Here is a 57,671-nt window from a genome sequence, read left to right as displayed (position 1 = left end):
GATGTCAACCCCCTGGAGTCGGTAAACCTTCTGGACTTCAGAAGTGATATAGTCCTGGACCGCCTGGGGTCCTAAGACTTCCAGGAGTTCGACAGGGTTGATGGATCCGGCGGTCAGCCTCCGGCCCTTCTCCACAAATTCCCCTTCCCGGAGTTCAATCTTGGAATCATAGGGAATAGTGTAGGTCTCCTGGTGTCCCTCTTCCGAGGTGATGACAATGTCCCGACGTTTCTTATTTTCCTTGAAGGAAACGACGCCGGAAGTCCGGGCGATGGGCGCCAGGCCCTTGGGCTTTCTTGCCTCGAAAAGTTCCTCGACACGAGGAAGACCGGAGGTGATGGCCGTTCCTGCAACACCACCGGAGTGGAAGGTCCGCATGGTCAGCTGGGTGCCCGGCTCGCCGATGGACTCGGCAGCAATGATACCGACGGCTTCACCGATATTGACCGCCTTGCCGGTGGCCAGGTTCCGGCCATAGCATTTAGCACAGACCCCATGGACTGTGTTGCATTCGAGGATGGACCGAACTTTGACCTTCTCAATTCCGGCCTTAACAATCTCCTCGCTGATTCTCTCGGTAATGGTGTCGTCCTTGCGGACAATCAGTTCACCCGTGTTGGGATGGAGGATGTCTTCGAAAGAAGTTCGGCCGGTAATCCGGTCAGACAGGGATTCGATCAGCTCATCCCCTTCCTTGATGTCGGATACCTCAATGTAGCGGTCGGTTCCGCAGTCGTCTTCAGTCACGATGACATCTTGGGAAACGTCCACCAGGCGACGGGTCAAATAACCCGAGTCGGCGGTACGAAGGGCGGTATCCGACAGTCCCTTACGAGATCCGTGGGTGGAGATAAAGAATTCCAGAACCGACAAGCCTTCACGGAAGTTGGCCCGGATGGGGATTTCAATCGTCTCACCGGTGGCTGAGGACATGAGCCCACGCATGCCGGCCAGCTGGGAAATCTGCTTGGAGGAACCACGGGCCCCGGACAGGGCCATGGTGGCGATGGAGTTGTCCTCGCCCAAGTTATTGAAGACTTCCTTTTCAATCTCGTCCGTGGTATTGTTCCAAATTTCCACCACGGCCTTTTTCCGCTCGCTTTCCGTCATCCGACCACGGCTGGCCAGGCGTTTGATTTTATCCACTTCCTCATCAGCCGCATCCAAAAGGTCGAACTTGACCTGGGGGATCTGGACGTCGTTCATGGATACGGAAAGGGCGGCTAGGGTGGAGTACTTGTAACCCAAGCTCTTCATGTCATCCAGCATCTGAGCCGTCCGGATATTTCCATGGATTCGGAAGCAGCGGTCGATGATCTGGGTCAACTGCTTTTTCGCCACCCTCCAGGTGATCTCCAATCCATAGGGGTCCTTGGACCGATCAACAAAGCCCAGGTCCTGGGGAATGGAATGGTTAAAGATGAAGTTACCTACTGTTGAATTGACCAGCTTCCCATGGTCCTCCGGTCCCTTGAAAAGACGAACACCGACATGGGAGTGAAGGTCAACAAAACCGTTGACTAGGGACTGGATCATCTCATCGTAGTCTCGGAAGTTCATGACGACTTCGTCGGAAACAGGTGGCTTGGTCAAGTAGTAAACACCAAGGACCATGTCCTGGGTCGGGGTATTGATGGGTTTACCGTCCTTGGGCGCCAGAATGTTGTTGGTGGACATCATGAGGAGGCGGGCTTCAATCTGGGCCTCTGTGGACAGAGGGACGTGAACCGCCATCTGGTCACCGTCGAAGTCGGCGTTATAGGGGGTACAGACCAAGGGATGGAGCTGGATGGCCTTCCCTTCAACCAGGATGGGCTCAAAGGCCTGGATGCCCAACCTGTGGAGGGTCGGGGCACGGTTGAGGAGGACCGGATGATCTTTGATGACCTTCTCCAGGGGTCCCCAAACCCGGGGATCCTTCCTCTCCACCATCTTCTTGGCATTTTTGATATTGTTGGCCTGGTCCTGGGCGACCAGCTCTCTCATGACAAAAGGTTTAAAGAGTTCCAGAGCCATGTCCTTGGGCAAACCACACTGGTAGAACTTGAGGTGGGGGCCGACCACAATAACTGAACGTCCTGAATAGTCCACCCGCTTACCCAGAAGGTTCTGGCGGAAGCGGCCCGACTTCCCCTTCAGGAGGTCGGAGAGGGATTTCAGGGGACGGTTGGAGGCGCCGGTGACCGGCTTTCCCCGACGTCCGTTGTCAATCAAAGCGTCCACAGCTTCCTGGAGCATACGCTTTTCATTCCGGACGATAATATCCGGGGCCCCAATATCCAGGAGCCTCTTCAAGCGGTTGTTTCGGTTGATGACCCGGCGGTAGAGGTCGTTCAAGTCGGAGGTGGCGAAACGCCCTCCCTCCAACTGGACCATGGGCCGGAGGTCCGGGGGCATGACCGGAAGAACATCCAGGCACATCCACTCAGGCCGGTTTCCGGAAAGGAGGAAGGCTTCCACCACTTCCATCCGGCGGAGGATCCGGACCTTCTTTTGTCCGGAGGCATCCTCCAGCTCTTCTTTGAGCTTCTTTTCTTCCTCCTCCAGGTCCAACTTGGCCAGGAGTTCTTTTACCGCTTCCGCACCCATTCCGGCCCGGAAGCCATCCCCGTACTTTTCCCGGTACTCATGGTATTCCGACTCACTGAGGAGGCGCTTCTCATAAAGGTCCCCCTCCGCATCGCCCGGGTCGATGACGATATAGTTGGCAAAGTAAAGGACCAGTTCCAGGGCCTTGGGGGACATATCCAAGAGGAGGCCCATCCGGGAAGGGATCCCCTTAAAATACCAGATATGGGAAACCGGGCAGGCCAGTTCGATGTGGCCCATCCGTTCCCGGCGGACCTTGGACTTGGTCACTTCCACCCCGCACTTTTCGCAGACCACACCCTTGAAGCGGATCCGCTTGTACTTTCCACAGTTGCATTCCCAGTCCTTCGTCGGACCGAAAATCTTTTCGCAAAAGAGGCCGTCCTTTTCCGGCTTCAGGGTCCGGTAGTTGATCGTCTCCGGCTTCTTCACTTCTCCATGGGACCAGGAACGAATTTTTTCCGGAGAAGCTATTTTTATTTGAATGGCATCAAAATCATTAGTTCTTTTCAAGATCGAACTCCTCTCCGGGACTACTCGTCCTCTTCATCTTCCACGGCACGGTTTAATTCTTCCTCTTCTTCATCATCCAGGTGACCTTCATCCAAGTCGTCGAGGTCATCCTCATCGACATCGATCAGGTCATCATCGTCATCCACATCTCCTTCGCTGGCGTCGCGGATGAAGCGGTCCGGAAGGTCTTCACTCTGTCTCTCATCGATCTCCTCGATCTGGGAGAAGCGAGTCAGGTCGTCCAAGTCATCCTTGAGCTGGACCTCTTCCCCACCTTCATCCAGGAGCTTGACATCGAGGGAGAGGGACTGGAGTTCTTTGATCAGGACCTTGAAGGATTCGGGGATGCCGGGTTCGGGGATGTTCTCCCCCTTGACGATGGCTTCATAGGTCCGGACACGGCCGGTCACATCGTCGGACTTGACCGTCAGCATTTCCTGGAGGGTGTGGGAGGCCCCATAGGCTTCCAAGGCCCAGACTTCCATTTCTCCGAAACGCTGACCCCCGAATTGAGCCTTACCGCCCAGGGGCTGCTGGGTGACCAGGGAGTAGGGACCCGTGGAACGGGCATGGATCTTCTCTTCCACCATGTGGTGGAGCTTGAGCATATACATGTAACCCACGGTGACGGGCTGGGCGAATTCTTCCCCGGTCCGTCCGTCGCGAAGCTGGATCTGACCGGAAATATCGTAACCCGCCCTCTCGAGGGCTTCTTCAATTTCATAGTCCTGGGCACCATCGAATACCGGGGTAGCTACCTTCCAGCCCAGTTTTTTGGCGGCCATACCCAGGTGGACTTCCAAAACCTGACCCAGGTTCATCCGGGAAGGAATACCCAGGGGGTTCAGGCAGATTTGGACGGGAGTTCCATCAGGAAGGAAGGGCATATCTTCCGTGGGGAGGATTCGGGAAACCACGCCCTTATTACCGTGGCGTCCGCACATCTTATCCCCCACCATAATCTTCCGCTTGGAGGCAATATAGACCCGGACCACCTCATTGATGCCCGGAGCCAGGTCGTCCCCATTGACCCGGGAATAGGTCTTGATATCGACGACAACGCCGAATTCTCCATGGGGAACCTTCAAGGAGGCATCCCGGACTTCCCGGGCCTTTTCTCCGAAGATGGCCCGAAGGAGGCGTTCTTCCGGCGAAAGCTCGGTCTCCCCTTTGGGGGTCACCTTGCCGACAAGGATGTCGCCGGCGAAGACTTCCGCCCCGATCCGGACAATCCCGTCCTCATCCAAATTCTTCTTCATCTCGTCACCCACGTTGGGAATGTCCCGGGTGATTTCCTCGGGACCCAGCTTGGTCTGTCGGGCCTCGCAGGTGTGCTCTTCAATATGGACCGAGGTCAGGGTGTCGTCGATGACCAGGGACTCATTGATCAGCATAGCATCCTCATAGTTATAGCCTTCCCATTCCATGAAGGCGATAAGGATGTTCTTGCCCAGGGCGATTTCGCCCATATCCGTGGAAGGACCGTCAGCCAGAGTGTCACCCTTTTTCACCTTCTCGCCTTCACGGACAATGGGGCGCTGGTTGAAGCAGGTGCCTTGGTTGGCCCTGCGGAATTTCAGAATCTTGTAGTGGTGGACTTCCCCGTCCTTGTCCGTGACATCGACATGGTCACTGTCAACGGAAGTGACGATCCCGTCTTCCTTGGCCAGGACCATAACGCCCGAGTCGCAGGCGGCCTTGTGCTCAATCCCGGTTCCGATAATGGGAGCCGTGGTCTTGATCAGGGGAACTGCCTGGCGCTGCATGTTGGTCCCCATCAGGGCACGGGTGGCGTCGTCGTTTTCCAGGAAGGGGATCATGGCTGCCCCGACCGAAACGATCTGCTGGGGGGAAACGTCCATGAGGTCAACTTCATTGCGTGGGAAAATGCCGTTTTCTGCCCGGATGCCCCGGCCGGAAACGCGCTCATTAATAAAGAAGCCCTTATCATCCAGAGGCTCGTTAGCCTGGGCTTTGATGTACTTATCTTCTTCATCGGCCGTCAGATAGATGATCTCATCGCTCACCTGGCCGGTCCCCTTCTTGACCTTCCGATAGGGGGTCTCAATGAAGCCCAACTTGTTGATCCGGCCGTAGGTGGTCAGGGAGGTAATCAGGCCGATGTTGGGACCTTCCGGGGTTTCAATGGGACAGATCCGACCATAGTGGGAATCGTGGACGTCACGGACCTCCGCACCGGCACGGTCTCGAGAGAGTCCGCCCGGGCCCAAGGCCGAGAGACGGCGCTTGTGGGTCAATTCCGACATAGGATTGGTCTGGTCCATAAACTGGGAGAGCTGGGAGGAGCCAAAGAATTCCTTGATGGCTGCCGTCACCGGGCGGACGTTGAGGAGGGATTGGGGGGTGGCCAAGTCCTGGTCTCCGGTCGTCATCCGCTCGCGAACTACCCTCTCCATCCGGGAGAGGCCGATCCGGAACTGGTTCTGGAGGAGCTCGCCGACACAGCGGACCCGGCGGTTGCCCAGGTGGTCAATGTCGTCCGTATCTCCGATCCCGTCGTAAAGGTTGAGTTGGTAGGATAGGGTAGCCAAAATGTCCGCCGGAGTGATGTGGCGGGGGCTGATCTCATCCATATGGCGGTTGATGTATTGAACCTTCCGCCGGCTTTCATCAAAGGCCCCGTTTTCATTAGCCTCAAAAGCCTCCAGGGCGGCATCCATGGCGGGCTTATAGATTTTATCGGAGAACTTGAACTGGTCCAGGTCCACATCGGGAATCCGGTCCTGGAAGGTCCGGTAGTCCACAAAGTGGGACCCCACCACCCGGACCTGCTTTTCCATGGTCCGGTCGGTGTAGACATCGACAATGTTGATCCCGGAATTTTCGATAGCCATGGCCAAGTCTTCATCCAGGAAGTCCCCTTCCTTGGCGATGATTTCCCCATCCTCAGAGATGGCGTCAGCGGCCAGGATCCGGTTATGGATCCGGTTGAATACGGTCAGCTTCTTATTGAATTTATAACGGCCGACATGGGCCAGGTCATAGCGTTTGGGGTCGAAAAAGAGGTTATAAATCAGGGGCTCGGCGGATTCCAGCGAAGCCATATCACCGGGCTTGAGCTTGCGGTAGATCTCCAGCAGGGCTTCCTCCCGGTTGGTGGAAACATCCTTCTCCAGGGTCTTGGACAGGGCTTCGCTCTCCCCCAACACATCCACCATTTCCTGGTTGCTTTCAAAGAGAAGGGCACGGATCAACGTGGTGGCCGGAAGTTTCCGGGTCCGGTCAATCCGGACATTGACCACCCCGTTGGCGTCATTGTCATACTCAAGCCAGGCACCCCGGTTGGGGATGACGGTGGAGGCGACCTCCAGGCTTCCGGATTTGTCATAAGAAGAGGTGTAGTAGACACCGGGTGACCGAATGAGCTGGGAGACGATGGTCCGCTCGGCACCATTAATAATGAAGGTCCCGGTCGGGGTCATCATGGGGATATCGCCCAAGAAGACTTCCTGCTCCTTGACGTCCATGATCTCGCCCTCATCCATCTTGATCAGGCGGACCTTGACCCGGAGTTTTTTGGAGTAGTTGACGTCCCTTTCCTTGGCTTCTTCCACCGAATATTCGGACTCTTCATCAAAGCTGTAGTCCACAAATTCCAAGACCAATCCACCCGAATAGTCCCGAATGGGAGAAATATCGGCCAAGACTTCACCCAGGCCTTCATCCAGGAACCACTGAAAAGAGTTCTTCTGGATGTCCAGCAGGTTGGGAAATTCCAGCACGGAAGGGATGCGAGAGAAGGTCTCACGCGCCGTCCGCCCATACATTTCTGTATGATTGTGCATTACCATAGCCACCCCTTACTAATTTTTAGAAGTTGAGAAAACCGGTCATTTCAGATATAGACAAGAAAAAATCGGCATAAGTACCGATTTAACACTGTTGCAATATGTGAGTATAACACGAAAAAAGGAACCAGGTCAAGACATGGCCGGTCCAAAAAAGGAAATATGGAGAAGAAAACTCGTTTGTTGAAATGACTTGCTTATAGTATAGCGGAAGTTCCCCTAAAAATCAAGTAAAAAACGCCCGGATCCGTGGTGTGATGAATCCAGGCGTTTCTCTCTTATTATGAATTTTTTTCTTATTAATCCGCCTTCTTTAGGGAGAAGTGGATGGTGTGCCCGTTCAGGTCTTCTTCCTCTCCTTTTGTCCCCTTTTCAAAGGTCAACTTGAGGGCAAGAACATTGCTGGTGATCATCTCCTGATTGGCTTGGATGGCCTCTACCAGGGTCTCATCCCCGTCATAGACGATCTCAATCCGGTCGGCCACGTCAAAGTCCATCTTTTTCCGGGCTTGCTGGATCCGGGAAATAAACTCCCGGGCAAAGCCCTCTTGGATGAGGTCCGGGGTGAGTTCGGTCTCCAGAACCACAGAGACATTCCCATCCATAGCCACATCGTAGCCTTCCTTGGCATGGAAGTCGGCCAGGACATATTCCTTGGGGATGGAGACTTCTTCACCGCCAAGTTCCATAGTGATGGACCCCTCCTGGATTTTCTCCAAGAACTGATGGGCATCCACTTCCCTGAGTTGTTGGGCAAATTCCTTGATCCGGCCGCCCAGGATGGACCCCGCTAATTTGTAGTTGGGTTTTAGGGCGATATTGGCGTAGTCCGCCAGGGCATCGGAGAAGACCACTTCCTTGACGTTGAGCTCCTCTTTGATCAGACCCACCAGATCTGCGACCTTATCCCGGTATTTTTTGTCCACCATAATCTCCTGAAGGGGCTGGCGGACCTTGATTTGGGCATCCTCACGGGAGGCCCGGCCCAGGTTGACGATCTTGCGGACCAGGTCCATTTTCTCTTCCAGGGCTTTGTCGATCATTTCCTCATGAGCCTCCGGCAGGTATTCCAGGTGGACGGAATCCATCGCCTCCCCATGGGTCAGGGCCAGGTAAACCTGGTCAGCTAGGAAGGGGGTGATGGGGGCAATGAGCTTGGACAGGTCCAGAACCACTTCGTAGGTGGTCAGGAAGCAGGATTTAACGTAGTCACTATCCTCAGAGGACCAGAAGCGGGACCGGTTCCGGCGGATATACCAGTTGGACAGGTCCTCCACAACAAAGTCCGATAGGGCATGGACCACCTTGGTATATTCGAAGATTTCCATCTCCTCCCGGTAGGTCTTGTAGAGGGACTGGAAGCGGGAGAGGAGCCAGCGGTCAATTTCCGGCCGGTTCTCCACCGGGATATCAAAGGAGGCTACATCCCAGCCGTTGGTGTTGGCATAAAGGGCGAACATCTGGTAGACGTTCTTCAAGGTCCGGAAGAACTTGGCGTTGACCTCTTTTACCCCTTCCACATCAAAGCGGGTGGGAACCCAAGGTGGGGAGACGAAGAGGGAGTAAAAGCGGATGGCGTCCGCTGAATATTTATCGAAAAGCTCGAAGGGGTCCAGGGTATTGCCCTTGGACTTGGACATCTTGGCCCCATCCTTATCCAGGACCAGGTCGTTGACCAGGACGTTTTTATAGGGGGCCACTCCCTTATAAAGGATGGAAATGGCCATGAGGGAGTAGAACCAACCCCGGGTCTGGTCGATGCCTTCGGAAATAAAGTCGGCCGGGAAGAATTCCTTCTCCAGGTCATCCTTATGCTCGAAGGGATAGTGGTATTGGGCAAAGGGCATGGCCCCGGAATCGAACCAAACGTCGATGACATCCGGCTCGCGGGACATGGTCCCCCCGCATTCAGGGCATTTGATATGGACATTGTCCACATAGGGGCGGTGGAGGTCGATGGATTCGTCGATCTCCTCGATGGCCTCTTCCGCCAACTGCTTGCGGGAGCCCACGGAGTGGACATGGCCACAGTCAGGGCATACCCAGAGGTTGAGGGGGGTCCCCCAATAACGGGTCCGGGAGATGGCCCAATCCTTGAGATTTTCCAACCAATTGCCGAAGCGCTTCTCGCCCACGTGGCCAGGGAACCAATTGACCTTCTTGTTGGCTTCCACCATCTCCTGGGCATGGGAAGAGACATCAATATACCAGGAGGGCTTGGCGTAATAAATCAGTGGAGTGTGGCAGCGCCAGCAGTGGGGGTAATTGTGGGTGATCTTTTGGGTCCCGTAGCAAAGGCCATTGTCCCTGAGGTATTGGATCACCTGAGGGTCAGCATCCATGACGAAAGTCCCCTTGTAGGGGCCTTCCAGGAAGGTCCCGTCATCCCCCACCGGGTTGACCAGGGCCAGGTCATAGCGGCGGCCGGTCTGGTAGTCCTCTTCACCGAAGGCGGGTGCCGTATGAACGACCCCGGTCCCGTCTTCCATGGTGACGTAATCCGCACAAGTGACAAAAAAGGCCTTGCCCTTGACCTGGACAAAAGGAAGGAGCTGGTCGTATTCCATATACTCCAGGTCCTTGCCCTTCATGGTCTCCAGGACTTCGATCTCTCCGTATTGTTCACGGAGGGCCTGGCCCATGAGGTCTTTGGCTAAGATGAGTTTGACATCCCCCTGCTTGACCTTGACATAGTCGGCATCAGGGTGGACGGTTAAGGCCACGTTGGAAAGGAGGGTCCAAGGGGTGGTGGTCCAGGCCAGGAAATATTCTTTCTCCCTGCCTTTGATGGGGAACATGGGGTAGACGGTCATCACGTCGTCTTCCTCATAGCCCTGGGCTACCTCATGGGAGGCCAGGCCGGTCCCGCAGCGTGAGCAGTAGGGAAGGATCTTTGCCCCCTTGTAAATTAGCCCCTTCCGGTAGAAATCATCCAAGAGGTGCCAAACCGTCTCGATGTAATTATTATCCAGGGTAATATAGGGGTTGTCCATGTCCGCCAGGAAGGCCATCCGGTGGGACATATCCATCCAAAGGTCCCGGTATTCAAAAACCGATTCCCGGCACTTCTCGTTGAACTTCTCAACACCATAGGCTTCGATATCCTGCTTGTCATGGAAGCCCAACTTCTTCTCCACCTCAATTTCCACCGGGAGCCCATGGGTGTCCCAACCCGCCTTCCGGCGGACCTGGTAGCCCTGCATAGTCTTATACCGGCAGGTCATATCCTTGAGTGTCCGGGCAATGACGTGGTGGACTCCGGGTTTCCCGTTAGCCGTTGGGGGGCCGTCATAGAAAACGTAATTGGGCTTGCCGTCTCTTTCTTTAATCGACCGGTCCAGGAGGTCCATTTTTTCCCAGCGTTCGATCAAATCAAGCTCGCCTTGTCGCGCGTCTTTCGGCAGTTCTTTATATGTCAAGCCTTGCTCCTTTCCGCTTGGTCCAATGGTCTCGGCAACCACTTGCCGCCATGGGCCAAGCGCTTGACCTTCCCCTGGACTCATCTTGGGGTTAATCATTCTTCTTTATAAATTTACAAATTTACAACTGTATCTATGATAGCACTTTTTTCACTCCCGTCCAGATTCTTTCCGGGTCTTTGATGGAAGTAGGGACGACTAGGTTTCCTTGGCAATCCTGTGCTGGATGGCCCGGGAAACCGCATGGGCGGAGGCCCAGGCCCAGTGGAGGTTGTAACCTCCACACTCCCCCTGGACATCCAGGACCTCTCCCATGAAGTAGAGGTCCGGGGTGAGGACGGATTCCAGGCTTTGAGGGTCCACCTGACCCGTGGCCAGGCCCCCACAGGTCACCTGACCATGGTCCTTCTTTCGGGCCCCCAGGACATGGAAGGTCATCGTCTTGGAAGATGCCAACCAGACTTCATAGTGGGAGAGGGGGGCTTGGGAGAGGGCTTGGTCGGCTTGGATTCCCCCTTCTTCCAAACTCGCCCGGAGGACCTTCGCGGGGAAGAAGCCGGCCAGGGCCTCTTCGGCCTTCCAGTCTTTCCTGGATTCATAGAGGGATCCCAGGATATCCACCCCCTCATCCAGGGAAAGATCGGGGAGGAGGTCGACCCTTACTTCAGGGTTCACCCCATCTCCTACCAGAGCTAAGAGGTCATTGGACAGGCGGAAGACCCCCATGCCTGAAATCCCATAGTCGGTAAAGAGGAGGTCACCGGACCGAATTTTGATCCTCCCTTCCCCATCGACCATCCGGAGACCCGCCTCCAGCTTATCTCCCGTGGCCTTCCTGCAAAAATCCGATTTCCGAACGACCAGGCCACAGATGGCAGGATGGATGGGGGTCAGTCGGTGGCCCAGGTCCTTGACCAGGGAATAGCCCCGGGACCACTCCTTCTTGCCAATACCGTAGGCTCCACCGGTCGCTAGAACCAGGGCTTGGTAGGGACCCCGGACCTTCCCCTCTCCGTCTTGGACCCGGTAGGCTCCGTCCTTTTTTTCAACCGCCCGGATTTCACAGGAGAGCCGGACCCTGACCCCCTGGTGGCGGACCCAGGCTTCCAAAATCCGGACCAGGGAGTCCGCTTTCATGGTGGCCGGGTAGGTCATGCCGGAGTCCAGGACCCTGGAGGGGAGGCCCAGTCTCCGGAAGAAGGCGGTTGCTTCCTCAAAACCAAAGGATTCCAGGATGGGGCCCGGAAATTCCCGGCTCTCTCCCGTATAATGGTCCAGGGAAATGTCCCGGTTGGTGAAATTACACCGCCCGTTGCCCGTAGCCAGGACCTTGCGGAGGAGGGCTTCCCCTTGGTCGAAAATTTCCACTTCAAGAGGACAATCCGGGCGACTTTGTTCAGCTAAAAGTCCGGCCAAGCAGACCCCGGAGGCTCCCCCGCCAATAATGGCCACCCGGTAGGGCCGGGCCCGACCTTCTAACAAGATGGTCCCTCCTTCTTCAGGGAATCCAGATAGCGGCAGTGGTCCCTCAAGGGGCAGATTTCGCACTTAGGAGACCGGGCGGAACAGATGTCCCTCCCGTGCTGGATGATGGAAAGGTGGAAGTAGTTCCAGGATTCCTCTTCTAAGATCTTCCTCAGGTCCTGCTCACATTCCTCCGGATTTTTGGACCTTGAAAGGCCCAGGCGGTTGGAAACCCGGAAAACATGAGTGTCCACCGGCATGGAGGCCTGACCAAAGGAATTGGCCAGAACCACGTTGGCCGTCTTCCTCCCAACGCCGGGCAGGCTCATCAGCTCCTCCATGGTATTCGGAACCTTACCCCCGAAGTCCCCAACCAGCTTTTGGGCAGTCAGGATGATATTCCGAGCCTTGGTCCGGAAAAATCCGATGGACCGGATATAGTCCATGACTTCCTCCTCAGCGGCCCGGGACAGGGCCTCCGGGTCCGGGTAGGCGGCAAACAGGGCGGGTGTGACCTTGTTGACCTGGCGGTCGGTGGTCTGGGCCGAAAGAATGGTGGCGACCAGGGATTCAAAAGGATTTTTTGCATGGAGGAAGGGCTCCAGGCCGGGATAAGTTTCTTTTAGAATTTGGGCGATTTCATGCGCCTCCTTGCGGGTCATGGACTGCATGGTGGGACTCCTTCTCTAAAGACTCGACGTTCTACCTATTCATTCTGAGATTCTTCTATTATAATGGAGAACGAATCGATTCCCAAATCCTTTGAGATGGAAAGGACCCCTATGTTTAACCGAAACAAAAAACAATTTGCCCAGTTCGACTGGGTTCTATTCATAGTGACTATCATCCTATGCATCCTAGGCCTCCTTGCTGTCCGGTCCGCCACCTACTCCAAGAACCCCTCTATCGCCCCTCTGGTTACCCAAATTATCGCTACCCTCCTGGGATTCGGCGTCATTGCCATCCTCCAATGGGTGGATATTGACTACCTCCGGAAGCTGGCCATCCCCATTTACTTGATCATCCTTGCCCTCCTCGTCGCCACCCGCCTATTCGGCTTCGGCATGGAACAATGGGGGGCGGATTCCTGGCTCAAGCTGGGCCCGGTCATCTTCCAGCCCTCGGAATTTTCCAAGCTGGGCATCATCATCTTCCTGGCCTGGCTCCTGGAACGCTACAAATCAAAGATCAACAAGCCTACCACCATCCTCATCCTGGCAGTGACCATGGCCATCCCCATCTTCCTCATCCTCAAGCAGCCGGACCTGGGGACCGCGGCCGTCATCATCTTCTTTGTTGCCGTCATGATTTTCTATGCCGACATCCATTGGGGCTACATCCTGGCCGCCTTTGTGTTAGCCCTCATCGCTGTCCCCCTCCTCTACGCTTCCCTGAGCGTGACCCAGCAGGACCGGATCTTGAACTTCATCGACCCCCTCCGGGATCCTCGGGGATCCAACTACCAGATCCTCCAGGGGATTGTGGCCATCGGGTCAGGCCAGCTGTCCGGTCGTGGCTATCTCCAGGGGACCCAAACCCACTTCGGCTTCATCCCTGAGCAGGACACCGACTACATTTTCTCGGTCATCGCTGAGGAGTTCGGCTTCATCGGCGGAATCTTCCTCATCACCTGCTACTTTATCATGCTCTTCCGTATGGTCCTCATCGCCCGCCGGGCCAAGGACCCCTTCGAGGGCCTCCTGGTCATCGGGATCGCTTCCATGATCTTCATCCACGTTTTCGAGAATATCGGCATGACCATCGGCCTCATGCCCGTCACCGGCATCCCCCTCCCCCTCATTTCCAACGGAGGGACCTTCCAGCTCCTCACCATAACTTCAATAGGCATCATCCTTTCCATCTCCACCCAGCGTCGTCCCCTGGACTTCTCCGGAGGAGGCGGGATCCTGTAAAAAGGAGGAGGAAAAGAAAAAGATCGATCATGATCCTGCCCAGGTCCCTTTGGACCTGGGCTTCTTTTGTGAGAACCAGAAATTCCCTGGTCCCCTCCCCCCGCCCTTCAAAGAAGAGGTCGCCCAGCCTTGACGTTCTAACATAAGGAATTCCTGCTCCCTCCAAACGGTCTAGGACCTCCTTGTGGGGGTGGCCGTAAGAGTTATTCCGGCCTGAAGAAAGGATGGCCAGGCGGGGGTGGATTCCTTTCAGAAAGGCCATGGATGACCCCTTCCGTGACCCATGGTGGGCAACTTTCAAAAGGTCCACCTTCCCCTGAAGCCCGGCCATGTCCTTGGGGTCCAAATCCTCCTCCCGGTCCCCCATGAGGAGGACACGAGGTCCGAAATCCACCAGGAGGACGGCGGAATCCCGATTGGGCCATGAGCTGTCAAAAAGGCCTTCTCGGACCACTCGGATCCGTACCCCTCCTCCCCGGCCGGGCCAGGAATAGGTCCTCCCCTCCTCGAAAGAAATGAGTGGAAGGTCGCCTTGTTCTCCTCCTTCCCGCAAGGAAGGAGGAAGGAGGGGGCGGGCCGAGGATCCATCCGCCATTGGAGGAAGAAAAATCGCCTTCACCGGGAGGGAGCTGACCAGCCCATCCAGGTTTCCAATGTGGTCATAGTCCCTATGAGAAAGGAAAACCCCATCCAGGTGGTCTACCCCCATGGACCGGATCTTGTCCACAAAAAGTGGGGCCTCCTCATTCTTCATGGTCCGGAAATTGATCCTCCCCCCACAGTCGAAGAGGAAATTGCCGGCTTGGGACTGGAGGAGGAGACCATCCCCCTGGCCCACATCCAGGGCGACAAAACGATCGACCCGGGGACCCGGGGAAAAAGAAAGGAAAAAGATCAGGGTCAGGCAGAGGAAGTCCAAAGTCGCTTCCTCCAGCTTCCTTTTCTCCCAGACATTTAGCCTCCTCCAAAAACGGGTCCAAGTGTCCTGACCACCTAGGCGGAAGGCCAGAAGGAGGGCCAAGAAAAAAATATAGGCTCCACCGAAGGTCAACCATGAGTCTAAGGGAAAGCGGGGAAGGGGGAGGGCCTCCAAGCCCTGGACCATGACGGAAAATCCCCCATAAGCCAGATTAAAGAGCCCACAAAGGAAAGTACCTAGCAGGGGGAAATGGACCAGAAAATAGGCGACCAGGCCCAGGGCAAAGAGTTTGGAAAAGAAGGGGATGGCCAAGGGATTGGCCAGGAGGATGACGGGGGAAATCTCCTGAACGACACCGGACATGAGGGGGAGGGTAAAGAGGTTGATCCAGAAGCTGGTCCGGACATCCTTGAGGAAGGATCCCTTTATCGGGTGGAGTCGATTAACCCGGTCCACAATCCGAAGGGCCAGGGCACAAGTGAAGGAGAGGAGGAGCCCCAGGTCATAGGCCGCATAGGGACGGAAGGTCAGGTAGAGGTCCAGGGGGACCAGGAAGGTCCGGACCGGCTTGACTTTCCCCCGATAAAGGATGCCCGCCTCACTAAAGGCCAGGAAAAGGCCGGCCCGGACGATAGAGGCCGGGAAGGAAAGAAGACCGGCATAGGCGGTTATGAGGACAAAGAGGACCCGGTCGGCACTCTTCCTGGAAAGACCCAGGCCGGCCAGGACTTGGAGCCCCCAAGCGAAAAGGAGGTTGACGTGGAGACCTGAGGCCGCCAGGAGGTGAGAGAGTCCTAGCTTTTTCATGGGGTCCTTGAGGTCAAGGCCTCCACTCCCGGTTCTCCCCAGGAAAACCCGGCGAAAAAAGGATCCGGCCGGGCCACCCAGACCCTCCGTCCTTCTTAAGGCCCGATCTTTGATCCGGTTTCTTATCCTTTGGAGGGAGCCGGGCCGGCTGGTGACGATCCTCCGTGTCAAACGGACCTGGCCCGATATCCCCTTTCCCTCCAGCCAGGCCTCCCGGTTGAAGGCCCCGTTATAGGCCGATTTATCCAAGGGAAGGTAGTGGGCCCAGGCTTCTTCCCTCTGTCCCACTTGGAGGATGGCCTCGGACTCGCTGACCGGTGATGCAGAAATAAATGTTTTTCCTTTAAAAGGGCCGCTTTCCGCACGAAATAAGCCCAGGTTCCCCTCTCCTCCTTCCAGGGACCCTGTCCAGGTCAGGCGGAGGATCTGAGACTTTTCCGGGAAGAGGGCCTCATCAATATGGACGGGTCGAAGGGACAGATTGGCCTGACCCAGAACCAGGCCCAGGACCAGGGCCATGAGCCAAGTCCGGCGGGTCATGAGGCGGGTGGACTTTTCCCCCTCCCTCTCCCCTCGGCGAAAGGTGATAAAAAAAAGAAAGAGTCCTGAAAAAAGAAAAATTCCCCTTTGAAGGAAGGGGCCCAGGCCCAGAGGAGTCAAGAAGTAGGAGGCGAGAAGCCCACCAAGAAAACATTCAACAGAGGACACCCGACCCCCTTTCACCGGATAAAGAATCGGTCAAAGTTTATGAAAACCCTTTCGTTCCTGTGCTACAATATAGGCCGAGGAGGATCTATGAAGAGCCTTATACGCAATCCCTATCAGATCACACTTAATAGCGAAATCATCCAACGCCGGAGGGAGGGGGTTACCAGCCATCTTGTCCTCAAGGACAGCATTTTGATGGACTACAGTCAATTGGGGCTTCCTCTTGAGAAGGCCAGCCTGTCCGGCCTCCGCCTAATCCGAACCTATACATCAGGAGGCAAGCTGGTTCATGTTGTCCAGGGTGCGCCCTCTTCTTCCGAGGTTACCATTGAAGTCGATCCCCGGGACCGGATCAACAACCAGAGGGATGTCACCCTCCGGATCTTAACCAGCCACGCCCTGGCCTATTACTTTAACCGCCAGGCCTTTAACTTCCGTCGGAAGGAGGGCGACCGGATCCAGTCCGCCCAGGTCACCTTCCTGGAGGAGGATCAGCCCGAAAATCCTGAGTCCTCTCCTTCCCCCACCCTCCTGACCGTCCAGGGACACTTTACCCGGGAGGAGGTCCTGGACATGACCCGGATCCTCAAGGTCCGGGTTGACCAGGTCAGTCGGGCCGCCCTCCAGGTCAAAACCAGCCGGGAGGATAGCCTGAAAACCGCCGTCTTCGGCCTCTTTTCCGGACCATGGAGAGGACCCCACCTGACCTCTACGGCCGAGATCGGTCCCTGGTCTCTCGAAGTGGCCTCCCTGGCCCCGGACTCCCTGACCCTGGAATACCGACTCCTGTAAATACTCCTTTCTTCATCATACAAAAAACCCCTCCCGGGATCGTTCCTCCCGGAAGGGGTTTTGTTTCATCATCATTCCATATTTTATTCATCGCCCCGGCGGCGGACCTTGTCGGTGGACCTGGTGGTTGGCCTATTAACCTTCTTCCTCGCTGTCTTTGGCTTGGGACCGCCTTTGCCCACAGAACGACGGGTCTTCTTGCTGAAGTCCCCCATCCCCGGCATGGAGGTAAAAAGAGCCAGGAGCCATGCTGTCCCCAGGCCGATGCAGCCGGCGACAAAGGTAGCCACCCCATACCAGACCCAACGGAGCCCGTTGTCCGTGGTAAAATTCATGGACCCCACCCACATTATGATGAGCCCCCCCAGGATACCAACCAGGGCAGGGAAATACTTGAATTTGGGTTCTCGGTTAAAAAAGACGTAAACAAGAATGGTTGCCGCCACAAAGATGAGGATCAGGATGGGCAGGAGGTTGAGCTGACCCTTGTATTTATTGATGATACCGAAAATACTTGCCATAGAAGTCTCCTTGACTTATTTTGTATAATGATACCACGAATGAAACTCCCTGACAAAATTCCCCATTTGGGGTAAAAATGAAAAAGATAAACAAAGAAGGAAGAGGAGGCTTTCATGAAAAAACGGAGAGTGATCATCTTATTCCTCGTCGCCCTTATCCTCATCAGCGCTCTGGCCCTTCCTCATGCCCTGGCTGATGTCGGTGGCGGGGTGGATTGGGATACCGATTGGGGTGGTGGCGGCGACTTCGACTGGGGTGGCGGCAATGACTGGGGCGGTGGCAATGACTGGGATGACGACTGGGGTGGAGGTTCCAGTTCCTCAGGAGACCTCTTCTTTTTCCTCTACCTCTTTGAACGCCAACCCTGGCTCATCCTACCGGTTGTCCTCCTCTTCCTCTTCTTACGCTACATGAATGCCAGAGGGGTTAAGGGCCGGAAAAAGCGGTCCTCCTACCAGGCAGGATCCGGCACAAACCACTTCCCTGAAGACAAGGGCCTTGCCCAGCTCATGGACCTGGACCCCAATTTCTCCAAACCCAATTTCCTGACTAGGGCTTCCAACGTTTTCGTCACCCTCCAAAGGGCCTGGACAGAGAAAAATTGGCCTTCCATCCGGCCCTTCGAGGCGGACCAGCTCTTCTTCCAGCACCAGCAGCAACTGGAGGCCTTTGAAGCAAAGGGACAGACCAATGTGGTTGAGGACATCAGCGTCCTTTCCACAAAACTGGAAGAATTTACTCAAGATGCCCAGAACCAGTACCTGACCGTCATCCTCCAGGCCCGCTATAAGGACTATGTCGTGGATGATGAGACGGGCAAGGTGGTCAAGGGCAATCCGAAGCGCAAATACCTCATGACCTACCGGATGACCTTCCAACGGAAGATCGATGCCAGGACCGAGAGCAACCAGGAAACCAGGGTTACCGAGTGCCCCAACTGCGGAGCCAACATCTCCATCGACCAGAAGGGCAAGTGCGAATACTGCGGGTCGACGGTCACCACAGGCGCCTACCAATGGGTCCTGTCCGGCCTCCAGCCCCTCTCCCAAAAAACCGTGTGATTTCTCATATAGACAAGGGTGGCATGTTGAAATGCCACCCTTCTTTTGTGAAAAATAGGGCTCCTGACCCTGATAATCCTGTGAATTGCTATAATTATCGGGGTTTTTGTTCCTGACAATTTCATGATTTAGCAATTTGTCAGGGTGTGTTTTGGCCCTGATGTTATCGTAATTCGACAAATTATCAGGGGATTTACCCTGATATTCTAACAATCCGGCAAATTGCCAGGGTGTTTTTCCACCCTGATTATTTTTAGATTTAATAAATTGTCAGGGTTCCTCACCCTGTTTTTATTATGATTTATTAAATTGTCAGGGTTTCTTCCTCAAAAAATTTTAAGAATGATCAAATTGAGAGGGTTAGGTGATATGGTCACCGGCAAAGCGAGGTCACCTTGGAATTAGGCAACCCCGATGGGCTAGAGAAAATGAGTCATGGAAAGAAATACCTGCAAAAATAAAAAGAGGCGGTGTCGAACGAACCAATCGTTCGACACCGCCTCTTTTTGAAATCGGAATTGTCTCCCTTAACGCTTGGAGAACTGTGGGCTCTTACGGGCCTTCTTGAATCCGTATTTGTAGCGTTCCTTCTTCCGGGAGTCCCGGGTCAGGAAGCCGGAGGACTTGAGAGTCTTTCTCAAGTCAGGGTTGAATTCCAGGAGGGCTCGGGCAATGCCCAGGCGGAGGGCGCCGGCCTGGCCGGCATAACCGCCGCCCTTGACCGTGGCGACCACGTCGAAACCGTTGAGGTTTCCGGTCAGGGTCAGGGGAGAAAGGGCATCCTGGCGGAGGTCCTCATAGACAAAATATTCTTCAAATGGGGTGTCGTTGATGGTCACCTTGCCCTGGCCGGGAAGGAGACGGACACGGGCTACCGCAGATTTTCTACGGCCGGTACCGCGATAAAATTGATCCATAGATGACCTCCTTAATCAAACTTGAGTTCTTCGGGCATCTGGGCAGCATGGGCATGTTCAGGGCCTGCATAGACCTTGAGCTTTCTGTACATTTGCCGTCCCAGTTTGTTGTGGGGGAGCATCCCTTTGATGGCCTTTTCCAAAATCCTTTCCGGATGTTTTTCCAAGAGCTCTGCATAGGGGATCTCCCGGATGCCGCCGGGATAACCGGTATGATAACGGTAGGTCTTCTTATTTTCTTTGTTGCCTGTCAGACGGACCTTGTCCGCATTGACAATGATCACATAGTCACCCGTATCAACATTGGGGGTGAAGGTGGGCTTGTGCTTTCCCCGAAGGACAGCGGCAACGTTGGTCGCCAGACGTCCGACAACCTGGTCGGTAGCGTCAACGACATACCACTTGCGCTCGACCTCTAAGGGTTTTGCCATGGTCGTTTTCATCTTTGCTCCTTTTCTTTTTCTACCCTCGCAAATTTAGCCTCCGCACTACGAGGTGGCGGGTTTTGGATATTCGACAATTTCTGTTTCGCACGCCGACGCTGCGAATGAGATTGAAGAAGAATCAAAGGGCAAAGCATTTTTGCCCATAATGATACCTAATTATAATAGCAAGATCGAGGGGGGCTGTCAAAAAAATCGCTTTAATGGCAGCTTTCATAATCCCTGATGATCTTTACCCGGTCACCATGGCGGCCGCCCTTGAATTCTCCCTCCAAAAAGGCTTTGACGATGTCCTTAGCGATGTCCTCCCCCACCACCCGGGCGCCGAAGGAGATCACATTGGCATTGTTGTGCTCCCTGGACATGCGGGCGGAATAGGATTCCGAGACGGACCCGCAACGGATCCCCTTGACCTTGTTGGCGGTGATGGCCATGCCGATGCCGGTCCCACAGATGAGGACGCCCAGGTCGCACTCTCCCCCGGCTACGCTCTCGGATACCTTGAGGGCATAGTCCGGATAGTTGACTCGGCCATCGTCGGAGGGACCGAAGTCCTTGACCTCATGGCCCAATTCCCGGATATAGTCTACAATGGCAGGCTTTAGGATAAAGCCGGCATGGTCGGATGCAATGGCAATTTTCATGGTTTCCTCCTCCGCATGAATATGAAAAAATAGGGAAGCAAGCCGGTAAGCCGTGTTCTGTTTTCGACTATCATCTGTCTCGGCCCGGCGTCACCACCGGGCTCCAGCGATCCTTTGTCCGGACGAGCAACCCATTGGACGTTTGATCTTGCACCGGATAGGGTTTACAGAGCCAGACTGTCTCCAGCCTGCTGGTGAGCTCTTACCTCACCTTTCCACCCTTACCCTTGCGGGCGGTCTATTTCTGTTGCACTGGCCTTAGAGTCACCTCCACCGGACGTTATCCGGTATCCTGCTCTATGGTGCACGGACTTTCCTCGAACCTGTCGCGATAGTCCGGCTTACTTCCGATTTCCTATAATATCACAAGCTGTAGCCTGTCGACCAACGTTTTGAATCCAACCCGTTTTCCACCAGAATGACCGGGACCTCAGGAGCGAAATCCCCGGCCCAGGTCATGGCCCTTTTCATGGCCGGAAATTCCGACCCGTAGTGGGAAAGGTCGACCAGGAAGAGGCCCCGCCTGAGGGCATCCTGGGCATCGTGGTACTTGACATCCGAGGTCACCAAAACCTGGGCCCCCTTTTCAAGGGCTTGGGGGACAAAGTCCATCCCCGACCCGCCCAGGCAAGCTACCCGGTCCACCGGGGCCTCCGGGTCTCCATAGAAGGTGACCGAAGGAAGACCCAGCTTCTCCTGGATCCTTTCCGCATACTCTTTTAAGGGCATGGGGTCCACAAGACGGCCCAACCGTCCCATCCCCTTGGCCAGGTCCCAGTGGGGAGAATCCAGGGGGGCATCTTCCAGAGGAAGGCGGCCCCGGAGGCCGATCTCCTCCGCCAGGACATCATTGACTCCCCCATCCACCCGGTCAAAAGGGGTGTGGGAGGCATAAACCGCAATTTTCTTTTCAATACAGGCCACCAGGAGGTCGACTCGGGGTGACCCGTAGACCAGGTCCTCCAGGGGAGAAAAGAAGAGGGGGTGGTGGGTGAAGATGAAGTTAGCCCCCTCTTCCACCGCCCGATCAATGGCCTCATGGGTCAGGTCCAGGGCCATGACCACCCCGGTTAGTTCTCCCCCGAAGTCCCCCACCTGCTTTCCCGAATGGTCCCAGGCCTCCTGGAGGTCCAGAGGAACCATTTTTTCCCAACGGTCTACCCAATCTTGTATTCTCATCGCATCCTCCCTCATCGGTCAGGCCCTAACCAGGCCGCCAACCGTTTTTTTCCTTCGATCACTTCTTTCAAGCGTCTTTCCTGCTTATCCCCTCTTTTCTCCGGATGCCTAGCTGATAGCTTCCTTTCCAAGTCTTCCAGACCGGCCAGATCCTTCCTCATCTTCCGGAGAAGGACCGGGTCCCTCCTGGCCAGAAGGTCAGGACCATAGTCCAAAAAGAAGGGGTCCCCTGCCTCCAGCTTTTCAAGGTAATCCGGCTGGATTTTTCCATCTAAACGGACGTCGAAGAGGGTATAGAACTTTCCCCCTTCTTCCACCATATCTTCCCGTATTTCATAGGAAAGGGAGGCCAGGTAGGTCCGGAAATGGGCCAGGTCGCTCTGGGGACTCAAGACCCACTGGCGACAGGACCGGGAGAGATTGACCTCTCCTTCCAGGATGGACCGGACCAGGCCACCCCCCATGCCGGAGATGACCAGGGCATCCGCCTCCTTCCAAGGAAGGTCCCGAAGTCCATCGGCCCTGACGCAGGTAATTTTTATCTTCCAGCCCTCTCCCCCATCTTCGAGCGCCTCCTGGAGCTTGGTCAGAGAAGGACCGGATATATCCGTGGCAAGGACCTGGCCGATATCCTCCCTTTGGGCCAGACCCATGGAGGTATAGCCATGGTCACAGCCCACATCAATCACTCGCCGGCAGGGCAGGACCCGGTCCACCAGGGCTTGAATCCGGTCACCGCCGAGGTCTCTCTTTGTCATCTTCCCCCTCCTCTCTCCCCTCCTGAAAAAACCTCCCTCCCGGTAGGCCGAGAGGGAGGAGGCAGGGTGGTTGTCCACCGACTATTCAATGAAATCCTTGATCTTCTGGGAACGGGTGGGATGCTTGAGCTTCCGGATGGCCTTGGCCTCAATCTGGCGGATCCGCTCACGGGTGACATCGAACTCCCTGCCCACCTCTTCCAGGGTCCTGGGGGTCCCGTCATTGAGGCCGAATCGGAGCTCGAGGACCTTTCTCTCCCTTTCGGAGAGGGTGGAGAGGATATTCTTGAGTTCTTCCCGGAGCATGATAAAGTCCGCTGCCTCATCCGGGGCTACAGCCGTATCATCTTCAATAAAGTCACCCAAGTGGGAATCTTCCTCTTCCCCAATCGGGGTTTCCAAGGAGATGGGCTCCTGGGCAATCTTCCGGACCACCCGGACCTTTTCGACGTCAATCCCCATCTCGGCCGCAATCTCCTCATTGGTCGGATCGCGGTTGAGCTCCTGGAGGAGCTGGCGCTGGGCCCGGGAGAGCTTGTTGATGGTCTCCACCATGTGGACCGGGATCCGGATGGTCCGGGCCTGGTCAGCGATGGCCCGGGTGATCGCCTGGCGGATCCACCAGGTGGCATAGGTGGAGAACTTGAAGCCCCGGTGGTAGTCGAACTTGTCGACGGCTTTCATGAGGCCCAGGTTCCCTTCTTGGATGAGGTCCAGGAAGGACATCCCCCGACCCACATAGCGCTTGGCGATGGAGACGACCAGACGGAGGTTGGTTTCAGCCAGGTACTGCTTGGCCTCGGACCCCTGCCAGCGGACCCGTTTAAGGTGGGCCTGGTCGGATTCCGCCATGGGCTCTCCCATAAGGAACTTCCGGGCAGGGATGGTGGCCTCCCGGACCTGGGCCAGGCCGTCCAGGTCAAATTCGGCTTGGTCGGCGGTCATTTCGCCATCGAGGACCTTCTTCACCTTATCCAGTTCCCTCCCCAAAACCTCATAGGAAATCACCTCCTGCTCGGTCAATTCGTCCTTTGGTTGGGCCTTGCGGAGGGCGATGTTCATCTTGTCCATCTCCGTATTGCGCTCGTAGATGATCCGGCGTTCCTCCGGGCTCAGTTGGTCCTTGTCAGAGAAGGGAGGCAGGCCGGCCTCCTCGGCCAGCTGGTGGAGAGATTTTACCTCACTATCCTTGTCCTCCTTTTTCTTGTAGACCTGGTCCACCGCCGCCTTGATGGCCTCCTCATTTTCCAGGGCATAGGTGATGATTTTTTCTTGGTCCTTGGTAACCTGGTCGGGGGCCAGGGTCTTGGTCACCACAGCCTCTTCAATTTTGATGCAGAAGTTGAGGGCCCGGGATTCCTCCTCGGTCATGGATTTCTTGGACAATCTCCGGCGGATATATCTTTCCACATAGGCTGCCGTCTTCACCGCTCTGGCAATATCGGAATCCGGGTCGGGGCGGTCACCTTCCGCATGAAGGACCCGGTTGATGAAAATATCCAGGCGGTTGAGCCGGGAGGCCAGGTCCTCCGAGAGGTCCTTTCCCTGACTGAGGACATGGATGACTTCCAAAAGAAGGTCAGCCTGGGTCAGGTTGAGGGATTTCTTGGCGAGTTCGATGGCTTCACGGAGGGTGGGCCGCTCTCCCCGGAGGGCCTTTTCCACCATCTGGGCATTCTCCATCCGCTTGGCCAGGATGACCTCCTCCTGGGCAGTCAGGAGGTCCACCCTGCCGATTTCCTTGAGGTACATCTTGACCGGGTCATCCACAGCCACATTCCGCATAGCCTTTCTGGCTTCGGCGGCCTGCTGCTTCTTGGTCTTTTTCCTGGCCTTGGACTCCTCTTCTTCCTTCTCTTCGACCTCTTCATCCAGGTCGTCCAAGTCCTCCAGGTCCTCATCTTCAGCCAAAGCCTCTTCCTCTAGCTCTTCTTCCTCTTCCAAGGCGGACCGGTAGACCTCTTCCTCGATTTCCACCCCCCTCTCCTCCAATTCCTTGAGGACGTCCTGGCGGTCGTCGTCTTCCAAGCGGTCGAAGATTTCCAGGTCTTCCAGGTTCTTCAGGGCAATTTTGTCGTGGTTCTGGTCGGCTACTTTTTGAAGTTCTTCGATGATTTCCTGTTTATAATCGTCCAGATCAACAATCTCATCCTTCTCCAACTTCTTGTCCGTCATAGGTCTACTCCCTCTTTCATTTGCATCATCTTTTGGTCAATCTCCTGTAGGGCCTGGAAAAGCGCCGGGATCTCCTGACCACCGCCTTCCCGGGTCGCCTGGCGGATCTTCCCTTCGAGCTCTCGTCGATTTTCATTCAACCGGGCCAGGCGGACCCGGTGGAAGAGTTCCCTGTCCAGGGTCTCCCGGTCTTGGGGACTCACCCGGTCCCTTTTTTCCCGGCTGACTAATTTCATGTAAAGGACCTCCGGCAGGGCCTCCCCCAAGCTCTCCTTGAGTGCCTGAGCTGATGGGGCAATCCCTTCCTTTCGGAGGGCCACCATGGTCTCGGCCAGGGTCTTCTCCAAACCCGGGCTCATGTAGTCCATGAGGAGGTCTAGATCCTCGTCATCAAGGGGTCCTTCCTGGAGGCGGAAGAGGAGGGCTTCCTCCAGCCGGCTCCGAACCCGGAGGTCCCGGATCTCCCCGGCCGCCTGGTCCGGAGCCCTATCCATCCCCTCCTCCATATAGGGAGGCGGACCATCCTCATAAAAGGGGTCCATCTCCTCATAATAATCCGGCTCATCATCATAGGCCTCATCTATCGGTCCCGAAGGGCCGGGGCCACTCACCCGGGCCCGACGCGCCCTGGCTTCTTCTTCCAGGGCCTCCTTCTTTTTCACCGCCTCCTCCAGGTCGCTTTCCACCGAAGCGGGCTTGACCCCGGCCAAGTCCGCCACCTCTTGGAGGTAAATATCCCGAACGCCCTGACTTTCCAGGGTCGCCAGGTAGTCCACTGCCTGGCGGAGGAAGTCCATCCGCCCCCCGGCCTCCTCCAAGTTATGGGCAGCTTTGATGAGCTTGATCTCAAAGGAAGGGGGGTCCACCGCCTGGCGGATGGCCTCCTCAAAGGCTTCCTTCCCTTTCGCATGAATATACTCATCCGGGTCCAGGCCGTCTGGGAGGAGGATCATCTTGGGGACGATGTCTTCCTTCCTAAAGACCCCGATCGCCCGCCTGGCGGCCTTGATTCCGGCGGAATCCCCGTCGTAGCAAAGGTAAACCTGGTCCGTATACCGCTTAATCAGCCGGGCCTGGTCCGGGGTCAGGGCAGTCCCCAGGCTGGCCATGGCATAGTCGATCCCTTGGCCGTAGAGGCCGATCACGTCCATGTAGCCCTCCACCATAATAATCCGGTCCCGGTGGGGGCGTTCCATGACGGTGTGGATTCCGTAGAGGTTGTGGCCCTTGTGAAAGACCTCCGACTCCGGAGAGTTAAGGTATTTGGGGATTCCATCCCCCATGACCCGGCCTCCGAAACCCACAATTTTGCGCTGGTTGTTGAAAATGGGGAAGATGAGCCGGTTGCGGAACTTGTCGTAGAAGCCCTGACCCGAATTGGACCGGGCGATTAAGCCCAGGCTCAAAAGGTCCGCCTCCTCAACCCCCTTGTCCTTCAAATACCGGTAGAGGGACTGGCCCTGGCCGTCCGCATAGCCCAAAAGAAAGGGGTTGATGATGGCCGAGGTCATCCCCCGCCTCCGGAGGTAGGCCTGAGGCCGACGGTTGGTCAGGAGGCGGCGGTAGTAGAAAAAGGCGGCTTCCCGGTTGATCCGGAAGAGGGCTTCCTTCTTCTCCTGCCTCTCCACTTCCCGTGGATCCGCTGCTTCAATGGGGATCCCGTACTTGTCCGCCAAAAAGCGGACAGCATCCGGAAAATCCAGATGTTCCATCTTCATGACAAAGGTGATCCCATCCCCCGACTCCCCGCAACCGAAACATTTATACCGTCCCAGGTCGGGCGTCACCATAAAGGAAGGGGTCTTCTCCTGGTGGAAGGGGCAGCAGGCTTTGAGGGACCGGCCGGCCGGCTTTAAGTCCAGGTAATCGCCCACCAGGCCGGCGATGTCGATGGCCTCCCTGACCCTATCGATTGTTTGATCGGAAATATACACCGTTACCTGCTTTCAAACCATGTCTGAAGATAAAGAAAGTTTCCTACATTTCGGTCCATGCCCGGGGGATAAAGAGCTTGCGGTAGGTGGAGATGAGGTAGTCGTCCGTCATCCCGGCCACATAATCCGCCACCACCCTTTCCAGGGGATCCTCCGCATGATCCTTAATGTAGAGGGCCCGGTGGCTTTCAGGCAGGCGGTCGGGCTCCTTCAAATAAAAATGAAAAATATCTTCGATGACCTTAAGGAGCTTGTCGTTCTCGCTCTTGACCAGGGCATTGTGGTAGACATTCTCATACATATATGCTCGGAGCTTCCGGGAGGCCGCCCAGACTTCCTCGGTCATAAGGATATCATCCTGGCCATCAGAAGCTTCGATGACCGCCATGACCATCCGGTTGATCCGGTCAGAGAAAGAGTGGCCCAGGACATCCGTGCACTCCTTGGGCAGGTCCTCTTCTTTAAGGACCCCCGCCCGGATGGAGTCGTCAATGTCGTGGTTGACATAGGCGATCCGGTCGGCAAACTTGAGGAGGCGGCCCTCCAGGGTGGCAGCCTGGTTCCCGCCCGAGTGGTTCCTGATCCCGTCCAGGACCTCCCAGGAGAGGTTGAGGCCCACATAATCGTGGCGCTTGGACCCCTGCTCCATAAAGGAAAGGACCCGGACCGACTGTTCCGCATGGGAGAACTTCCCCAGGATTTTCTCCAGGACGTACTCGCCGGCATGGCCGAAGGGGGTGTGGCCCACATCGTGGCCCAGGGCGATGGCATCCACCAGGTCCTCATTCAGGGCCAGGGCCCGGGCCATGGTCCGGCCGATCTGATCCACTTCCAAGGTGTGGGTCAGGCGGGTCCGGTAGTGGTCCCCCTCCGGGGCGATAAAGACCTGGGTCTTGTGCTTGAGCCGACGGAAGGCCTTGGAGTGGAGGATCCGGTCCCGATCCCTCTGGTAGATGGTCCGGTAGGGGTCCTCTTCCTCGGGAAAAGCCCTCCCCCGAGACTGGCTGGCCCGGCTGGCCCGGGGGGCCAAGAGGGTCTCCTCGATCTTTTCAATGTCTTTTCGCTGTCGCATGCCTCCCCCTCCTTCCCAAATTTTGATCAACATATCTATACCCTTCAAGGGGAAAAACAAAAAGGAGACGGTTGCCGTCTCCTTAGTCTTTTGTTGAAAGTGATTCGCCGGGTCCTCCCTAAAGCGGTTCTCAGATCATAGCCTCCTGGCCCAACTGACGCTTGGCCTCGTCGCCAAAGGTCTCCTGGAGGTAGTTGACAATCCGGGCTGCCGTGACTTCAATCGCTGAGTCGGTCACATCGATAACCTTGCAGCCCAATTGATCGAAGACAGACCGGGCATAGGACAGCTCCTTTTCAATCCGAGAGTCCGCGATGTAGTCCGCATCCTCGGCAATCCCCAAGGTAGATAAGCGGTTCTTTCGGGCTTCAAAGAGTTGGGCTTCGGAAACCGTCAGGCCCACAATCCGCCTCTTGTCCGCCTGGAAGACCTCCTCAGCCAAGTCCACTTCCGGGAGGAGGGGGAGGTTGGCGACATTGTAGCCCTTGGTGGCCAGGAACATGGACAGGGGGGTTTTGGAGGTCCGAGAAACTCCCAGAAGGATCAGGTCAGCCTTGAGAAAGCCCCGGGGATCTTTACCGTCGTCATAGCGGACCGCAAATTCCATCGAAGAGATCCGGTCAAAATAGTTGGACGTCAGCTTTCGGGTCATCCCCGCCTCCATAACCGGATGAACGTCGAAGGCCTTCATGATGGTGGTGATGGCATCGGCATAGAGGTCGATGAAGGGGAGTCCGGCAGCCTGGCAGGCCTCCACCAAAGAATGGTGGATTTCCGCCAGGACGACCGAGATGACAACCAGGGAAGATGACTTCCGGCCTTGTTCCAGGATCCGAGATATGACCGAATCCACCTCCGCCGGCTCTGTTAAGTCCGGATAGCGGAGGAAGCGAGCTTCCAGGTCCGGAAATTGCCCCATAAGGGCCCGGGCCATGGCCTCCCCCGTTTCTCCGCTGGAATCAGAAATGATGTAGATGTCTACCGTACGCAAACCGGCCTCCTTTTCCCCCGGGCCTTCCCTCTTATTCTCGAACAATGGCCGAAGGAACCAGAATCCGGGAAATGACTTCGTTGATCGTATGGAGCATAGCCAGGCGGGCAGCCCGGAGGGATTCATCCTCCACCATGATCATGGTCTTGTCCAGGTAGTCGTTGACCAGGGGCATCCAATCCTTGAGCAGGTCCAGGGCTTCCTTATAGTGGCCCTTTTCGATGGCTTCTTCAACCGTCTCCCTCCGGTTGAGGGACTGGTAGAGGACCCGGTCCTCATCCTCCAGGACCTCCTCCACTAAAGGCTGGCCCTCATACTTCTTGGCCAGGGACTCAATCCGGACAAAGTCCGTGATCAGGAGGTCACCCCCCTCTTCCTTAAGGTAGCCGTCGATGGCCTCCCCCATGTTGATCAGGGAGAGGAGGTCCTTTTCCTTGGAAGCAAAGACCGCATCGATCACATCATAGCGGATCCCCAGGTCATCCATCTTTGTCCGGAGGCGGCCCAGGAAGAAGTTGTAGATGGTCTCCATGATCTCATCGTAGTCAAAGACCAGGCCCTCCTCTTCGACATAAAGAACAAGGGCGTCCCGGAAGCCCTCCCATAGATTGATATGGAGGGAAGCCTCATAAAGGATGTCAATGATCCCGTTGGCGGCCCGACGGAGGCCGAAGGGGTCCTGGGAACCCGTGACCCGGACACCGATGGCAAAGAGGCCGGCGATGTTGTCCATTTTATCCGCCAGGGAAAGGATGATCCCGGGGGTAGACTGGGGAACCTGGCCGTCAGCCCCCTTGGGCATATACTGTTCTTCAATGGCCAGGGCAACCAGGCCCTCTTCCCCATTCTTTTCTGCATAGATCCGGCCCATGATTCCCTGGAGTTCCGTAAACTCCACCACCATCTGGGTGACCAGGTCGGCCTTGGAGAGGCGGGCAGCCCGGGTCGCCGCGGCCATGGTTTCGGGCCCGCAGTCCATATTTTCCGCCAGGGACCGGGTCAGGGATTCCAAACGCCCGGTCTTATCCAGCATGGTCCCCAGGTTCTCATGGAAAACCAGGTCATCCAGCTTGGGCAGGTAGTCTTCCAGGGCCTGGGAGAGGTCCTGGTCGTAGAAGAACTTGGCATCCTCCAGGCGAGGAACCAAGACCTTCTCATTTCCGGCCACCACATTTTCGATTCCCTCTTCGTTCCCATTGCGGACGGAGAGGAAGTAGGGCAGGAGCTTACCCTCATCATCAACCACAGGGAAATAGCGCTGGTGGTCCTTCATAGGCGTGATAATGACTTCCTGGGGGAGGTCCAGATAGTTTTGGGGGATCTCTCCGATAAAGACGGTGGGGTATTCAACGATGGAGACGACTTCATCCAGGAGGTCATCATCATGCATGGGCAGGCCCCCGTGCTCTCTGGCCTTGCGGTTGAGCCCGCGGACGATGATGTTCCGCCGTTCGCTCTCATCCACGATGACAAACTCTTCTTTTAAGGTCTCCTCATAGCTATCGATCGTTGTGATTTCCACCGTACCGTGGCCTAGGAAGCGGTGACCCTTGGTCGTCCGTCCGACAGGAATCCCTTCCAGGTCGAAGTCCAGGACTTCGTCGTTATAGAGGGAGACCAGCCAGCGGATGGGGCGGAGAAAGCGGAGGTTCTTCCCTCCCCAACGCATGGACCGGGGGTTGGAGATTTGCCGGATGGCTTCCGGAATAGCCTTTTTCAAGACCTTCTCAGGAGAAACCGCCTCCTTAGTGATTTTTGCAAAGACATAGTCCTCTTTACCGTTGGATTCCACATAGACATCGTCCGGGCTCAGGCCCTTTGACCGGAGGAAGCCCTCCAAGGCTTTGGTGGGCTGGCCCTCCTGGTCATAGGCCACCCGGACCGAGGGGCCCCGGACGACCTCGAAAGCTTCCGTGTCCTCCGCTCCAATACCCTCCAGCCAGAGGGCAAAGCGCCGGGGGGTGGATTCGATCCGCGTGCTTTCTACAGAAAGACCCTCCTCTGATAGAATCTTGAGGACGTTGTTGATGAGCTGTTCCTTGGTGGAGGCGATAAAGCGGGAGGGAAATTCTTCCACCCCTATTTCAAGAAAATACTTATTCATGACTTTCCTCCTCCTTTTCCTCTTTACCTTGTTTTTTCTCCAGGTAGAGTTCGGCAACCTGACGGGCCATGTCCCGGATCCGGCTGATGTAGTGGTTTCTTTCGGAGACGGCGATGGCCCCCCGGGCATCCAGGATGTTGAAGGTGTGGGAACACTTCAGGACATAGTCGTAGGCGGGATAGACCAGGGCCCGGGCGATCTGGTCCTGGGCTTCCTTCTCATATTCCTCAAAGAAATTCCGGAGACGGTCCACATTGGCCGTCTGGAAGGCGTACATGGAGTTCTCATATTCCGGCAAATGGAAAATATCCCCATAGGTCAGCTCATCATTCCACTGGAGGTCGAAGACGTTGTTGACCCCCTGGATATACATGGCGATCCGTTCCAGACCCATGGTGATCTCTCCGGCTTCCACCTCAAGAGGGATGGAACCGACCTGCTGGAAGTAGGTGAACTGGGTGATTTCCATCCCATCCAACCAGACTTCCCAACCCACACCCCAGGCGCCCAGGGTGGGGGATTCCCAGTTATCCTCCACGAAGCGGATGTCGTGGGCAAGGGGGTCAATCCCGATGACTTCCAGGCTCTTGAGATAGAGGTCCTGGATGTCGTCCGGAGCAGGTTGGAGAATGATCTGGAGCTGGTGGTGCTGGTAGAGACGGTTGGGGTTCTCCCCATAACGTCCGTCCGCCGGCCGGCGGGAAGGCTCCACATAGACTACATGCCAAGGGCTGGCATCCAGGGTCCGAAGGAAAGTGTGGGGGGACATGGTCCCGGCGCCCTTCTCCACATCGTAGGGCTCAAGGATGGCACAGCCATGGTCGGCCCAATAACTTGTCAGTTTTTGTATCATGTCTTGTAGATGCATTCGATATCCTCCTATTGGCCGATTGATTCTATCACACCAGGCCCAGATCTTGCAGCATTGCTAAACTTTTGAACCGGTCTCGACCGGTTTGAATTTGAAAATAAGCCAGGCAGAGCCTTGCCGTGGTCCGGTAAAGTTCCCCTTTCTCCTCCCGACTTCCCTCCCGGATCTCCCGGAAGGGTTGGGTCAGGTAGGCCACCAGCTCCTGATACTGGTCCATGGACAGGGTTCTTTGGCCGGGCCGGCCCGGGTGGTCATCGCAGACCATCCCCCCGCCATGGAGGTCAAAGACCAGGGGAAGCTTGACCCCTCCCCCGCATTCCAGGCAAGAGCCTAGGCTGGGCCGGAAACCCACCAGGGAAACCAACTTAAAAAGGTAGGCGCCAAGGAGCCGGGTCAGGTCACTCTCTCCTGCCTCTTCCACAGTCCCCAAATAGGTCACCATGAAATCATACAGGATGGGGTCCCCCTCTGTAAAGACCACCGAGGTCAGGGCCTCGATGGAAAACTCCGTCAGGGCCAGGCGTCGGATGGACTTGCGGAGACCCAGGTGGGCATTTTGGATTTGCCCATCCTTGAAATAGTATATGGACCGACCGGGTTGAAGGTTATAACGCCCCTCCACATAGGGTTGGGTCAGGTTGAGGGAGGGGGACTTATCCCTTCTTGCTCCCCGGGCCATGAAGGAAATCCGCCCCTGGTCCCGGGCAAGAAGGTCCACGATCCGGGAAGAGTCTTTGATGTTGTAGGCCCGAAGAACCAGGCCCTCCACATTTTTCAAATCCTGCTTCATGCTGCCCCTCAGTTTTGGTTCAGGCCCCGGTCATCGGACCCGTAGCCGAAAGAGTCAATCAGTCGCCCCTTCTGCCGCCAATTCTTCTCTATTTTAACCCAAAGTTTGAGGTTGACCCGGCATTGGAGGAAGTTTTCGATGTCCCGCCGGGCCTGGGTTCCGATTTTCTTGAGCATGGCCCCGCCCTTGCCGATGACGATTCCCTTATGGGAGGTCTGGTCCACTACGATGGTGGCATAGATATCCACCAGGTCCCCGGTCTCCCGGTAAGTCATCTGGTCGATGGCCACATAGATCCCATGGGGGACCTCCTGGGCCAGGTTCTTCAGGCACTTCTCCCGGATGAGCTCAGCAACAATAAAGCGCTCGGGCCGGTCGGTGACCATGTCCTCCGGGTAGTAGGCCGGGCCGGGGGGAAGGGCCTCATAGAGTGCCTCCTTGACCCGGTCCAGGCCCTCCCCCTCCTTGGCTGAGCAGAGGATGACCCGGTCGAAGGTCCCCATCTTCTCATAGCGGTCGGATACCGCAAAAAGAAGGAGGTCCTCCGCCTGATCCGCCTTGTTGATGAGGCAGATCTTGGGGAGCTTTACCCCTTCCAGGTAGTCCAGCAGAAGGTTATCCAGCCGCCCCGCTTCCGGGGAGGGATCCGTGATGTAAATGACCAGGTCCACCCCATTCACCGCATCCCGGCTCATCTTGAGCATGGCCTCCCCCAACTTATTCTTTGGGGTCTGGTAGCCCGGGGTATCGGTGAAGATGACCTGCATCCGGTCATCCGTGTAAATCAGTTTAATCTCATTTCGGGTGGTCTGGGCCTTGTTGGAGGTGATGGTGAGCTTTTCCCCCATGAGGGCATTGAGGAGGGTGGACTTCCCCACATTGGGCCGGCCCAGGATGGTCACATAGCCCGAGTGGAAGGGGACTTCCGCCTCCCGGGAAAGGCCCAGCCGGTCCATGACCGCCTCTTCCTTGGCCCGCATAACCGCCTTATCCTCCTCCCTCTCATGGTCATAGCCCAGGAGGTGGAGGAGGGAGTGGACAGCCAGGTAGGCGGACTCCCGATCTTCAGAGTGGCCGTAGTCCAAAGCCTGGGTCCGGACCCGGTCCTGGTTGATGACGATATCCCCCAGGATAGCCAACCGTCCCTGGTCCTTCAGGGCCGCAATCTCCTCCGGCTCATGGGCGGGAAAGGAGAGGACGTCTGTTTCCTGATCCACCCCCCGGTAGTCCCGGTTGAGGGTCCGGATCTCCTCCCCCTCCACGAAAGACAGGGAGAGGGTGACCTCCTCCTCAATGCCTTCCATAGAAAGGGCCGTCGACAGGGCCTCCTCCAGGAGGTCCCGTCGGGCCTGGCTCAGACTAAGGTTTTTATCCCGATTATCAATATCTACGATCATCTTTCCCGCCTACTTGTTCCTTCCCCGGTCCTTCGACCGGTCTCCTTTCGCCTTCTTTGGGGACCCCTTCCCCGGGCCATGGCCGCCTCCCTGACTGCCTTCATACTTCTCAAAGGCATCGATCACCTTTTGGACTAGGGGGTGACGGACCACGTCCGCCCGGTTGAAGTAGCAAAAGGCGATTCCATCAATATCCCGGAGGATATGCTGGATGGTTTTCAGACCGGAAGACTTCCCATTGGGCAGGTCCACCTGGGTAATGTCTCCGGTGATGACCGCCTTGGACCCGTAACCCATCCGGGTCAGGAACATCTTCATCTGCTGGGGAGTGGTGTTTTGGGCCTCATCCAGGACAATAAAGGAATTGTCCAGGGTCCGGCCCCGCATATAGGCCAGGGGAGCTACCTCGATCAGGCCCCTTTCCTTGAGTTTGAGGTAAGTGTCATTACCCAGGATTTCAAAAAGAGCATCGTAAAGTGGACGGAGGTAGGGGTCAATCTTCTCCTGGAGGTCACCCGGCAGGAAGCCCAGGCTCTCCCCGGCTTCCACGGCCGGACGGGTCAGGATGATCCGTGACACCTGGCCTGCCTTAAAGGCCTTGACGGCCATGGCCATGGCCAGGTAGGTCTTTCCGGTCCCGGCAGGACCGATCCCGAAGGTATAGCCGTTCTCATTGATGGCATCCACATACCGCTTCTGGCCGATGGTCTTGGCCCGGATGGGCTTGCCCCGGGAAGTAGTGACGATGACATCCTTGAGCATGTCCCCCACCGGAAGATCGGCATCCTGATCCTGAACATCCAAAAGATAAGACACTTCTTCCTTGGTCACATAGTCCTGACGGTGGATAATCTCCTCCATGGAGTCGAGGACGGCCCGGGTGGCCTGGAGGTCGTAGTCCTCCCCGGTAATTTCCAGCTGACCATCCTTAACCCGGATGGTCACGTCGTAGCGGTCCTCGATTAGTTTTTTATTTTCATCCAAATGCCCAAACAAGGCCGGGGTATCCTCGCCCCGGCCTGATTGGTCCTGCCAAATCGCTGTTGACATAAACTCTTGAATCACTCTCCTTATCTTCTACGCGCCTTCGGGGGCCCTAAAATTTCCTTCCAAACCAGAGCCTTTCGCATCTCTTCTCGGGAGGGGCGGCTGGCTTTGGAAAAACGAGGGTCTCTTTCCATGACTTGGGTCTTGCCCAGGCCACTTCTCTCACTCGCAAGACCCCCCGTCCCGGTCTCCTCCCCGCCTTCGTCTTTATAGTCACGGAAGGTCTGACGGGATTCCTGGATGACCCGGCGGGCTTCTTCCTTATTTGCCCGGGACCTTTCTTCAGCCAAACCGGCGCTTTCCCGGTCTCGGGAAGAGCCTTCAGTCGGCTTTTTGGAGGCCTTCTTCCTCTTCCGGGCCCGGTTGGTTTTTTGGGCCTGCAAGGCTTCCTGGGCCTTCTGGGCTTCCTTCAGTTCCTCTTCAAGACGGTCTAAAAAGGCTTTTATGGACATGGTGTGTCCCTTCTCTTTATTCCTGCAATGGCTTAATTCTCTTCGTCGCCATCATGCTTCTCATTGCCGGCGATGGATTCCCTCATCCGGGTATCGGATTGGATATTGTTCATATTATAGTAGTCCATGACGCCCAGTTTTCCGGACCGGAGGGCTTCGGAAAGGGCTCTGGGCACTTCGGCCTCCGCCTCGACGACCTTGGCCCGCTGGCGGCGGATCTCGGCGATCATCTCCTGCTCGGCAGCAACGGCCTGGGCCCGTCTCTCCTCGGCCTTGGCCTGGGAAATTCGCTTATCCGCTTCAGCCTGGTCTGTCTGGAGCTTGGCCCCGATGTTCCGGCCCACGTCGACATCAGCGATATCGATGGAGAGGATTTCAAAAGCGGTCCCGGAGTCCAAGCCCTTATTCAAGACTGTTTTTGAAATGTTGTCCGGGTTCTCCAGGACCTCGGTGTGGGATTCGGAGGAACCTACCGTGGTGACAATGCCTTCGCCGACACGGGCGATGATGGTGGCTTCACCGGCACCACCGACCAGGCGTTGGATATTGGCCCGGACGGTGACCTTGGCCTTGACCATGACTTCAATCCCGTTTTTGGCCACGGCGGCGATAGTCGGGGTCTCAATAACCTTGGGGTTGACAGAAACCTGAACTCCTTCAAAGACATTCCTGCCGGCCAGGTCGATGGCCGTAGCTTCTTTGAAGTCCAGGGCGATGTTGGCTCTTTGGGCGGCAATCAGGGCATCGATGACCGAGTTGACCCGTCCGCCGGCCAGGTAGTGGGCTTCCAGCTCGCCAATGTCGAGCTTGAGGCCGGCCTTGGTGGCTTTGATCATGGGGTTAACGATCTTCGAAGGATTGACCCGGCGGAGCCGCATGCCGATCAAGTCGGAAATCCCTACAGGAACGCCTGAAAAACGGGCGGTAATCCAAAGCCCCACGGGGACAAAGGAGAAAAAGAGGGATAAAAAAGCGATAACGATAATGACGATGGGGATGTAGCCCGGGGATAGTCCAAAGGGCATAGGTAACCTCCTTAATGATTTATCGAGTGCGACCGGTGGAAAAAGGGGCCGGCTATACTCTGCCGGTCCTTTTACTTCTTCTTGGGACGGACAAGGATCCTTCCGTCCGAGACTTCATAGATTTCAATAGTAGCTTGGCTTTCAATAAACTCCCCCTGGCTCATGGCATCCAGCTTTTGGTCACCAACCAGGATCCTTCCGGAGGGGCGGAGAGGGGTTAGGGTGATCCCTTCCTGGCCCAAGAGGGCATCCGGATTCTTCCGGGCCAGGAAGCCTTCTTCCGAGCTCAACTTGGTATCGAGAACGGACTGAGTGAAAAGCTTGCTGGTAAAACCGGCCTTGACCAGGATAAAGCCCAGTCCCAAGCCGGCAAGGGCCCCCGTCGCCAGCGTCGTCAGACCCAGTCCGGGGTTTTCAGCGGATTGGGTGATGGCGATGAAGAGAAGGATGGTCCCGGTGATGCCGGGCAGGCCGAAACCGGGAAGGACCGCCTCAAAGACCAGGAGGACCAGGCCCGCCACAAAGAGGATGATCTCCAGGGTCGAGCAATAGCCGGCCTGGATGGAAAAGTAAAGATAGCCTCCTATGGCCAAGGCGCCGAGAAATCCCAGGATACCATGGCTGGGTAAAAAGACCTCTGCTACGATGAGAAGGATGGCCAGGATAAGAAGAATACTGGCAAGCATTGATGGAGTCATCATTCCTCCTTTCTAAAAAAACTTCAAATTTACAGATTTAAGGTCGGAAAAGTCCGACTTCCCCAACACTCTTATTATACCCCAGATTATGGGCCTACCCAAATGGTCCTTTATCGGCACCGGGCAAAAAAAAGACTGTGCAGGAAAACTGCACAGTCTTCTCGACAGGTTCCGGCAACCGGAGCCTGAAAATCATCGATAAAAAAATTCTGTCGTATGATTTTGCTTATTTTCTCTTCCGGTTCTTGCGCTTGGCCGCGTCGTTCTTCTTCTTACGAATCACCGAAGGCTTTTCGTAGTGTTCACGCTTGCGGTACTCAGCAAGAGTGCCTGCACGAGCACAGGAACGCTTAAATCTTTTGAGAGCACTTTCAATGGATTCATTCTCTCGAACGTGAATCTCTGGCAAATTCTCACCCCCTTGGAGCAAAATAAATACAAATCATTATACAACGGGAAGTAGTAGAATGCAAGCCATCACAGTCCGGCCCCGTCAACAATGGACATCAATGGTCAAAACCGGGGAAGCGGATAGGTTCTCCTGCTAAAACATGGATATGGAGGTGGTGGATGGACTGGTTGCCGTTATTCCCCACATTGGAGATGACCCGGTAGCCCTCTTTTGCGAAGCCCTCTTTTTCCGCCACTTCATGAATGGCGGCGAAGAGCTTGCCCATGATAGAAAAATCATCCAAGGCCTGGACGGATTCCAGGTGGGCCTTGGGGATGAAAAGGTAGTGGATCTTGGCCATCGGCTCCATATCTTTGAAAACAAAGACGTCTTCATTTTCATAAACCACTTCCGTAGGAATCTCTTTATTGGCTAACTTGCAGAAAATGCAATCCGACATGACAACCTCCTTATTGTTCGGGTTCAAAGTGGAGGAGGTCCCCCTCCCTTTTCCCTATTCTACCTGAAATGAGCCGGTTAACCCAAGTTTCTTTTCTTTCCATATGAACTCGGAGGTAATTGCCCGTATACCCTTCCATCATGGTCCCATCCTCCCCTTCTTCAAAGAGGACTTGGACCTCCTCCCCCTCCATCCGGTCCATAAAAGCATGGCGGAGGACAAGCTCCCGCTCAGCCAGGCGGACGGCCCGGTCCTTTTTGATGGGAGAAGGAACCTGGTCCGTGAAAAGGGCGGCCGGGGTCCCCTCCCTCTTGGAATAGGGGAAGATGTGGATTTTAGAAAAACCGACCTCATCCACGAAGGCAAGGGTCTCTTGGAAGTCCTCCTCCGTCTCACCCGGAAAGCCCACGATGACATCGGTCGTCAGTCCGGCCCGGGGAAAGACCCGGCGGATTTCCTCTATTTTTTCCAGGTAAAGGGCCTTGTCGTACTTCCGGTTCATGGCTTCCAGGATCTTGTCCGACCCCGACTGGAGGGAGAGGTGGAAGTGGTCAGCGAATTTCCCGCAGGCCTTGAGCCTTTGGAGCTTGTCGGGGGTCACCCACCGGGGTTCAATGGAAGAGAGGCGGATTCTCTCTACACCGGGAATTTCAGCCACAGCCTCTACCAGGTCAATGAGGTCCTTGGGTCTTTGGGCAAGTTCTGCCACTCCCTCGGCCGTTCTTTCCTTCCCATAGGAGGCCACATGGATCCCTGTGAGGACATACTCCTTGATCCCCTTGGCAACCAGGCGGCGGACCTCCTCCAAGATGGCCTCCCGGTCTCTGGAGGCCATATGGCCTCGGGCATAGGGGATGATGCAGTAGGAGCAGTACATCTCGCAGCCCTCCTGGACTTTGATGGCCGCCCTGGTGGTGGAGAGCTCGGTGGAGATCCCCAATTCGTCAAAGGTCCGGACCTGGTTGAGGTCGACCAGGTCCTCCACCTTCCTCCCGGTCGCCGCCACTTCCTCCACGGCATCCACAATCCGGTCCCTCCGCTTGGTTCCGATGAGGACATCTACCCCCTCGATGACCCGGACGGTTTCCGGGGCCACCTGGACATAGCAGCCCACCACCGCCACCAGGGCATTTGGATTCTTCCGCTTGGCCCGGCGGATGGCCTGGCGGCACTTGGCATCCGCGACATGGGTCACGGTGCAGGTGTTAATGACAAAGACATCCGCCCCCTCATCCTTCCCCACCGGTTGGTAGCCCCGGTCCAGGAAGGCCTCTTCCATGGCCTCGGACTCATATTGGTTGACCTTGCAACCCAGGGTGTAAAAAGCAACGGTCTTCATTCCCGTCCCGTCCATTCTAAAACAAGTCCCGCCCATTCCCCCTTGACCCGGTCTTCAAGGACCCGGTAGCCCAGGCCCTCAGCTTGGGTTCGAATGGCTTCCGCCTGGTCAGCCAAAAGGCCGGAGAGGATGATCCCGGCACCTGGCCGGAGGACCCGGTGGAAGTCCGGGAGGAGACGGACTAAAAGAGGATAGAGGAGGTTGGCTGCCACCAGGTCAAAGGTCCCCTCCACCCGGTCTAAAAGATCAGAGACATAAAAAGCAATGTCCAGGTCCCGGTCCTGGATTCCGGCATTCTTCCGAGCGGTCCGGATGGCATCAGGGTCGATATCCGTCCCCTCCACGGGACCGGCCCCTTGGAGGGCGGCATAGATGGCTAAAATTCCTGAGCCTGTTCCCAGGTCCAGGAAGGCCTTGTCCTTAAGGTCCATTTCCTCCATAAATTCCAAGGAGACCAGGGTGGTTTCATGGGAGCCTGACCCGAAGGCCATACCGGGATCGATCTTGATGACCTCCCTGTCCCCTCCTTCTTCCTCCATCCAGGCGGGAAGGATCCGGATAGTCCGGCCCACATCCAGGGGCTTATAGAAGGACCGCCAGGTTTCATTCCAATGACTGTTGTCAACGCTTCCCTCTTCGATAATCAGGACGGTCTCCCCATACTGCTCATAGACCTGGCGCTCCGCCCGGTCCAATTTGGCCAGGGACTTCTTGTCCGTCATGAAGAAAATTCTCTGGGCCATAAAGCCTTCCTGGATTTCCTGACCCAGGTCCTTCTCCTGGGCCCGGAGCAATTCCTCCCGGTTGGAGAGTTCCCACTCGGCTGCCCGCTTCCGGTAGCTTTCAATGGTTTCAGGGTCGATAACCTCCGACCCGATCATGCCTGCTTCCATGAAGAGGAGGTTGATCAGGTCGTTGTCCTCCCGGGGATAGATGACCAGGAGGGAAAAATAGTCTTGGCTCATATCAGTCAAAAATGTCCTTTACCTTGTCCCAAAAGCTGTGGGACTCTTCGCTCTCTTCCCCCATGGCCGCCTGGAAAGCCCGGAGAGCTTCCTTTTGCTCGCTGTTGAGTTTTTTGGGGGTAACGATGTTGACTCGGAAATGGAGGTCCCCCTTCTGACCTGAACGGACATTGGGAACCCCTTCCTTTTTTATGGTGAACAGGCTGCCGGTTTGGGTGCCGGCCGGGAGGTCAAAGGAGAGCTTATCCTCCAAGCCGGGAACTTGGATGGTGTCGCCCAGGGCGGCCTGGCTGAACCGGATGGGGAGGTCTAAGTAAAGGTCGGATCCCCGCCGGGTAAAGACCTCCGAAGGGGCCACACGGAGAATGACATAGACATCCCCGGCCACCCCGCCGTTAACCCCATCATGACCCTGGCCCCGGATGGGGAGGATATTGCCATCATCCACCCCGGCCGGAATATCGACCGAGATGGTGGTTTCCTTCTTGACCCGGCCCTGGCCATGGCAATCCTTACAGGGTTTTTCGATGATGAAGCCCTCCCCATGGCAACGGGGGCAGGTGGTCTGGTTGACCATCCGGCCGAAGGGGGTCCGGACTTCCTGGGCCATCATCCCCGACCCCTGGCAGGAGGGGCAGGTCTTCTTCTCACTGCCGGGCTCAGCCCCCTTTCCATGACAGTGGTCGCATGTCCGGAAGCGGCGGAGTTTGATCTTTTTCGTCGTCCCGAAAACCGCTTCTTTAAAAGTTAAATTGACCTCCACACGGACATCCTCCCCCGGACGGGGAGCGTTGGGGTCCTGGCGGCGCTGACGGCCACCCCCGCCAAAGAGGTCGGAAAAGAGGTCGCCGAAAATATCCGTGGGATCAAAGCCGAATCCCCCGGAAAATCCGCCTCCTCCCATCCCTCCGTTTTCAAAAGCCGCGGCTCCATAGCGGTCGTACATCTGGCGCTTTTCATCGTCCTGCAAAATATCATAGGCCGAGGAAAGTTCCTTGAACTTCTCCGCCGCCTCCTCATTTCCGGGGTTCAGGTCCGGATGGTATTTTTTGGCCTTGGTCCGGTAGGCTCTTTTTATGGTCTGCTTGTCGGCGTTTTTTTCAACGCCCAACACCTGGTAGGGATCTTTCAAGACAGGCTCCTTTCTCATGGCTCATATCTACCCATTATAAGGGAAATCGGCAAAAATCCACAAGCCCGGGGAGGGAAAAGCCCCTTTCCCGCCTTCTCCAAGAAAAAAGAGCCGGAGCTAAGCTCCGGCCCTCGTCAGCATCTTTCCGATTAGGAATCGGCCTCGTCATCGTCGACCACTTCATAGTCAGCATCGACCACGTCGTCATCATGGCCTGCCTGACCGGGGTCAGCCTGACCCTGGGGTCCAGCCTGGCCACCCGCCTGCTCATAGAGCTTCTGGGAAAGCTGGTTGAGCTCAGCCATGAGGTCATCCGACTTGGACTTGATCTCGTCCAAATTGTCCGAATCCTTGACTTCTTTCAAGGCCTGGATCTTATCCTGGACCTTCTTCTTTTCTTCCTCGCTGACCTTGTCGCCCACTTCGTTAAGGGTGGACTCGGTCTGGTAGATCATGGTCTCCGCCTGGTTTCTGGCTTCCACCACTTCCTTCCGCTTCTTATCTTCCGCCTCGAACTGCTCGGCTTCCTTGACCCGACGGTTGATCTCGTCCTCGGACAGGTTGGTGGAGGAGGTGATGGTGATCTTCTGCTCCTTGCCCGTCCCCTGGTCCTTGGCGGATACGTTGACGATGCCGTTGGCATCAATATCGAAGGTAACTTCGATCTGGGGGATGCCCCGTCTGGCTGCCGGAATTCCGGTCAGCTGGAAGCGACCCAGGGTGGTGTTGTCGGTGGCAAATTCACGTTCCCCTTGAAGGACGTGGATGTCCACGGTGGTCTGGTTGTCCGCAGCGGTGGTGAAGACCTGGCTCTTTTTGGTCGGGATGGTCGTGTTTCTGGGGATGAGGACGGTCATGACCCCACCCAGGGTCTCCAGTCCCAGAGACAGGGGGGTAACATCCAGGAGGAGGAGGTCCTTGACCTCACCGGTCAGAACGCCGCCTTGGATAGCTGCACCGATGGCCACGCACTCATCCGGGTTGATGTCCTTCTGGGGCTCCTTGCCGGTCAAGCGCTTGACGGACTCCTGGACAGCAGGGATCCGGGTGGATCCTCCGACAAGAAGGATCTTGTCCAGGTCGGAAGCGGAGATGCCGGCATCCTTCAGGGCATCCATGACCGGCTGCTCGGTCTTCTTGACCAGGCTAGCAGTCAGTTCATCAAACTTGGCCCTGGTCAGGTCCATGTTGAGGTGGACCGGCTGGCCGTTGACGGCCGTGATGAAGGGGAGGTTGATGGTGGTGGTCATGGAAGAAGAGAGCTCCTTCTTGGCCTTTTCCGCCGCATCCTTTAAACGCTGGTCGGAAGTCGGGTCAGCCAGGAGGTCCACTCCATGGTCCTTCATAAATTCATCGTTGATGTACTTCATCAGGACCTGGTCGAAGTCGTCCCCGCCCAGGCGGTTGTTCCCGCGGGTAGCCAGAACTTCGAAGACCCCGTCGCCCACTTCCAGGATGGAGACGTCGAAGGTGCCCCCGCCCAGGTCATAGACCATGATCTTGGATTGGTCGGTCTCCTTGTCCATCCCATAGGCCAGGGCCGCAGCCGTCGGCTCATTGATGATCCGTTTGACGTCCAAACCGGCGATCCGTCCGGCGTCCTTGGTGGCCTGACGCTGGGCATCGGTGAAGTAGGCCGGTACGGTGATGACCGCTTCCTTAACACTCTCGCCCAAGTAGGCTTCGGTATCCGCTTTCAGCTTTTGAAGGATCATGGCCGAAATTTCTTCCGGAGAATAATCTTTATCAATGGAAACCTTCCGGTCCGAACCCATATCCCTCTTAATAGAAGCGATGGTCCGGTGGGGGTTCATGATGGCCTGGCGCTTGGCGGTTTCGCCGACCAGGCGCTCGCCCTCTTTCGTGAAGGCCACGATGGAGGGGGTGGTCCGGTTGCCTTCGGCGTTGGGGATGATGGTGGGTGACCCACCTTCCATAACGGCAACAGCCGAGTTTGTTGTTCCTAAGTCAATACCAATAATCTTGCTCATGAGAAAACCTCCTAATGGTTCTAATTTTCCTGATTGTCTCTATATCTGGACCCCTTTTCAGGGGATTCTTTTCTGCTTCTGCCTTACTGTGCCACTTTGACCATGGCCGGACGGATGAGCCGTCCCTTAAGAGTATAGCCCTTCCGCATGGTTTCGATCACATGCCCGGAGGGGACTTCTTCGCTTTCTTCCGAAAGGACTGCGTCGTGGAAGTTGGGATCAAAGGCCTCCCCGGTCGGGTCAATGGCTTCCAGCCCCTCTTCCTCCAGGACATCCGTCAGCTGGGCGAAGATGAGTTCCATCCCTTCGTAGAAGGAATCCTTCTCCTCCCTCTCCGTTTCAAGGGCCCGGTGGAAGTTGTCCACCACATCCACCAACTTGAGAATGAGTTTCTCGTTGGCGTACTTGATGGTGTCCTGCCGGTCCTTTTCCGTCCGTCTCTTGAAGTTTTCGAAGTCAGCCTGGAGCCGGATCAGTCGGGCCCGGTCAGGGGACTCCTCCGTTTTTTCTTCTTGGACGACCTGGTCTTCCTCCTCATCCACAATCTCCGCTTCAACAACCTCATCTTCCGGATCCTTCTGTGGACTTTCCCGGTCCGGGTCGGAATCCTTCCTTTCTTCCTTTTCTTCCTGGCTATCCTCGATCTCAACTTTCTTCTTCAGCTTTTCCGCCTCATTTCTTTTCTTGGTCATCCCTGCCTCCTTCATTCATCTCTTGAAAAATTCTCTATCTATTGTCTTCCTGTAATGGCATTAATATAGCGTCCCATCCGATAAACATCGCTCATCACCCGTCGGTAGTCCATGTCGATGGGGCCGACGACGCCCAGGCGTCCCGTGATGTCCCCCCGTACCCGGTAGGGGACCATGATCAAACTGGCCTCCTTGAGCCAATCCACCGGGTTCTCCTGACCGATGTAAACCCGGATTCCGTCTTGGTCATCCAGGCCGGCCAGGAAGTTCAAAAGGTCCGGATCGTCCTGGAGCTTCCGGATAAAGGCCATGGCCTTGTCCGGAACATAATCGTCCAGGGCTAAAAGCTTGAAGAGACCATTGAAGACCAGGTTGGGCTTCTTGTGGGCCATCACCCGGTCCCTCACCACCGGAACCAACTCGCTCAGAAGGTTTCCGGCGACATAGGTCCCTGAAAAGGGGCCTGTCTGGAGGAAGGATGCGATCTCATCCAAGTTCTTTCCCTCCAAGAGGTTCTGGAAAATCTCCTCGGCCCGGAAGAGCCGGTCCATGGCGTAGGTCCCTTTCAGATGGACCCGGTCGGTCTGGACGAACTTGGAGTGGAAGACCATTAGAATCAGGATCTCCCGGTCAGACATAGGAAGGAAGCGGATCATGGACAGGCGGTCGTTCCCCCGTCCAGGGGTATAGGTGAAGGCTGCCGTTCCGGTGATATCCGAAAGAAGGTTGAGGGCCGAGTCCAGGACGCTTTGGGGGTCATCGGTCCGGCTCAGCAAGCTCTTGTCCGGAAGCTGGAGGATTTCATCCTGGACCCATCCCTTTTCCTGTACCTGGTCCACATACCAGCGATAGGCCTTTTGGGAGGGGATCCGACCGGAGGAGACGTGGGTCTTTTCCAAATAACCCAGGACCTCCAGGTCGCTCATCTCGTTCCGAATCGTAGCGGCGGAAATATCCATATTATAGAGGCGCTTCAAAGTTCTCGACCCCAGGGGCTCCTTGGACTGGAGATAGGAGGAAAGGATGGCACCCAAAATAAAGTATTTTCTTTCGTTCATCCAGTCCTTCCTTTCTCTGCTTTTCCGGCCCTTCTTCTCTCAGGGCCAAGTTTTTTCTTTCTTGTTATCACTCTATATCATTGAGTGCTAAAAATAGTATAAAGCCTCCCCTCCCCTTTGTCAAGCACCGGTTCAGGAAAGATGAAAGTCTTCCATGAGGTCCATAAGAACCTCATTTTGAAGATCAAGTCCCTTCGGCGTTAGAAAGAGGGTCTCCTCCGTCCAATCCACCAGCCCAAGGGCTTTTTCCTTTTCAAAAATGGCCCGGGACCGGACCAGGGGGTCCACCCCCATCCTTTCCCGGAAGGCGGCCCGGTCTATCCCGGCAAGCTTTCGCAGGCCCATCATGAGGCCTTCAAAGAGATCGTCGTCCTCTGTCCGGACTTCCTCAGTCCAGGCCGGTCGTCCCTGGTTGATTTCTTTACTATAGGTTCCTATTCCCCTGGCCTTTTTGAACCGCCGGTGGTTCAGGTAGGAGGAGGCGCCCAGGCCCAGGCCCAGGTAATCTTGTCCGGTCCAATACTTGAGATTGTGGAGGGAGACCTTGCCGGTCCGGGCAAAATTGGAGACCTCATATCTGTCGTAGCCCAGGTCTTCCAGACCCCGGAAGGCCCTCTCCATCAGGATAAGTTCCCGGTCCGGGGAAAGAGGCTTGGCCCTCCCCTGGCGGATCCAAAAATCCAAGAGAGTTTTCTCTTCCAAAATAAGCGAATACCAGGAAATGTGGTCGGGGTCCAAAACCCGGATGGCGGCCAGGTCCCGGTCAATATGGCTAGTCTCCTGGCCGGGAATCCCATAGATAAAGTCCATGTTGATGGCCAGGTCCCCGGCCCCTCGGCTCCTGATCCGGTCCATATCCCGGTAAACGGTCTCCGACCGGTGGGTCCGCTTGCAAAAAGCGAGTAGGCCGGGATCCATAGTCTGGACCCCGAAGGAAATCCGGTTAACCCCGCCTTGGATGAAGAGGCCCAACTTTTCGTCGGACAGGGTCCCCGGGTTGACCTCCACGGTCCACTCCCTGATATCCAGAGGAAGGCTGTGGAGGGTGGTCAAAATTTGATCCAACTGGGGAAGGGTCAAGATCGTGGGGGTCCCTCCTCCAATATAGATGGTGTCCACAGTCCTTCCCTCAAAAATTCCCTCCTCCCGGCTAAGGACAATGTCCCGGCAAAGGGTATCCACATAGCCCTGGTGGAGGAAGGGGACCTTGGGAAAAGTTAAAAAGTCGCAGTAAGAGCACCTCTCCTCACAAAAGGGAATGTGGAGGTAGAGGCCTAGGCTCTTTCCTGCGACTTTTTTGTTTTGTCTTCGTTTCTCTTCTTTATTCATCGTCATCGTACTTGAGAACGGAGAGGAAGGCTGTCTGGGGAATGGAGACATTGCCGATCTGCCGCATCCGCTTTTTCCCTTCCTTCTGTTTTTCCAAAAGCTTCTTCTTCCGAGAAATATCCCCCCCATAGCACTTGGAAATGACGTCTTTCCGAAGGGCGGATACCGTCTCCCGGGCAATGATCTTTCCGCCGATAGCCGCCTGGATGGGGACGGCAAATTGGTGGCGAGGAATTTCTTTTTTCAGCCGCTCGCAGATGGACCGGCCACGCTCATAGGCCTTGTCCCGGTGGACGATCAGGGAAAGGGCATCCACAGGCTTCTCATTGACCAGGATGTCCAGCTTGACCAGGTCGGAAACCTGGTAGTCCTTGAGGTCGTAGTCCAGGGAGGCATAGCCCTTGGTCCGGGACTTGAGGGCATCGAAGAAGTCATAGATGACCTCGTTTAAGGGGAGCTCATAGTGGATAGTCACCCGGCGCTCATCCAGGTATTCCATGGTTTTATAGACCCCCCGCTTTTCCTCGCAGAGCTCCATGATGGCCCCGATATGGTCCTTGGGGGTCATGATGGCCGCGTCAACCACAGGCTCTTTGACGTGGCGGATATCCGTGGGGTCGGGGAAGTCGGAAGGGTTCTGGATCTCCACTTCCTTGCCCGAGTTCAACATGATTTTGTAGACCACCGAAGGAGCCGTCACGATCATATCCAGATCAAACTCCCGGATCAGACGCTCTTCGATAATCTCCATATGAAGCATGCCTAAAAATCCGCATCGGAAGCCGAAGCCCAGGGCCACGGAAGTCTCCTTTTCAAAGGTCAGGGCGGCATCGTTGACCTGGAGCTTTTCCAGGGCCTCACGGATGGAGTTGACGGATTCCGACTCGGTGGGGTAGATGCCGGCAAAGACCATGGGCATGACCTTCTTATAACCGGGAAGGGCCTGGTCAGCCGGCCGGTCCGCATGGGTTAAGGTATCGCCCACCCGGGCATCCGACACGTTCTTAATGGAGCCCGTGATATAACCGACGTCCCCGGTAATCAGGGTCTTGCAGGGGATATGGTCCTCCGTCACATAACCCACCTCATCCACGGAATACTCCTTGCCCGTGGCCATGAGGCGGATACGGTCCCCCGCCTTAATCTGGCCGTCCACAATCCGGACGAAGAGGATGACCCCCCGGTAGGGGTCGTAGACGGAGTCGAAGATCAGAGCCTTGAGGGGGGCCTCCGGGTCGCCCTGGGGGGCAGGCACCCGGTCGACAATGTATTCCAGGACATCTTCGATGTTGATCCCGTTTTTGGCGGAAATGGCCGGAGCATCGTCGGCCTCCAGGCCCAGAATGTCTTCCACCTCATGCTTGGCAAAGTCCACATCTGCCCCGGGGAGGTCGATCTTGTTAATGACCGGGAGGATTTCCAGGTCCTCTTCCAGGGCTAAATAGGTGTTACCCACGGTTTGGGCTTCCACCCCCTGGGAGGCATCGACAATTAAGAGGGCCCCTTCACAGGCAGCCAGGGACCGGGAAACCTCATAGTGAAAGTCCACATGGCCCGGGGTGTCGATCAGGTTAAGGACATACTCCCGCCCATCCTTGGCCTGGTAAAAAAGCTTAACTGCCTTGAGCTTGATGGTGATCCCGTGCTCCCGCTCCAGGTCCATGGAATCCAGGTGCTGGTCCTTCATGACCCGCTTGGCGATGGCTTCTGTCTTTTCAATGAGCCGGTCGGCCAGGGTGGATTTCCCATGGTCGATGTGGGCAATAATGCAAAAATTTCGAATTTGTTGGCTGGTATAGTTCATGGTGTCTCCTAAAAAGCGCCCATGTGGTCGAGAGGGAAGTATCGGAAGATGGCATGGCCCTCCAGGGCCTCCGCTTTGATGGGGCCGAAAACCCGGGAGTCCTTAGAGGCCCCCCTCTGTCGGTTATCGCCTAGGACAAAGATTTCACCCTCTTGGATGTACCACTCCTTGGGCCCGGAAGTATAGGTATAGGCTGTCGAGATGTAGGGCTCATCCAACCTCTTTCCATTGATATAGACCAGGCCGTCTTCGATCTGGACAAATTCATTGGGAAAGGCGATCACCCTTTTGATATAGAGTTTGTCTTCACCCGGGGCGTCAAAAACGACGATATCCCCCCGCTTGAGCCGGTTGATGGAAGTTCCCAGCTTCATCACGAGAAGCCGGTCCCCACTGTGGAGGGTGTCCGCCATGGAGGATCCTTCCACCAGGGTGGAGTTCATCACAAATTGGGTGATCAAGAAGGCGACCATCAAGGCCAGGAAGAAGATTTTTAGCCCATCAATCAGGCGAAATTCTTTTTTTCCCTCTTGTGTTTTTTCATGGGACATAAGATACCCCCATTGCAAATTGGAGATTGGTGAATAGTTAAAGACGGTTCAGATTTAATAAAAGGACCCGATACGGGAGAGGGGGAAGATCCGGAAGCGGGCGACTGCCTCGATCTGGTCGGCTTTCACCGGCCCGAAAAGCCGGGAGTCGGATGAGGCGCCTTCTTCCCGGTTGTCCCCCATGACAAAGTACTCATCATCCCGGAGCTGCCAGACCGTTTCATTGTAGGTTCCCGTCGGAAGGTCGCGGATATAGTATTCCTTGAGCAACTTATTGTTGATGAAGACATGGCCATCCTTGATCTCCACCGTCTCCCCCGGCATACCGACAATCCGCTTGACATAGAGTTCACCTGCTTCCGAAGGCGAGTCCATGATAATGATGTCTGCTCGTTGGAACCTGCCGGAATAGGTGGGAATCTTGGAGACCAGGAGGATGTCCCCGGAATGAAGGGTGGTTTCCATGGATTGACCCTTGACCGTGGTCGGGCCACCGATGAACATCCGGATGACCAGGGCCAGGGCCAGGGCCACCACCAGGGGGAGGATCCAGTCCCGGAGGCCAACAAAGAAGGAAGAGTCTTCCGCTTTTTCTTTCATCTCATAGGCGGGATTCCTCAGGCTTTCCTGTCCTTGGAAATCATCCTCTTCTTCTCCCGAGAAGATAACTTCTTGAGCTTGGTCAGGGGCGGCATCCTCCATCTCTCGGTCGAAAGAGTCCTTCCGGTCCTTAAGGGAACCGGCATCCCCGTCTTCAGCCATCATCTCCTCCGTATCCCGGTAGACCTCAGCCGGATCGGGGACAGGTCGGAAGGGCTTGGTATCCGCCATATCCCATTCTTTATCTTGATAAAAGTCTTTCATATAGACCCCTTTGCAACTTAACCATCTTCAATAAAAGCGTAGCGAATACATATAGGAAATCCTCCCTACAAGGAGGGCGATTATAGAAATTATATCACAGGTCCGGGCCGGGGTCCCCGACCGTTACTGAAATAAAAAAAGAGTAACTTCAAAATGAAGTTACTCTTTCGTCCGGCTAAAATTATTGAGCAGCAACCGCTTCGTTGAGCTTTTTCTGAAGTTTGGAAATCCGACGGCTGGCTGCATTTTTCGAAACTCCGCTTGAAAGCGAAGCACGTTTTAACTTCTTGTCAATGACTTTGAGCAGTTCCTGGGCATCTGTCGTCTTTTCTTCCTCAAGTGCCTGGTCAAACTTCTTGATATAGGTCTTGATTTCGGACCGCTTGCTCTTATTTCTCAGACGATTCCGCTCAGCAATGGCGATGCGTTTCTTTGCTGACTTGATATTGGCCATGTGCTTTCACCTCCTTAGCGTGAAATCATAAATTCGATACCAGGTTATTGTAACACAGGTAATGTCCCCTTTCAAGAACTTTTTAAACTTTCGCCACAATACATGTCTTAACTGTCAAGACATATGTTACACATTCTTCTTAAGATGCATCTGACACAATTATCCTTTTTTTCGACGGTTATTTCTCAGGCACTTGCTTTCGACTTGTCAAAGGCGAAGAGTGAACATAGTGAGCGTCCCTTGACCGGGAGAAAGCAAGTGCCTATTCTTTTTAACCGGAAAAAACAGTAGCCTAAGCGACTGAGCTTTCAAAATACTATTGCACAATCTCTTCCGGGCTTTTGAAATTTAGAACGTATTTAGCTGTCGTATTGTAACGTCGCTCATGCTTTTTCACCTGACTTATTAAATCTTTTTTTCTTGTAAAAATGTGTCGATTATACAGGATTTTCCCATCTTCTCGATGGCTTCTCTCCACTCTCCCGTTTTGTCACGGCGAATAGGGTCTTGTCCTTCGCAGAACCCAGCCTTTCTGCTTTACCGCCAGTTCAAAGCGACTTTCCCGATTGGTGCGATCATTGTCGTTCACAAATTCTAAGCCGTTGTCTACCTGAATGGTATGAATGGAAAATCCCATTCTTTCTTCTAAATCATCTAAAAATTTAGTTGTCTCATAGGTCGACTTCTCATCAACGATTTTTAGAACACGCTTTCGACTGAATTCATCAATAGCTGTTATCTGATAGTAGCGTAATCCATAGTTTGGAAAGCGGACACATGCTTTCGGGACATATTTGATGTCTATTTGCACCTTATCTCCCGGAAACTTCCCTTCCAGCCCTTCATAGCGTGTATAGCTCTTACGATGAGCTTGAGGCTTTCTATAGCCTTTTTTACGTATTTGACGACACATGCTTTTTGACGATATCTCATTTCTTCAGTTATAATCTTACTCAAGAGGTGCTCCTTTCGATACAACGAGTTTTGGTTAAACACATTGTATCAGAGCACCTCTTTTATTTTTTTGAAAGTATCACATATGTCTTGCTACATTAGATTAGCCTACAAGAGATTTTTTCCTGTTTTTGGTCTGACATCTTTTATAGATGTACATAAGGTTTCTCATGAGACAGATGGATCTTACACTTCGCTACGGTTTTATCTGCACACGCATATCGGCAATGCGCAACGTCGATTCTCGATGGGAAACTAATACCAGCGTTTTTGACGTAGCTTCTTCCTTGAGTGTTTTTAGAATTAATCCCTCATTTAAGGCGTCCAAATTGGAAGTCGGTTCATCCAGAAGAATCAAATCCCCATCCTGCAAAAAGGCACGCGCCAGGCCCAGACGCTGCCGCTGTCCGCCGGAGAGCCCTTCTCCTAATTCGGCAAGAGGTGTATCGTACCCCCTCGGCAGGCTCATGATGAAATCATGAAGAGAGGCCTTCTTTGCCGCTTCTGAAATCTCTTTCACAGTGGCATTTCGCTTTGCCAGGGCGATGTTTTCGCCAATGGTGGCTTTAAAGAGGTGTGTGTCCTGACTGATGTAGCTCTGCGTTTTTCGAAGCGATGCACCGGGCACCTTTCTCAGATCCACTTCATTTAAAGTGATGCAACCCTTTTGTACATCCCAGAAACGCATCAACAGCTTTAGCAATGTAGATTTCCCACATCCGCTCGGTCCATGAATGCCCAAAATCTGTTTGGGGGGAATCGACAAAGAAAAATCTTCCAGAATCGGACTCGCTCCGTAACTGAAGGTGATCTCTTCCGCGGCCATGCCTTCAAAAGATACGTCTACATCGCCACCGCCCGGCACTTCTTCCACTTCCGGCTTTTCTTCCAATAACCGCAGTACGCGCTCGCCGGAAGCCAGTGTTAACGTCAGATTATTGGAGAGGTTCGATAAGGCGACCGTAGGGCCGAAAGAACCCATCAATGCAACTGTGGTAATTACAACGGTACCGACGCTAACCTGCCCATGGCGATAAAGCCAGGTGGTGAGAAAAAGGTTCGCAAAGGTCGCCAAAAGAATGATAAGAGAAGTCAAGGCACGCTGAGTGCCGCCATTATCCGCCAGTTTCTTAGCGTCGCGCGACAGTGCATCCGATTCTTCAATGATTCGCTTTGTGCGTTCTTCCCCCTTATCAAAAGCGATAATATCTTCGAGCCCGCGTAAGGATTCCAATACCAAGCTATTCATATCGCCTGCTTTTTGGCGGAAAGAAAGACCTGCCTCGGCGCCTCTCTTGCCGTTTCTTAGCGGAATCCATACCCCCACGGCAAGATAAGAGAGCAGGGCAAGCATGGCTACAGACCAATGGTATTGCCAGAAAAACGCCAAAAGAAAGAGGCAAACGACAAGACAAATAGCAATGGGCGAAATCGTATGGGCGTAAAACACCTCCAAGAGCTCGATATCGTTGGTCAAAACAGAGATAAGATTACCGCGTTCTTTGCCTTCGAGTTTTGCGGGGCACAAAAGGCGCAAGGCGGCAAAAACTTTGTGGCGAATAAGCGCCAAGGTTTTAAAGGCAATGAAATGGTTGCAATATTGCTCTACATAGTGCAAAATACCGCGCAACACTGCAAATACAAGCATAACGCCAAGCAGGGTGGAAAATGATAGAGGTTGAAGAAGTCCTGGCATTCCCTCCACGATATGCATCTCCATCAAGACGCGTAAAAGTGCTTGAGTCGCAAAAACCGTAAGAGATATCGCGCAGAGAAAACCCGCTACGCCAAAAAGAATGGCCAAAATCATGATGGGTAAAAGGGATCGAATCAGTCCGACCATGCGGCGCATTATCGCAATGCTGCTGCGTCGCTGAATAGCTTTATCTGTCTTCATCATGATCCTCCCATCCGAATTGCTCCAAGCTCTCCTGCTTTTCATAGAGGTCGCGATATAGTCCTTTCTCTTGCATCAACGTCTCATGCGTCCCCTGTTGTACGATTTCTCCCTTACTCAGCAAATAAATTTGTTCCGCCAAAACCACGTTGGCTAAGCGATGGGAAATTAACAGCACCGGTTTTTCCTTGGCTAACGCATAAATTTGCTCCATGATGACGGCTTCACTTTCCATGTCAATATTGCTGGTCACTTCATCAAAAATGTAGAATTTCGCAGGCTTCAGAAGCGCACGCGCCAATACCAGCCGCTGCCTTTGCCCTCCGGAAAGATTGCTACCGCGTTCAGCAATGGCCGCATCGAGGCCGCCGAAAGATTGTATTTCATCTTGCAGTTTCACCGCCGCAAGGGCCTGTCGCATATCTTCTTCGGATGCCTTCGAATTTCCTATACGCAAATTCTGTTTTACCGTGCCTTTAAAAAGATGACTGTCCATGCCAACACGGACGATCGCCTGATGCAAGCTACGTGCTTTGATATTCTTAGCTTCTTGTCTGGAGAATAGAATGTTTCCCCCATAGTTGCGATACTTACCGGCTATAATATTTGCCAACGTTGATTTTCCGCAGCCGGATCCTCCGACGATTGCAACCATCCCCTTCTCCGGGAAAGTCAAGCGAATGTCTTGCAGCACCGGCTCATTTTCATGATAGGAAAAGTACAGATTCTTGATGGAGAGCTGCGCCTGTCCGTCCGGAAATGGCTCGGTTCCGTCTTTTGGCTCTTCGAGCGATAAAATGCGCATAACCTTATCGGCGGCCGCCATCCCATTCATCGCAATATGAAAAAAAGAACCCAATAAGCGCAAAGGCAGGAAAAATTCGCTGGCAAGCAGTACCACGCTCAATGCAGTGGAAAAATTAATAGTATGGTTCAAAAACGCATGGCAGGTAAAAAACATACCGATAGCAGCTCCGCCGTAAGCAACAAGATCCATCACGCTAATGGAATTAAGCTGCATCGTAAGAACGCGCATTGTAGCGATACGAAAGTCTTCCGCTTCGACATCCATTTCCTCTGCTTTTTCGGCATCTGCGCCGTACACTTTCAAGGTGGTCATGCCTTCCAGATTCTCAAGAAAGTGATCTCCCATGCCGATATAAGAATTCCAATATTTTGCCAAAATACGTTTGGCGATTTTCTGCACAGCAACAATAGAGAGCGGAATCAGAGGCACGCAGAGCAAAAGGACGACACTCGCTTTAAAATAACGCGGTGCCAGTACGGCAAAGAGCGTTATCGGTGCCAAAAGAGCATAAAAAAGCTGCGGTAAATAACCACCAAAATAGCTCTCCATCTGATCCACGCCTTCTGTTGAAAGCTGCACCACTTCTGCCGTGGATACCTGCGCCATATAGGTTGGTCCCAGACGCAGCAATTTTTGAAATAACTTTTCGCGCAATACTTTTTTCACATCCGCACTGGCGCGATAAGAAAAAAGGCTCTGGCCTTTTTGTCCGACATAGCGCAACACGATGGCGGCAGCAAACGCCGGAAGACACATAGCCAGAACGCTCGGATCCTGTTCGAAGAGCTGCGCTTGCAAAAAAGCAGACAGAGAAAACACCATAGCAATCTGCGATACTAACTGGAGCCACTGGCAGAGTATTGTCAGCGCAATATACCTCTTGGCCTGCGGCACCAAAGCCAGCAATTCTTTTTTTATCATTTCTCCTCCCTTTTCAATTCTGACGATTTCAGTGTTTTGATGCGAAACAAGAAAACATAGATGTGCACCAGCCAAACCACCGCAACGATGCCGCAAGGAATCCAGTGCTTTCTCATGAAAAAGATGGCCATTCCAAACAACACACTGACCAATAGCAGAACGCGGGCTTTCATACCACATGTCATTCCGCCCTGCTTTTTATACGTACCGACGGTACTCGCATATAAAGAAGTCTGCAAAAACCAATCATGAAGTCGATCCGAGCTTCGCGCAAAGCAAAAAACCGTTGCCAAATAAAACGGAACGGTGGGCAATAACGGCAGGAAAATACCTATGGTGCCCAAAACGAGCGTTACCATTCCTAAAAGCAGCCAAAAAAGGCGAAATCGTTTCATCATTCCCTCCTAATAGCATCATTTATAATACCAAAAAATAGGAAAAGAAGCCGCGAATCCGCATTTTTCATGCCGTTTCGTGGCTTCTCTCCTGTAATATAGCGTTTATTAGCCCATCAGGCTGTTACGCTTTCTTTCTGTTCTTGAAGTAATACATCAGTTCCAAGATACCGATACCGCCGATGAGAACCGCTGCTGCAAGAGTGATATGGGAGGAATCCGAAGTACTTGGATTCGTTACGATACCTTCCTGACGCGAGGATGCCGGATTAGCACTTTCTTTGCCTCCCGCAATCTGTGCGCTATGCGTTTCTTGAATCAACGTGGCGTTTGACCAGTCGAGAACAAGATACGCGTCCTGTGCGCCGGAGCCCGGTTGGATTTTATCATACGTTTTTGCTCCATTCTTCAGAGCATCCATCGCATCCACCCACACACGTACTTTAATCCGACTTTCTTTTCCACTGCGCAACAGACTGAACTGATAAGGGAATTTTTGCAGTTTTCCGACCAGGTTCTTGTCGTTGTGCCATTTCATGACTTGTGCCGCCACCGGGTTGCCTCCGACATAATGGAAGAAATTCCAGACGTGGCCGTACATATTCATAAACTCCATGCCGTTGATGGAAAGAATCACTTGCGTTTTGCCGTTCGACTGACAAATGACACGCGCAGTTTTAACCAGCGCCGGATTGCCCATCGATGGACGATTTTCATACGCATGCATAAGTTTTACGGGCACATTATAAATCTTGCTTGTAATGTTGCTTTGCCCCTTAGTGTTGCCCTGAGGTTTTGACTGCGTGCCATGGGAGGTTCCCGAACCGCGCTGCTCCGTATTGCCCGGGTTAGTCTCATTCGGGTTCGGATTCGGTTGCGGCTCATTCGGGTTCGGATTCGGTTGCGGCTCATTCGGGTTCGGGTTCGGTGCCGGTTGCGTCGATTCGTGTTTTACCGCCTTGCTCCAGTCAAATACTAAATATGCTTTCTGTGCTCCGGAGCCCTTAACAATTTTGTCATAGGTCTTTGCGCCATTGTTCAGCGCATCCATTGCGTCCACCCAAACTTTTACGTGAATGCGGCTCTTTGTTTTCAGATTCGGCAGGTTCTTCTGCGCTTCTCCCGTGCAATTTAAACGGAACTTGGACGGGAATTTACGCATCTTGTTTTCCAAATCCTTGTCGCTCTTCTCTTCCAAGACAACTGCCGGTGTCCATGCTTCCGCGCCGCACGGTTCGTTGCGATAGAAGAGATTCCATAGGTGACCGTACATGCCCATAAACGACATGCCGGTAAATTCCAATTCATAGGACAAACCATCTTTGGTTACAAATACTTTCGCCGTGTGCACTAATGCCTTGTTTCCCATGGACTGCTTATTCTTCTCATAGGCATGCATCAGCTCCACAGGAACCTCATAATAGACTTCTGCCGGCTGCGGCTTTGACTCGCCCGGGTTCGGCGTCGGGTTCGGATTCGGTTTTGGTTGATCCGGATTCGGATTCGGTTGAGCTTCTTTTACCTCAAAGGTGTGTTCGACCGTTCCTGCTGCGAAACCGTTGCCTTCTTTGAAGGCTACCGTCAAGGTGTGCTTACCGGCCGCTAAAGAGTTCATATACGACTCTTTTAAAGTAATAATGGTACTGCCTTCGGTGACCGTATAGTTTTCCTTCGCAAGCTCATTACCGTCCACTTCGACACTCTTTAAGTTCTTCATGGGGGCTATAATACGGCAAGTAAAGGATTTCGTTTCGTTCTTCTTCCACACCTTCGGTGCTTGATTCTTAGAATCTAACATTGGCATCTGTTTTGGTGCAGCTTTTTTTAAACCGTCAACAGCAGCTTTTAGGGCTTTCACCTGCTGATTCAACTCTTCTGCCGTAGTATTTTGTTTTTCCAATAAGGCTTCCGCTGCTTCTTTTTGTAATGCCAATGGCTTCCAAGACTCCGACGTGTAGTCGGATTCTTTTAAAACGCGAATCGCCGCCAATTGTTCTTGTAGCTCCTTTAAGGCTTGTGCTTTTTGCGGATCTTCCTTTTTCTGCAAAGCGGCAATGGCGTCCTTTAACGCATTCTCTGCATTCTTAATCTCTGTCTCGTTCGCCATGGATTTGTGGAAGGTCTTCGATGCATCCTTTACCGCCTTTTGCAGGGCGTCCCAGCTCTCCTTTGTATAGTCCTTTTCCTTCAATTCTTTCGCCTGATCCAACAGATCTTTGAGAGCTGCCTTCTTGGCATCGACTAGGTTGTTTCGGGCTGCTTTAAACTCCTGCAGCGCGTTAAACAGTGTGTTCGCATCCTGGAGTTCACCGGAAGCTAGGCTCTCCAGAGTTTCCAGTGCCTTTTTGTACGGCGCATAGCTCTTTGCGCTGTATTTCGCCTCGGCACGAGATGCATCTTGCACATACTGCTTGATCCCGGCTTGCAACAGCGCCGCTTCTAAATCGGTTCCTGCTGCTAATTTTTCGGCCTTACTCCAATCCGGTGTTAATTTCGCATTCTGTTCGCCTTTGCCCTGTATGATCTGGTCATAAGAGGTGGCACCCCCGGATGCTAAGGCGTCCATAGCGTCTACCCAGACACAAACCGGCACATAGGGTTTTGTCACGTCACAGTCCGTGAGCTTAAGAATTTCCGGAAATTCCATTAATTC

At 54.6% G+C, this 57,671-nt stretch carries 45 protein-coding genes and 1 other RNA gene (1 of these 46 running past the window's edge); 3 read left to right on the top strand and 43 right to left on the bottom strand.

All coding sequences use genetic code 11. The annotated features are described in order from the left end of the window. From rpoC to nth, 5 genes are all read right to left on the bottom strand, one after another. Nucleotides 1-3,102, bottom strand: partial view of a DNA-directed RNA polymerase subunit beta' gene (gene rpoC / locus HGKM_RS04270; RefSeq protein ID WP_019134104.1) — the 5' portion only. 534 nt of this gene lie to the left of the window's left edge; only the first 3,102 of its 3,636 coding nucleotides appear in the window; it begins with the start codon at nt 3,100-3,102; its stop codon lies beyond the left edge, outside the window. Between the two features lie 20 nt (nt 3,103-3,122). After that, complete coding sequence (gene rpoB, locus HGKM_RS04265; protein WP_034578969.1) at nt 3,123-6,908, bottom strand: DNA-directed RNA polymerase subunit beta; 3,786 nt, start codon at nt 6,906-6,908, stop codon at nt 3,123-3,125. Nucleotides 6,909-7,210: 302 nt separating this feature from the next. After that, the gene (gene ileS, locus HGKM_RS04260) at nt 7,211-10,330 is read right to left on the bottom strand and encodes an isoleucine--tRNA ligase (RefSeq protein WP_034579593.1); all 3,120 of its coding nucleotides are present in this window, start codon (nt 10,328-10,330) and stop codon (nt 7,211-7,213) included. Between the two features lie 198 nt (nt 10,331-10,528). Beyond that, nucleotides 10,529-11,812 (bottom strand): aminoacetone oxidase family FAD-binding enzyme, encoded by a 1,284-nt coding sequence (locus HGKM_RS04255; RefSeq protein ID WP_019134101.1) that lies wholly within the window; start codon nt 11,810-11,812, stop codon nt 10,529-10,531. After that, nucleotides 11,806-12,465 carry an endonuclease III gene (gene nth / locus HGKM_RS04250; protein WP_019134100.1) on the bottom strand — a complete coding sequence of 220 codons (660 nt, stop codon included), beginning with the start codon at nt 12,463-12,465 and terminating at the stop codon, nt 11,806-11,808. Before nth ends, HGKM_RS04255 begins: the two co-directional genes overlap by 7 nt. 111 nt (nt 12,466-12,576) lie before the next feature. On the opposite strand from nth, the gene rodA reads away from it, so the two are divergent. Further along, nucleotides 12,577-13,707: a rod shape-determining protein RodA gene (gene rodA, locus HGKM_RS04245; RefSeq protein WP_019134099.1), complete on the top strand. Its 1,131-nt coding sequence runs from the start codon at nt 12,577-12,579 to the stop codon at nt 13,705-13,707. On the opposite strand, the gene HGKM_RS04240 is transcribed toward rodA, so the two are convergent. Next, complete coding sequence (locus HGKM_RS04240) at nt 13,643-16,141, bottom strand: ComEC/Rec2 family competence protein (RefSeq protein WP_019134098.1); 2,499 nt, start codon at nt 16,139-16,141, stop codon at nt 13,643-13,645. The two genes, rodA and HGKM_RS04240, sit on opposite strands and share 65 nt — an antisense overlap. A gap of 87 nt (nt 16,142-16,228) precedes the next feature. Here HGKM_RS04240 and HGKM_RS04235 point away from each other — a divergent pair, with 87 nt between their 5' ends. Beyond that, nucleotides 16,229-16,933, top strand: a complete 705-nt coding sequence (locus HGKM_RS04235) for a hypothetical protein (protein ID WP_019134097.1) — start codon at nt 16,229-16,231, stop codon at nt 16,931-16,933. Nucleotides 16,934-17,016: 83 nt separating this feature from the next. Here HGKM_RS04235 and HGKM_RS04230 read toward each other — a convergent pair whose 3' ends face one another. Next, entirely contained in the window at nt 17,017-17,454 is a 438-nt protein-coding gene (locus tag HGKM_RS04230) for a hypothetical protein (RefSeq protein ID WP_019134096.1), read from the bottom strand. Between the two features lie 114 nt (nt 17,455-17,568). Between HGKM_RS04230 and HGKM_RS04225 the strand changes: the two genes are divergently transcribed. Then, complete coding sequence (locus HGKM_RS04225) at nt 17,569-18,516, top strand: zinc-ribbon domain-containing transport protein (protein WP_019134095.1); 948 nt, start codon at nt 17,569-17,571, stop codon at nt 18,514-18,516. A gap of 527 nt (nt 18,517-19,043) precedes the next feature. Here the strand turns inward: HGKM_RS04225 and rpsI are convergent. The 36 genes from rpsI to HGKM_RS08245 form a co-directional block, all read right to left on the bottom strand. Further along, nucleotides 19,044-19,433: a 30S ribosomal protein S9 gene (gene rpsI, locus HGKM_RS04220; RefSeq protein ID WP_019134094.1), complete on the bottom strand. Its 390-nt coding sequence runs from the start codon at nt 19,431-19,433 to the stop codon at nt 19,044-19,046. A gap of 11 nt (nt 19,434-19,444) precedes the next feature. After that, nucleotides 19,445-19,876, bottom strand: a complete 432-nt coding sequence (gene rplM, locus HGKM_RS04215; protein ID WP_019134093.1) for a 50S ribosomal protein L13 — start codon at nt 19,874-19,876, stop codon at nt 19,445-19,447. Between the two features lie 200 nt (nt 19,877-20,076). Beyond that, complete coding sequence (gene rpiB / locus HGKM_RS04210) at nt 20,077-20,520, bottom strand: ribose 5-phosphate isomerase B (RefSeq protein ID WP_019134092.1); 444 nt, start codon at nt 20,518-20,520, stop codon at nt 20,077-20,079. Nucleotides 20,521-20,550: 30 nt separating this feature from the next. Further along, nucleotides 20,551-20,868: RNase P RNA component class A (rnpB, locus tag HGKM_RS08325), an RNA gene on the bottom strand. A 15-nt stretch (nt 20,869-20,883) separates the two neighbouring features. Then, the gene (locus tag HGKM_RS04205; RefSeq protein ID WP_172634689.1) at nt 20,884-21,699 is read right to left on the bottom strand and encodes a Nif3-like dinuclear metal center hexameric protein; all 816 of its coding nucleotides are present in this window, start codon (nt 21,697-21,699) and stop codon (nt 20,884-20,886) included. Between the two features lie 11 nt (nt 21,700-21,710). Next, nucleotides 21,711-22,457 (bottom strand): tRNA (adenine(22)-N(1))-methyltransferase, encoded by a 747-nt coding sequence (locus HGKM_RS08260; RefSeq protein WP_154645920.1) that lies wholly within the window; start codon nt 22,455-22,457, stop codon nt 21,711-21,713. Nucleotides 22,458-22,538: 81 nt separating this feature from the next. After that, nucleotides 22,539-24,632, bottom strand: a complete 2,094-nt coding sequence (gene rpoD, locus HGKM_RS09045; protein WP_019134089.1) for an RNA polymerase sigma factor RpoD — start codon at nt 24,630-24,632, stop codon at nt 22,539-22,541. Next, on the bottom strand, nt 24,629-26,566 hold the full coding sequence (gene dnaG / locus HGKM_RS08255) for a DNA primase (protein WP_019134088.1): 1,938 nt from the start codon (nt 26,564-26,566) through the stop codon (nt 24,629-24,631). Before dnaG ends, rpoD begins: the two co-directional genes overlap by 4 nt. Before the next feature lie 43 nt (nt 26,567-26,609). Then, entirely contained in the window at nt 26,610-27,638 is a 1,029-nt protein-coding gene (locus tag HGKM_RS04185; protein ID WP_019134087.1) for a deoxyguanosinetriphosphate triphosphohydrolase, read from the bottom strand. Nucleotides 27,639-27,768: 130 nt separating this feature from the next. Next, nucleotides 27,769-28,629 carry a pyruvate, water dikinase regulatory protein gene (locus HGKM_RS04180; protein WP_019134086.1) on the bottom strand — a complete coding sequence of 287 codons (861 nt, stop codon included), beginning with the start codon at nt 28,627-28,629 and terminating at the stop codon, nt 27,769-27,771. Between the two features lie 31 nt (nt 28,630-28,660). Continuing rightward, nucleotides 28,661-30,733, bottom strand: a complete 2,073-nt coding sequence (gene glyS, locus HGKM_RS04175) for a glycine--tRNA ligase subunit beta (protein WP_019134085.1) — start codon at nt 30,731-30,733, stop codon at nt 28,661-28,663. Further along, nucleotides 30,726-31,601 (bottom strand): glycine--tRNA ligase subunit alpha, encoded by an 876-nt coding sequence (glyQ, locus tag HGKM_RS04170; protein WP_034578965.1) that lies wholly within the window; start codon nt 31,599-31,601, stop codon nt 30,726-30,728. Before glyQ ends, glyS begins: the two co-directional genes overlap by 8 nt. Nucleotides 31,602-31,632: 31 nt before the next feature. Next, nucleotides 31,633-32,394, bottom strand: a complete 762-nt coding sequence (gene recO / locus HGKM_RS04165) for a DNA repair protein RecO (protein WP_019134083.1) — start codon at nt 32,392-32,394, stop codon at nt 31,633-31,635. 8 nt (nt 32,395-32,402) lie between these two features. Further along, on the bottom strand, nt 32,403-33,791 hold the full coding sequence (gene era, locus HGKM_RS04160) for a GTPase Era (RefSeq protein ID WP_019134082.1): 1,389 nt from the start codon (nt 33,789-33,791) through the stop codon (nt 32,403-32,405). A 9-nt stretch (nt 33,792-33,800) separates the two neighbouring features. Beyond that, a complete protein-coding gene (locus HGKM_RS04155) occupies nt 33,801-34,841 on the bottom strand; it encodes a PhoH family protein (RefSeq protein WP_019134081.1) in 1,041 nt (346 codons plus the stop codon). Nucleotides 34,842-34,861: 20 nt separating this feature from the next. Then, on the bottom strand, nt 34,862-35,290 hold the full coding sequence (locus tag HGKM_RS04150) for a hypothetical protein (RefSeq protein WP_019134080.1): 429 nt from the start codon (nt 35,288-35,290) through the stop codon (nt 34,862-34,864). 32 nt (nt 35,291-35,322) lie between these two features. Further along, a complete protein-coding gene (gene floA / locus HGKM_RS04145) occupies nt 35,323-36,315 on the bottom strand; it encodes a flotillin-like protein FloA (protein ID WP_019134079.1) in 993 nt (330 codons plus the stop codon). 71 nt (nt 36,316-36,386) lie between these two features. After that, the gene (locus tag HGKM_RS04140) at nt 36,387-37,013 is read right to left on the bottom strand and encodes an NfeD family protein (protein WP_172634688.1); all 627 of its coding nucleotides are present in this window, start codon (nt 37,011-37,013) and stop codon (nt 36,387-36,389) included. A 226-nt stretch (nt 37,014-37,239) separates the two neighbouring features. After that, nucleotides 37,240-37,422, bottom strand: coding sequence for a 30S ribosomal protein S21 (gene rpsU, locus HGKM_RS04135; RefSeq protein ID WP_019134077.1), 183 nt, complete (start codon nt 37,420-37,422; stop codon nt 37,240-37,242). A 97-nt stretch (nt 37,423-37,519) separates the two neighbouring features. Further along, the gene (locus tag HGKM_RS04130) at nt 37,520-37,864 is read right to left on the bottom strand and encodes an HIT domain-containing protein (protein ID WP_019134076.1); all 345 of its coding nucleotides are present in this window, start codon (nt 37,862-37,864) and stop codon (nt 37,520-37,522) included. A 10-nt stretch (nt 37,865-37,874) separates the two neighbouring features. Next, complete coding sequence (gene mtaB / locus HGKM_RS04125; RefSeq protein WP_034579576.1) at nt 37,875-39,203, bottom strand: tRNA (N(6)-L-threonylcarbamoyladenosine(37)-C(2))-methylthiotransferase MtaB; 1,329 nt, start codon at nt 39,201-39,203, stop codon at nt 37,875-37,877. Continuing rightward, complete coding sequence (locus HGKM_RS04120) at nt 39,200-40,168, bottom strand: 50S ribosomal protein L11 methyltransferase (RefSeq protein WP_019134074.1); 969 nt, start codon at nt 40,166-40,168, stop codon at nt 39,200-39,202. The genes mtaB and HGKM_RS04120 overlap by 4 nt, the downstream gene beginning before the upstream one ends. A gap of 1 nt (nt 40,169) precedes the next feature. Next, nucleotides 40,170-41,300 carry a molecular chaperone DnaJ gene (dnaJ, locus tag HGKM_RS04115; RefSeq protein ID WP_019134073.1) on the bottom strand — a complete coding sequence of 377 codons (1,131 nt, stop codon included), beginning with the start codon at nt 41,298-41,300 and terminating at the stop codon, nt 40,170-40,172. 149 nt (nt 41,301-41,449) lie between these two features. Beyond that, complete coding sequence (dnaK, locus tag HGKM_RS04110) at nt 41,450-43,291, bottom strand: molecular chaperone DnaK (RefSeq protein ID WP_019134072.1); 1,842 nt, start codon at nt 43,289-43,291, stop codon at nt 41,450-41,452. An 83-nt stretch (nt 43,292-43,374) separates the two neighbouring features. Continuing rightward, the gene (gene grpE / locus HGKM_RS04105; protein WP_019134071.1) at nt 43,375-43,983 is read right to left on the bottom strand and encodes a nucleotide exchange factor GrpE; all 609 of its coding nucleotides are present in this window, start codon (nt 43,981-43,983) and stop codon (nt 43,375-43,377) included. Between the two features lie 38 nt (nt 43,984-44,021). Then, nucleotides 44,022-45,041 (bottom strand): heat-inducible transcriptional repressor HrcA, encoded by a 1,020-nt coding sequence (gene hrcA / locus HGKM_RS08250; RefSeq protein ID WP_019134070.1) that lies wholly within the window; start codon nt 45,039-45,041, stop codon nt 44,022-44,024. 132 nt (nt 45,042-45,173) lie between these two features. Next, complete coding sequence (gene hemW / locus HGKM_RS04095; protein ID WP_019134069.1) at nt 45,174-46,370, bottom strand: radical SAM family heme chaperone HemW; 1,197 nt, start codon at nt 46,368-46,370, stop codon at nt 45,174-45,176. Then, the gene (gene lepA, locus HGKM_RS04090) at nt 46,363-48,174 is read right to left on the bottom strand and encodes a translation elongation factor 4 (protein ID WP_019134068.1); all 1,812 of its coding nucleotides are present in this window, start codon (nt 48,172-48,174) and stop codon (nt 46,363-46,365) included. The genes hemW and lepA overlap by 8 nt, the downstream gene beginning before the upstream one ends. An 8-nt stretch (nt 48,175-48,182) precedes the next feature. After that, nucleotides 48,183-48,725, bottom strand: a complete 543-nt coding sequence (gene lepB / locus HGKM_RS04085; protein WP_019134067.1) for a signal peptidase I — start codon at nt 48,723-48,725, stop codon at nt 48,183-48,185. 54 nt (nt 48,726-48,779) lie between these two features. Next, nucleotides 48,780-49,589: a signal peptidase I gene (gene lepB, locus HGKM_RS04080; RefSeq protein WP_019134066.1), complete on the bottom strand. Its 810-nt coding sequence runs from the start codon at nt 49,587-49,589 to the stop codon at nt 48,780-48,782. A 181-nt stretch (nt 49,590-49,770) separates the two neighbouring features. Further along, entirely contained in the window at nt 49,771-50,043 is a 273-nt protein-coding gene (gene rpsT / locus HGKM_RS04075; protein WP_019134065.1) for a 30S ribosomal protein S20, read from the bottom strand. A 490-nt stretch (nt 50,044-50,533) separates the two neighbouring features. Then, nucleotides 50,534-50,956, bottom strand: coding sequence for a DDE-type integrase/transposase/recombinase (locus HGKM_RS09035; RefSeq protein WP_019134064.1), 423 nt, complete (start codon nt 50,954-50,956; stop codon nt 50,534-50,536). 237 nt (nt 50,957-51,193) lie between these two features. Beyond that, a complete protein-coding gene (locus tag HGKM_RS04065; RefSeq protein ID WP_019134063.1) occupies nt 51,194-52,897 on the bottom strand; it encodes an amino acid ABC transporter ATP-binding/permease protein in 1,704 nt (567 codons plus the stop codon). Continuing rightward, entirely contained in the window at nt 52,881-54,623 is a 1,743-nt protein-coding gene (locus tag HGKM_RS04060; RefSeq protein WP_019134062.1) for an ABC transporter ATP-binding protein/permease, read from the bottom strand. Before HGKM_RS04060 ends, HGKM_RS04065 begins: the two co-directional genes overlap by 17 nt. Beyond that, nucleotides 54,620-55,018: a YbaN family protein gene (locus HGKM_RS04055; RefSeq protein WP_019134061.1), complete on the bottom strand. Its 399-nt coding sequence runs from the start codon at nt 55,016-55,018 to the stop codon at nt 54,620-54,622. Before HGKM_RS04055 ends, HGKM_RS04060 begins: the two co-directional genes overlap by 4 nt. A 124-nt stretch (nt 55,019-55,142) precedes the next feature. Continuing rightward, the coding region (locus tag HGKM_RS08245; RefSeq protein WP_218916878.1) for a X2-like carbohydrate binding domain-containing protein at nt 55,143-57,671 on the bottom strand (2,529 nt) is incomplete at its 5' end.

The organism is Kallipyga massiliensis ph2 (assembly GCF_000311985.1).
GTDB classification, from domain to species: Bacteria; Bacillota; Clostridia; order Tissierellales; family Peptoniphilaceae; genus Kallipyga; species Kallipyga massiliensis.
This window is presented reverse-complemented; position numbering and strand designations above follow the sequence as displayed.

Bases quoted from the DNA above. Each gene is read 5' to 3' on its own strand.
- HGKM_RS08260 (WP_154645920.1), bottom strand. From the start codon at position 22,457: ATGACAAAGAGAGACCTCGGCGGTGACCGGATTCAAGCCCTGGTGGAC.
- lepB (WP_019134067.1), bottom strand. From the start codon at position 48,725: ATGTCCCATGAAAAAACACAAGAGGGAAAAAAAGAATTTCGCCTGATT.
- grpE (WP_019134071.1), bottom strand. From the start codon at position 43,983: ATGACCAAGAAAAGAAATGAGGCGGAAAAGCTGAAGAAGAAAGTTGAG.
- HGKM_RS04235 (WP_019134097.1), top strand. From the start codon at position 16,229: ATGAAGAGCCTTATACGCAATCCCTATCAGATCACACTTAATAGCGAA.
- rpiB (WP_019134092.1), bottom strand. From the start codon at position 20,520: ATGAAAATTGCCATTGCATCCGACCATGCCGGCTTTATCCTAAAGCCT.
- rpoD (WP_019134089.1), bottom strand. From the start codon at position 24,632: ATGACGGACAAGAAGTTGGAGAAGGATGAGATTGTTGATCTGGACGAT.
- hemW (WP_019134069.1), bottom strand. From the start codon at position 46,370: ATGAATAAAGAAGAGAAACGAAGACAAAACAAAAAAGTCGCAGGAAAG.
- HGKM_RS04060 (WP_019134062.1), bottom strand. From the start codon at position 54,623: ATGATAAAAAAAGAATTGCTGGCTTTGGTGCCGCAGGCCAAGAGGTAT.
- rplM (WP_019134093.1), bottom strand. From the start codon at position 19,876: ATGAAAACGACCATGGCAAAACCCTTAGAGGTCGAGCGCAAGTGGTAT.
- HGKM_RS09035 (WP_019134064.1), bottom strand. From the start codon at position 50,956: ATGTGTCGTCAAATACGTAAAAAAGGCTATAGAAAGCCTCAAGCTCAT.
- recO (WP_019134083.1), bottom strand. From the start codon at position 32,394: ATGAAGCAGGATTTGAAAAATGTGGAGGGCCTGGTTCTTCGGGCCTAC.
- rpsI (WP_019134094.1), bottom strand. From the start codon at position 19,433: ATGGATCAATTTTATCGCGGTACCGGCCGTAGAAAATCTGCGGTAGCC.
- HGKM_RS04150 (WP_019134080.1), bottom strand. From the start codon at position 35,290: ATGTCCATAAAAGCCTTTTTAGACCGTCTTGAAGAGGAACTGAAGGAA.
- HGKM_RS04055 (WP_019134061.1), bottom strand. From the start codon at position 55,018: ATGAAACGATTTCGCCTTTTTTGGCTGCTTTTAGGAATGGTAACGCTC.
- rodA (WP_019134099.1), top strand. From the start codon at position 12,577: ATGTTTAACCGAAACAAAAAACAATTTGCCCAGTTCGACTGGGTTCTA.
- era (WP_019134082.1), bottom strand. From the start codon at position 33,791: ATGATCGTAGATATTGATAATCGGGATAAAAACCTTAGTCTGAGCCAG.
- HGKM_RS04140 (WP_172634688.1), bottom strand. From the start codon at position 37,013: ATGACTCCATCAATGCTTGCCAGTATTCTTCTTATCCTGGCCATCCTT.
- glyQ (WP_034578965.1), bottom strand. From the start codon at position 31,601: ATGCATCTACAAGACATGATACAAAAACTGACAAGTTATTGGGCCGAC.
- HGKM_RS04120 (WP_019134074.1), bottom strand. From the start codon at position 40,168: ATGAGCCAAGACTATTTTTCCCTCCTGGTCATCTATCCCCGGGAGGAC.
- HGKM_RS04130 (WP_019134076.1), bottom strand. From the start codon at position 37,864: ATGTCGGATTGCATTTTCTGCAAGTTAGCCAATAAAGAGATTCCTACG.
- HGKM_RS04155 (WP_019134081.1), bottom strand. From the start codon at position 34,841: ATGTCAACAGCGATTTGGCAGGACCAATCAGGCCGGGGCGAGGATACC.
- HGKM_RS04205 (WP_172634689.1), bottom strand. From the start codon at position 21,699: ATGAGAATACAAGATTGGGTAGACCGTTGGGAAAAAATGGTTCCTCTG.
- glyS (WP_019134085.1), bottom strand. From the start codon at position 30,733: ATGAATAAGTATTTTCTTGAAATAGGGGTGGAAGAATTTCCCTCCCGC.
- HGKM_RS04065 (WP_019134063.1), bottom strand. From the start codon at position 52,897: ATGATGAAGACAGATAAAGCTATTCAGCGACGCAGCAGCATTGCGATA.
- HGKM_RS04230 (WP_019134096.1), bottom strand. From the start codon at position 17,454: ATGGCAAGTATTTTCGGTATCATCAATAAATACAAGGGTCAGCTCAAC.
- HGKM_RS04225 (WP_019134095.1), top strand. From the start codon at position 17,569: ATGAAAAAACGGAGAGTGATCATCTTATTCCTCGTCGCCCTTATCCTC.
- rpsT (WP_019134065.1), bottom strand. From the start codon at position 50,043: ATGGCCAATATCAAGTCAGCAAAGAAACGCATCGCCATTGCTGAGCGG.
- rpoB (WP_034578969.1), bottom strand. From the start codon at position 6,908: ATGCACAATCATACAGAAATGTATGGGCGGACGGCGCGTGAGACCTTC.
- lepA (WP_019134068.1), bottom strand. From the start codon at position 48,174: ATGAACTATACCAGCCAACAAATTCGAAATTTTTGCATTATTGCCCAC.
- mtaB (WP_034579576.1), bottom strand. From the start codon at position 39,203: ATGAAGACCGTTGCTTTTTACACCCTGGGTTGCAAGGTCAACCAATAT.
- dnaK (WP_019134072.1), bottom strand. From the start codon at position 43,291: ATGAGCAAGATTATTGGTATTGACTTAGGAACAACAAACTCGGCTGTT.
- HGKM_RS04185 (WP_019134087.1), bottom strand. From the start codon at position 27,638: ATGCGACAGCGAAAAGACATTGAAAAGATCGAGGAGACCCTCTTGGCC.
- nth (WP_019134100.1), bottom strand. From the start codon at position 12,465: ATGCAGTCCATGACCCGCAAGGAGGCGCATGAAATCGCCCAAATTCTA.
- hrcA (WP_019134070.1), bottom strand. From the start codon at position 45,041: ATGAACGAAAGAAAATACTTTATTTTGGGTGCCATCCTTTCCTCCTAT.
- floA (WP_019134079.1), bottom strand. From the start codon at position 36,315: ATGCCCTTTGGACTATCCCCGGGCTACATCCCCATCGTCATTATCGTT.
- lepB (WP_019134066.1), bottom strand. From the start codon at position 49,589: ATGAAAGACTTTTATCAAGATAAAGAATGGGATATGGCGGATACCAAG.